At 67.8% G+C, this 56906-nt stretch carries 48 protein-coding genes; 25 read left to right on the top strand and 23 right to left on the bottom strand.

The features are described from left to right. Nucleotides 1–47: 47 nt before the first annotated feature. On the bottom strand, nucleotides 48–989 hold the full coding sequence (locus AC07XB_RS17620) for a phosphate acetyltransferase (RefSeq protein ID WP_492828041.1): 942 nt from the start codon (nucleotides 987–989) through the stop codon (nucleotides 48–50). Nucleotides 990–1264: 275 nt separating this feature from the next. On the opposite strand from AC07XB_RS17620, the gene AC07XB_RS17615 reads away from it, so the two are divergent. The 5 genes from AC07XB_RS17615 (at nucleotide 1265) to AC07XB_RS17595 (ending at nucleotide 6387) form a co-directional block, all read left to right on the top strand. Next, a complete protein-coding gene (locus AC07XB_RS17615; protein WP_494752796.1) occupies nucleotides 1265–3661 on the top strand; it encodes a DUF3141 domain-containing protein in 2397 nt (798 codons plus the stop codon). Nucleotides 3662–3712: 51 nt separating this feature from the next. Continuing rightward, the gene (gene fabI, locus AC07XB_RS17610) at nucleotides 3713–4492 is read left to right on the top strand and encodes an enoyl-ACP reductase FabI (protein WP_492813078.1); all 780 of its coding nucleotides are present in this window, start codon (nucleotides 3713–3715) and stop codon (nucleotides 4490–4492) included. A gap of 118 nt (nucleotides 4493–4610) precedes the next feature. Then, nucleotides 4611–4853: an RNA recognition motif domain-containing protein gene (locus AC07XB_RS17605; RefSeq protein ID WP_150988598.1), complete on the top strand. Its 243-nt coding sequence runs from the start codon at nucleotides 4611–4613 to the stop codon at nucleotides 4851–4853. Nucleotides 4854–4963: 110 nt separating this feature from the next. Beyond that, nucleotides 4964–5767, top strand: coding sequence for a TOBE domain-containing protein (locus AC07XB_RS17600; RefSeq protein WP_492813075.1), 804 nt, complete (start codon nucleotides 4964–4966; stop codon nucleotides 5765–5767). A 101-nt stretch (nucleotides 5768–5868) separates the two neighbouring features. Beyond that, nucleotides 5869–6387, top strand: coding sequence for a class IV adenylate cyclase (locus AC07XB_RS17595; RefSeq protein ID WP_492813073.1), 519 nt, complete (start codon nucleotides 5869–5871; stop codon nucleotides 6385–6387). Nucleotides 6388–6422: 35 nt separating this feature from the next. Here the strand turns inward: AC07XB_RS17595 and AC07XB_RS17590 are convergent, their stop codons facing one another. From AC07XB_RS17590 to modA, 3 genes are all read right to left on the bottom strand, one after another. Further along, nucleotides 6423–7145 (bottom strand): ATP-binding cassette domain-containing protein, encoded by a 723-nt coding sequence (locus tag AC07XB_RS17590; protein WP_492375305.1) that lies wholly within the window; start codon nucleotides 7143–7145, stop codon nucleotides 6423–6425. Between the two features lie 6 nt (nucleotides 7146–7151). After that, a complete protein-coding gene (gene modB / locus AC07XB_RS17585) occupies nucleotides 7152–7823 on the bottom strand; it encodes a molybdate ABC transporter permease subunit (protein WP_492828174.1) in 672 nt (223 codons plus the stop codon). Nucleotides 7824–7957: 134 nt separating this feature from the next. Next, nucleotides 7958–8761, bottom strand: coding sequence for a molybdate ABC transporter substrate-binding protein (gene modA, locus AC07XB_RS17580; RefSeq protein WP_492828172.1), 804 nt, complete (start codon nucleotides 8759–8761; stop codon nucleotides 7958–7960). A gap of 282 nt (nucleotides 8762–9043) precedes the next feature. Here modA and AC07XB_RS17575 point away from each other — a divergent pair, with 282 nt between their 5' ends. Both AC07XB_RS17575 and AC07XB_RS17570 read left to right on the top strand, forming a co-directional pair. Next, entirely contained in the window at nucleotides 9044–11170 is a 2127-nt protein-coding gene (locus AC07XB_RS17575) for a bifunctional 2',3'-cyclic-nucleotide 2'-phosphodiesterase/3'-nucleotidase (RefSeq protein ID WP_492828039.1), read from the top strand. Nucleotides 11171–11213: 43 nt separating this feature from the next. Next, nucleotides 11214–12029 (top strand): tetratricopeptide repeat protein, encoded by an 816-nt coding sequence (locus tag AC07XB_RS17570; protein ID WP_492828037.1) that lies wholly within the window; start codon nucleotides 11214–11216, stop codon nucleotides 12027–12029. 848 nt (nucleotides 12030–12877) lie between these two features. Here AC07XB_RS17570 and AC07XB_RS17565 read toward each other — a convergent pair. After that, complete coding sequence (locus AC07XB_RS17565) at nucleotides 12878–13861, bottom strand: tripartite tricarboxylate transporter substrate binding protein (protein ID WP_416047749.1); 984 nt, start codon at nucleotides 13859–13861, stop codon at nucleotides 12878–12880. Nucleotides 13862–13945: 84 nt separating this feature from the next. Next, entirely contained in the window at nucleotides 13946–15712 is a 1767-nt protein-coding gene (araD, locus tag AC07XB_RS17560) for an L-arabinonate dehydratase (RefSeq protein ID WP_492828035.1), read from the bottom strand. Between the two features lie 259 nt (nucleotides 15713–15971). On the opposite strand from araD, the gene AC07XB_RS17555 reads away from it, so the two are divergent. From AC07XB_RS17555 to AC07XB_RS17540, 4 genes are all read left to right on the top strand, one after another. Continuing rightward, nucleotides 15972–17039, top strand: coding sequence for a LacI family DNA-binding transcriptional regulator (locus tag AC07XB_RS17555; protein ID WP_492828033.1), 1068 nt, complete (start codon nucleotides 15972–15974; stop codon nucleotides 17037–17039). A gap of 94 nt (nucleotides 17040–17133) precedes the next feature. Further along, nucleotides 17134–18075 (top strand): 2-hydroxyacid dehydrogenase, encoded by a 942-nt coding sequence (locus tag AC07XB_RS17550; RefSeq protein WP_492375833.1) that lies wholly within the window; start codon nucleotides 17134–17136, stop codon nucleotides 18073–18075. A gap of 114 nt (nucleotides 18076–18189) precedes the next feature. Continuing rightward, nucleotides 18190–18384 carry a DUF1059 domain-containing protein gene (locus AC07XB_RS17545; protein ID WP_006160277.1) on the top strand — a complete coding sequence of 65 codons (195 nt, stop codon included), beginning with the start codon at nucleotides 18190–18192 and terminating at the stop codon, nucleotides 18382–18384. A 157-nt stretch (nucleotides 18385–18541) separates the two neighbouring features. Continuing rightward, nucleotides 18542–19090, top strand: coding sequence for a nucleoside 2-deoxyribosyltransferase (locus AC07XB_RS17540; protein WP_492375832.1), 549 nt, complete (start codon nucleotides 18542–18544; stop codon nucleotides 19088–19090). 47 nt (nucleotides 19091–19137) lie between these two features. Here AC07XB_RS17540 and AC07XB_RS17535 read toward each other — a convergent pair whose 3' ends face one another. The 6 genes from AC07XB_RS17535 to AC07XB_RS17510 all read right to left on the bottom strand — a co-directional run bounded on the left by AC07XB_RS17535 (nucleotide 19138) and on the right by AC07XB_RS17510 (nucleotide 24974). After that, nucleotides 19138–19791: a PqiC family protein gene (locus AC07XB_RS17535; protein ID WP_492828031.1), complete on the bottom strand. Its 654-nt coding sequence runs from the start codon at nucleotides 19789–19791 to the stop codon at nucleotides 19138–19140. Next, nucleotides 19791–21422 (bottom strand): PqiB family protein, encoded by a 1632-nt coding sequence (locus AC07XB_RS17530; RefSeq protein ID WP_492828029.1) that lies wholly within the window; start codon nucleotides 21420–21422, stop codon nucleotides 19791–19793. The genes AC07XB_RS17535 and AC07XB_RS17530 overlap by 1 nt, the downstream gene beginning before the upstream one ends. Next, entirely contained in the window at nucleotides 21415–22149 is a 735-nt protein-coding gene (locus AC07XB_RS17525) for a paraquat-inducible protein A (RefSeq protein WP_492375829.1), read from the bottom strand. The genes AC07XB_RS17530 and AC07XB_RS17525 overlap by 8 nt, the downstream gene beginning before the upstream one ends. Beyond that, nucleotides 22146–22811 carry a paraquat-inducible protein A gene (locus AC07XB_RS17520; RefSeq protein WP_492375828.1) on the bottom strand — a complete coding sequence of 222 codons (666 nt, stop codon included), beginning with the start codon at nucleotides 22809–22811 and terminating at the stop codon, nucleotides 22146–22148. The genes AC07XB_RS17525 and AC07XB_RS17520 overlap by 4 nt, the downstream gene beginning before the upstream one ends. Next, nucleotides 22808–23932 (bottom strand): AI-2E family transporter, encoded by a 1125-nt coding sequence (locus AC07XB_RS17515; protein ID WP_492375827.1) that lies wholly within the window; start codon nucleotides 23930–23932, stop codon nucleotides 22808–22810. The genes AC07XB_RS17520 and AC07XB_RS17515 overlap by 4 nt, the downstream gene beginning before the upstream one ends. 124 nt (nucleotides 23933–24056) lie before the next feature. After that, nucleotides 24057–24974 (bottom strand): LysR substrate-binding domain-containing protein, encoded by a 918-nt coding sequence (locus tag AC07XB_RS17510; RefSeq protein ID WP_492375826.1) that lies wholly within the window; start codon nucleotides 24972–24974, stop codon nucleotides 24057–24059. 169 nt (nucleotides 24975–25143) lie between these two features. Here AC07XB_RS17510 and AC07XB_RS17505 point away from each other — a divergent pair, with 169 nt between their 5' ends. The 6 genes from AC07XB_RS17505 (at nucleotide 25144) to AC07XB_RS17480 (ending at nucleotide 31983) form a co-directional block, all read left to right on the top strand. Next, nucleotides 25144–25617 (top strand): (2Fe-2S)-binding protein, encoded by a 474-nt coding sequence (locus AC07XB_RS17505; protein ID WP_150988391.1) that lies wholly within the window; start codon nucleotides 25144–25146, stop codon nucleotides 25615–25617. Continuing rightward, on the top strand, nucleotides 25614–27887 hold the full coding sequence (locus tag AC07XB_RS17500; RefSeq protein ID WP_492828027.1) for a xanthine dehydrogenase family protein molybdopterin-binding subunit: 2274 nt from the start codon (nucleotides 25614–25616) through the stop codon (nucleotides 27885–27887). Before AC07XB_RS17505 ends, AC07XB_RS17500 begins: the two co-directional genes overlap by 4 nt. 60 nt (nucleotides 27888–27947) lie before the next feature. After that, nucleotides 27948–28124: a rubredoxin gene (locus tag AC07XB_RS17495; RefSeq protein ID WP_043344276.1), complete on the top strand. Its 177-nt coding sequence runs from the start codon at nucleotides 27948–27950 to the stop codon at nucleotides 28122–28124. A 3-nt stretch (nucleotides 28125–28127) separates the two neighbouring features. After that, nucleotides 28128–29396 (top strand): NAD(P)/FAD-dependent oxidoreductase, encoded by a 1269-nt coding sequence (locus AC07XB_RS17490; protein ID WP_492828025.1) that lies wholly within the window; start codon nucleotides 28128–28130, stop codon nucleotides 29394–29396. Between the two features lie 74 nt (nucleotides 29397–29470). Beyond that, nucleotides 29471–30487, top strand: coding sequence for an aromatic ring-hydroxylating dioxygenase subunit alpha (locus AC07XB_RS17485; protein WP_043344279.1), 1017 nt, complete (start codon nucleotides 29471–29473; stop codon nucleotides 30485–30487). Between the two features lie 128 nt (nucleotides 30488–30615). Further along, a complete protein-coding gene (locus AC07XB_RS17480; RefSeq protein ID WP_492828023.1) occupies nucleotides 30616–31983 on the top strand; it encodes a nucleobase:cation symporter-2 family protein in 1368 nt (455 codons plus the stop codon). Nucleotides 31984–31995: 12 nt separating this feature from the next. Here AC07XB_RS17480 and AC07XB_RS17475 read toward each other — a convergent pair whose 3' ends face one another. Continuing rightward, complete coding sequence (locus AC07XB_RS17475) at nucleotides 31996–33165, bottom strand: HPP family protein (protein ID WP_492814673.1); 1170 nt, start codon at nucleotides 33163–33165, stop codon at nucleotides 31996–31998. A gap of 201 nt (nucleotides 33166–33366) precedes the next feature. Here AC07XB_RS17475 and AC07XB_RS17470 point away from each other — a divergent pair, with 201 nt between their 5' ends. Further along, nucleotides 33367–35106: a chloride channel protein gene (locus AC07XB_RS17470; protein WP_492828021.1), complete on the top strand. Its 1740-nt coding sequence runs from the start codon at nucleotides 33367–33369 to the stop codon at nucleotides 35104–35106. A 15-nt stretch (nucleotides 35107–35121) separates the two neighbouring features. Here the strand turns inward: AC07XB_RS17470 and AC07XB_RS17465 are convergent, their stop codons facing one another. Continuing rightward, nucleotides 35122–35544: an Lrp/AsnC family transcriptional regulator gene (locus AC07XB_RS17465; protein WP_006160263.1), complete on the bottom strand. Its 423-nt coding sequence runs from the start codon at nucleotides 35542–35544 to the stop codon at nucleotides 35122–35124. Nucleotides 35545–35751: 207 nt separating this feature from the next. On the opposite strand from AC07XB_RS17465, the gene AC07XB_RS17460 reads away from it, so the two are divergent. Together AC07XB_RS17460 and ocd are read left to right on the top strand one after the other, a co-directional pair. Continuing rightward, nucleotides 35752–36651: a dimethylarginine dimethylaminohydrolase family protein gene (locus AC07XB_RS17460; protein WP_492814669.1), complete on the top strand. Its 900-nt coding sequence runs from the start codon at nucleotides 35752–35754 to the stop codon at nucleotides 36649–36651. 49 nt (nucleotides 36652–36700) lie between these two features. Continuing rightward, nucleotides 36701–37777 carry an ornithine cyclodeaminase gene (gene ocd, locus AC07XB_RS17455; protein WP_492814667.1) on the top strand — a complete coding sequence of 359 codons (1077 nt, stop codon included), beginning with the start codon at nucleotides 36701–36703 and terminating at the stop codon, nucleotides 37775–37777. Nucleotides 37778–37963: 186 nt separating this feature from the next. On the opposite strand, the gene AC07XB_RS17450 is transcribed toward ocd, so the two are convergent. The 7 genes from AC07XB_RS17450 to AC07XB_RS17420 form a co-directional block, all read right to left on the bottom strand. Continuing rightward, complete coding sequence (locus AC07XB_RS17450) at nucleotides 37964–38566, bottom strand: helix-turn-helix domain-containing protein (protein WP_006160260.1); 603 nt, start codon at nucleotides 38564–38566, stop codon at nucleotides 37964–37966. A 519-nt stretch (nucleotides 38567–39085) separates the two neighbouring features. Next, complete coding sequence (locus AC07XB_RS17445) at nucleotides 39086–40108, bottom strand: glycosyltransferase family 2 protein (RefSeq protein ID WP_492375816.1); 1023 nt, start codon at nucleotides 40106–40108, stop codon at nucleotides 39086–39088. Further along, nucleotides 40089–40655 (bottom strand): LbetaH domain-containing protein, encoded by a 567-nt coding sequence (locus tag AC07XB_RS17440; RefSeq protein WP_492375815.1) that lies wholly within the window; start codon nucleotides 40653–40655, stop codon nucleotides 40089–40091. Before AC07XB_RS17440 ends, AC07XB_RS17445 begins: the two co-directional genes overlap by 20 nt. A 401-nt stretch (nucleotides 40656–41056) precedes the next feature. Next, on the bottom strand, nucleotides 41057–42418 hold the full coding sequence (locus AC07XB_RS17435; protein WP_253931852.1) for a sigma-54-dependent transcriptional regulator: 1362 nt from the start codon (nucleotides 42416–42418) through the stop codon (nucleotides 41057–41059). Then, on the bottom strand, nucleotides 42408–44324 hold the full coding sequence (locus AC07XB_RS17430) for a sensor histidine kinase (protein WP_492376471.1): 1917 nt from the start codon (nucleotides 44322–44324) through the stop codon (nucleotides 42408–42410). The genes AC07XB_RS17435 and AC07XB_RS17430 overlap by 11 nt, the downstream gene beginning before the upstream one ends. Nucleotides 44325–44586: 262 nt before the next feature. Beyond that, a complete protein-coding gene (locus AC07XB_RS17425) occupies nucleotides 44587–45897 on the bottom strand; it encodes a dicarboxylate/amino acid:cation symporter (RefSeq protein ID WP_492376470.1) in 1311 nt (436 codons plus the stop codon). Nucleotides 45898–46471: 574 nt separating this feature from the next. Then, entirely contained in the window at nucleotides 46472–49855 is a 3384-nt protein-coding gene (locus AC07XB_RS17420) for a diguanylate cyclase (protein ID WP_492828018.1), read from the bottom strand. Nucleotides 49856–50318: 463 nt separating this feature from the next. Here AC07XB_RS17420 and AC07XB_RS17415 point away from each other — a divergent pair, with 463 nt between their 5' ends. The 3 genes from AC07XB_RS17415 to AC07XB_RS17405 all read left to right on the top strand — a co-directional run bounded on the left by AC07XB_RS17415 (nucleotide 50319) and on the right by AC07XB_RS17405 (nucleotide 53651). Continuing rightward, complete coding sequence (locus AC07XB_RS17415) at nucleotides 50319–50744, top strand: nuclear transport factor 2 family protein (protein ID WP_492828016.1); 426 nt, start codon at nucleotides 50319–50321, stop codon at nucleotides 50742–50744. 192 nt (nucleotides 50745–50936) lie between these two features. Beyond that, nucleotides 50937–51395 (top strand): (2Fe-2S)-binding protein, encoded by a 459-nt coding sequence (locus AC07XB_RS17410; RefSeq protein WP_150988428.1) that lies wholly within the window; start codon nucleotides 50937–50939, stop codon nucleotides 51393–51395. A 12-nt stretch (nucleotides 51396–51407) separates the two neighbouring features. After that, nucleotides 51408–53651 carry a xanthine dehydrogenase family protein molybdopterin-binding subunit gene (locus tag AC07XB_RS17405; protein WP_492828014.1) on the top strand — a complete coding sequence of 748 codons (2244 nt, stop codon included), beginning with the start codon at nucleotides 51408–51410 and terminating at the stop codon, nucleotides 53649–53651. 39 nt (nucleotides 53652–53690) lie between these two features. On the opposite strand, the gene AC07XB_RS17400 is transcribed toward AC07XB_RS17405, so the two are convergent. Together AC07XB_RS17400 and AC07XB_RS17395 are read right to left on the bottom strand one after the other, a co-directional pair. Beyond that, nucleotides 53691–54548 carry an anti-sigma factor family protein gene (locus AC07XB_RS17400; RefSeq protein WP_492828012.1) on the bottom strand — a complete coding sequence of 286 codons (858 nt, stop codon included), beginning with the start codon at nucleotides 54546–54548 and terminating at the stop codon, nucleotides 53691–53693. Continuing rightward, a complete protein-coding gene (locus AC07XB_RS17395; RefSeq protein ID WP_492828010.1) occupies nucleotides 54535–55233 on the bottom strand; it encodes an RNA polymerase sigma factor in 699 nt (232 codons plus the stop codon). The genes AC07XB_RS17400 and AC07XB_RS17395 overlap by 14 nt, the downstream gene beginning before the upstream one ends. Before the next feature lie 223 nt (nucleotides 55234–55456). On the opposite strand from AC07XB_RS17395, the gene AC07XB_RS17390 reads away from it, so the two are divergent. Further along, the gene (locus AC07XB_RS17390; protein ID WP_492828008.1) at nucleotides 55457–56338 is read left to right on the top strand and encodes a metallophosphoesterase family protein; all 882 of its coding nucleotides are present in this window, start codon (nucleotides 55457–55459) and stop codon (nucleotides 56336–56338) included. 65 nt (nucleotides 56339–56403) lie between these two features. Then, complete coding sequence (locus AC07XB_RS17385; RefSeq protein WP_492376463.1) at nucleotides 56404–56778, top strand: cupredoxin domain-containing protein; 375 nt, start codon at nucleotides 56404–56406, stop codon at nucleotides 56776–56778. Nucleotides 56779–56906 lie beyond the last annotated feature (128 nt).

Genomic DNA, 56906 nt, shown 5'->3' with positions numbered 1-56906 from the left:
CTGTGACTGGGACGGCGACTGGGACGGCGACCGAGACGCCGGGGCGTTCAGATCTTGCTGGACGTCTGGCCAGTGCGGCGCGCATGCGCCAGCAGCACGGCAATCGCGCAACTGCCGATGCGCGCGCGCACGCTGTCGGCGCGGCTGGTGAGGATGATGGGCACGCGCGCGCCCAGCACGATGCCGGCGGCTTCGGCGCCGGCCAGGAAGGTGAGCTGCTTGGCCAGCATGTTGCCGGCTTCCAGGTCGGGCACGAGCAGGATATCGGGATCGCCCGCGACCTCGGAGACGATGCCCTTTGTCACCGCGGCTTCATGGCTGATCGCGTTGTCGAACGCGAGCGGGCCGTCGAGGATGCCGCCTTCGATCTGGCCGCGCCGGCTCATCATGCATAGCGCGGCCGCGTCGATGGTGGAGGGGATCTTGTCGGTCACGGTTTCCACCGCTGAGAGGATGGCCACCTTGGGGCACTCGATGCCCAGCACGCGCAGCAGGTCGATCGCGTTGCGGCAGATATCGGCCTTGTCGTTGAGCGTGGGAAAGATATTGACGGCGGCGTCGGTGATGAACAGCGGCTTGTGGTAGCTCGGCACGTCCATCGCAAACACATGCGAAAGGCGCCGCCCCGTGCGCAGGCCGGTGGCGGACGCGGTGACTTCGTGCAGCAGCTCATCGGTGTGCAGGCTGCCCTTCATCAGCATCTCGGCCTCGCCCGCGCGGATTGCCGCGACGGCGCGCGCGGCGGCGGCATGGCTGTGCGGCACGTCGATCAGCACGCTGTCGCCAAGGTCCAGCGCGTTGGCGTCGGCCACCTGGCGGATGCGCGCTTCGGGCCCGATCAGCAGCGGCACGATCAGGCCCAGGCTGGCCGCCTGCAGCGCGCCGCCGAGCGAAGAAGCATCGCAGGGATGCGCCACCGCGGTGGGAATGGCGGGCAAATCCTGGCAGCGCGCCAGCAGGACAGAGTACTTGTCGGGCGTGTGGGTCATCGGCGTTCCGGTGCGTCGGGGTTGCGGTGCGACCGCGCGGACATGCTGCGTCGCGCAAAAACAAAGGCCAGTATAGGCGATGTTTCCTTCGGCACGATGACATTGGCGTGTACCTTGCGCCAGGTCATCCCGGCCCCGGATCCGCCCATGCAGCGGGTTGTCAAGCACGATGCGGACTGGTAGATTGTGCTGTGCTGCAGGGCAGCAATTCCGTGCGATCGCCTGGAAACGACTGCCTTCGGCGCCACACCGTAGAACGTAGAAGGGGAAGCCGAGTGAACGCACGTGATCCCGCCATCCATGCCGGCAGCGCCGCCGCTGGCATGCCACCGCTCTTGTCCGATGCGTGGTCCTACGCGCATGACGCCTGGCAGCGCGCCATCCTGTTGCTCGACATCCTGCGCGAGCGCGGCAACCAGACCTTCGAGCACGAGCGCGAGGGCATGCCGCCGGTGCTGATCTTCGAGCACGAGGTGGTGATCGACGCGCGCACGCTGGCGCAACCCGCCAACTACGCGCTGCTGCGCATCCTGCCGCCGCCCGGCATCGTCACCGACGACACCAAGCGGCCCTTCGTGGTGATCGATCCGCGCGCCGGGCATGGCCCCGGCATCGGCGGCTTCAAGATCGACAGCGAGATCGGCATCGCGCTGCGCAGCGGCCATCCCTGCTACTTCGTCACCTTTTTCCCGGTGCCTTGCCCGGGCCAGACCATCGAGTGCGTGGCGCGCGCCGAAGCGCTATTCCTGCTCACCGTGGCCGAGCGTCATCCGCAAGCGCAGGGCAAGCCGTTCGTGATCGGCAACTGCCAGGGCGGCTGGGCACTGATGATGCTGGCCGCCGCCGCGCCGGAACTGGTCGGCCCCATCCTGCTGGCCGGTTCGCCGCTGGCCTACTGGTCGGGCGTGCGCGGGCGCAATCCGATGCGCTACAGCGGCGGGCTGCTGGGCGGCTCGTGGCTGTCGTCCTTGACTTCGGATCTCGGCAATGGCCGCTTTGACGGGGCCTGGCTGGTGCAGAATTTCGAGCAGCTCAATCCATCCAATACGTACTGGAAAAAGCTCTACGACGTCTATGCGCAGGTGGATACGGAGCGCGAGCGCTTCCTGGCCTTCGAGCGCTGGTGGGGCGGGCACTTCCTGCTCAACCGTGCCGAGATCGACTGGATCGTGCAGAACCTGTTCGTTGGCAACCACCTCACCGCCGGCGAGGTGCGCAGCGCGGATGGCAGCGTCGCGGTGGACCTGCGCAATGTGCGCTCGCCGATCGTGGTCTTTGCTTCCTGGGGCGACAACATCACGCCGCCGCAGCAGGCGCTGAACTGGATTCCCGATCTCTACGCCAGCGTCGACGAGATCGTCGCCAACGACCAGGTCATCGTCTACTGCCTGCATGAAAAGGTCGGGCACCTCGGCATCTTCGTCTCGGCCGGCGTGGCCAATCGCGAGCACACCGAGCTGTTCTCGGCGCTGGACCTGATCGACGTGCTGCCGCCGGGGCTGTACGAGGCGCGCATCGAAGACATCGCGCCGGGCACCTCGCACCTGGAACTGATCGAAGGCCGCTACCTGATGCGCTTCGAGCGCAGGACCATCGACGACATCCTCGCGCTGGACGATGGCCGCGACGACGAGCGTGCGTTCGAGGTGGTGCGCCGCGTGGCCGAAGTCAACCAGCGCTTGTACGACACCTTCGCCTCGCCGGCGGTGCAGGCCGCATCCAACGAGCTGAGCGCTTACGCGATGCGGCAGATGCACCCGGCCCGGCTGGAGCGCTCGCTGGCGTCGGACGCGAATCCGTGGATGGCGTGGATCGCCGCGCTGGCGCCGTCGGTGCGCGAGGCGCGCCAGCCGGTGGCGCCGGACAATCCCTTCGTCACGCTGGAGCGCGCGGTGTCCGACACCATCGTGCGCACGCTCGACGCATGGCGCGACCAGCGCGACGCCTTCCAGGAGCAGCTCTTCGAGGCGTTGTACCAGTCGCCATGGCTGTCTGCGCTGATGGGCTTCTCGCCTGGCGCGGAAAAGCGCGGCCCGCCGCCGCTGAGCGCTGCGCTGCGCCAGGAACTGGCCGCGCGGCGCATCCATGAGGCCGAGGCGGGGATCGAGCAGGGTACGCCGCTCGATGCCTTTATGCGCATCCTTTGCTTTGTGGCGGACGAGAACACCAGCATCGAGGAGCGGCCTTTCAACCTGATGCGGCAGATGGCGCGCGAGCACCTGGAGCAGCAGCCGGACATCGCCACGGTCAAGGCCGCGGTCAGGCGGCAGAGCATGATCGTGGGGCTGGACGCCGGGCGGGCCGTGGCCGCGCTGCCGCTGCTGGTGCCGGACAGCGCGCTGCGCCATCGCATCATGATGGCGATCCATCGCATCGTGACCGTGGTGGGGCCGCTCGAAGGCGCCCGCCTGGCGCGCTACCGCGAGGTGGCGCGCGTGCTGGGCACCGACCATACCGCGCGGCAAACCGCGCAGCCCGCCGCCGCGGCGCCCCTGGCGCCCACACCCGTGGAAACGCCGCGCACGGTGCGCAAAGCCGCTTCGCCGGAGGCCAGCGCACGCGTTCGCAAGGCAAGCACGGCTGTGGCCGGCGCGGCCAAGCCGGGCAAGGTGGCCAAGCCTCTCAAGACGGTCAAGCCTGCAGCGCGGCGCAACGTCAAGACAGGCACCTGAACCAGGCGGGCGGCGCCATCGGGGCCGCGCAATCATTAAGCGAGGGACATCATGGTGCAAGTACCCAATCCCCCATTGCTGGGCGCGCGCGTGCTGGTGGTCGGCGTGGCCAACGCGGATTCCATCGCGTGGGGCTGCGCGCGGGCCTTCCGCGAGCTTGGCGCCGAGCTCGCGATCACCTATCTCAACGACAAGGCCTACCCGCATGTGGCGCCGCTGGCGGAATCGGTGGGCGCGACGATCCTGATGCCGCTCGACGTGGAGGACGCGGGCCAGGAGCAGGCGCTGTTCGAGCGAATTACCCAGCAATGGGGCCAGCTCGACGTGCTGGTGCACTCGGTGGCCTTCGCGCCCAAGGACGACTTGCAGGGCGGGCTGCTCCATGCATCGGCGGCCGGCTTCGCGCGGGCCATGGACGTGTCCTGCCATTCCTTCGTGCGGCTGGCGCGGCGCGCGGTGCCGCTGATGCGCGCGGGCGGCAGCCTGTTCGCCATGAGCTACGAGGGCGCCAACCGCGTGGTGCCGAACTACAACCTGATGGGCCCGGTCAAGGCGGCGCTGGAGGCCTCCTGCCGCTACCTGGCGCACGAACTCGGCCCAAGCGGCATCCGCGTGCACGCCATTTCGCCGGGGCCGCTCAAGACCCGCGCGGCGTCCGGGCTCAAGGATTTCGAGCAGTTGCTGGCGGATGCCGCGGGCCGTGCCCCGCTGGGCGAGCTGGTCGACATCATGGATGTCGGTTTTGCCACCGCCTACCTGGCGACGCCCTACGCGCGCCGGATTTCCGGCAACACCGTGTACGTGGACGGCGGCGCGCACATCATGGGCTGACTGCCGCCGAGGGCGCGATGCGTGGCCCACGGCCCGCGTCGGGCCGCCTACAATGAGCTAGACAACGCAGGCACGCGCTGAGCGCCACGTGCGCGCTGCCTCATATCGGGAGCAAGACATGAAGGTACTCATCCGGGGCCTGCACCGCGATGTGACCGAACAGATGCTGCGCGACAAGCTGGCGACCTACGCACCGGTGACGTCCGTGGAACTGATGCGCGAGGGCGATCCGAACCACCCTTGGGCCTGGGTCGACCTGGATATCGATGCTTTCAAGGCGTGGCGCCTGCTGCGCCAGCTGGATCGCCAGTACTTCGCCGGCAGCATGATGCGCTGGTATATCCCGGCTCACCAGGGCTGATGCGCTGGCAAGTTGAGGCCGGGCGGCTGCCGCGCGCCGCCGCGCTTTGGCATTAAGATAAGCGGCTTCTGCCACTTTGCTGCGCTGCCACGCGGTAGCGCCATTCCCGCATGCTAGAACTCGACGGCGCGATCTGGTTTCGTTCAGGGTCCCAGGACTGGGGCGGGCGCGAGCGCATCGCCCTGCTGGCCGCGATCGGCGAGCACGGCTCGATCACCGCTGCCGCCAAGGCGGTCGGGCTGAGCTACAAGGGCGCCTGGGATGCCATCGACGCCATGAACAACAGCGCGGGCGAGCCGCTGGTGGTGCGCGCCGCCGGCGGCAAGGGCGGCGGCGGCACCGTGCTGACCGAGCGCGCCGCCAGCCTGATCCGCACCTACCGCGCGCTTGAGCACGAGCACCGGCTCTTTGTCGAACACCTTGCCAGCCTCGGCAACGTCAGCGAGACGGCGCAGGACGACCTTCACCTGATGCGGCGTTTCATGATCAAGACCAGTGCACGCAACAAGCTCTTCGGCAAGGTGGCTGGGATCCGCGGCGGCGCCGTCAATGACGAGGTCACGCTGTCGCTCGCGGGTGGCCAGCATGTGGTCGCCACCATCACCCACGAAAGTGTGGAGACGCTGGGCCTCGCGCCCGGCGCCGAAGCCTTCGCGCTGATCAAGGCTTCCTCGGTCCTGCTGGGGCTGCCCGATCCCGGGCTGCGGCTTTCGGCGCGCAACCAGTTGCCTGGCAAGGTGACCCGCGTGCTGCCGGGCGCCGTCAATGCCGAGGTGGCGCTGGAACTGGATGGCGGCGGCACCGTGGTCGCCATTGTCACCAACGACAGCGTGAGCGCGCTGGGGCTTGCCGAGGGCAGCCGCGCGCTGGCGATCTTCAAGGCGTCGAGCGTGATCCTGGGCACCATGGGCTGAGCCTGGCGCGTGCTGGAGATCGCCTTCGGCATCACCATGTGGATGATTGCCGCCAAGCTGCTGTTCGCCTGATTTTCTGAATTCCCGAGTTACCGACGACCATGCCAAGCAACATAGAAATCAAGGCGCGTATCGCCAGCGTGGACGCGCTGTTGCCACGGGTCGCGCCGCTGGCCGACCATGGCCCCGAGCTGATCCTGCAGGACGACACCTTCTTTGCCTGCCCCAACGGGCGGCTCAAGTTGCGCGTCTTTCCTTCCGGCGAAGGCCAGTTGATCTTCTACGCGCGCGCTGACCAGGCGGGGCCCAAGGAGAGCCACTACATCCTCTCGCCCACGGCCGAGCCCGATTCGCTGCGCGCCGCACTGGCGGCGGCCTGGGGCGAGAGCGGGCGCGTGCGCAAGGCGCGCACCTTGTTCCTGGTGGGCCGCACGCGCGTGCATCTGGACCGCGTGGAGGGGCTGGGGGATTTCCTGGAGCTGGAGGTGGTGCTGGCCGACGGCGAGCCGGCCCAGGCCGGCATTGCCGAGGCGCATGCGCTGCTAGGCAAGCTGGGCATAACGCGAGGGCAATTAATCGAAACCGCTTACGTCGACCTGCTGCGCGCGGCCGGGGCCTGAGTTGGCCTCACTGAGCCGACCTCACTGAGCCAGCCTCAGACCACGTGCGCCGAGACGGGCGCGTACACCTGCGGATGCCCCTTCACGGGCGCGGCGCCAAAGATGCGGCCTTCGCGCACTTCCAGCACATGGTCGCCGAGGGCCTCCACGTCGTCGGGGTCGTGCGAAATCACCAGCATGGGCACTTCCAGGCTGGCTTGCAGCGCGCGCAGCTCGGCGCGCATGCGTATGCGCAGCGCCGGGTCCAGCGCGGAGAACGGCTCGTCCAGCAGCACGATATCGGGCCGCGCCGCCAGCGCGCGAGCCAGCGCGGCGCGTTGTTTCTGGCCGCCAGAGATCTCGCCGGGATAGTTGCCGGTGATCGCGCCAAGGCCAAACGCATCGATCCAGCGCTGCGCTTCCGGGTGGTGCGTATTGCGGCGCGGGTTGCGCCAGCCCCGCTCCAGCCCGAAGGCGATGTTCTGCGCGACCGTCAGATGCGGGAACAAGGCGTAGTCCTGGAACAGGTAGGCCACGCGCCGCTCCTGCGGACGCACGTTGACATGTGTCTCACTGTCGAACAGGGTGCGGCCGTTGAGCACGATGCGGCCGCTGTCCGGCGTGAGCAATCCGGCGATGGCGCGCAGCGTCAGGCTCTTGCCCGCGCCGGAGGGGCCAAACAGCGCAATGCGCTTGCTTTGCGAATCGAAGGCGATATCCAGCCCGAACCGGCGGTCGGCGGAACCAAGCTGCTTGCGTACGGTGACTTGCATGGTCATGGCGGCCTACCGGTACATTTTGCGGGTGGGCGGCACCAGCCGCCCGGCGGCCACCAGCAGCACCACGCAGGTGAGGGAAGTGACCAGCACCAGCACGTTGGCGGTGTTGTCGTCGCCGGCCTGCACGGCTTCGTAGATGGCGACCGACAGCGTTTGCGTGCGCCCGGGCAGGTTGCCCGCCACCATCAGCGTGGCGCCGAACTCACCCAGCGCGCGGGCAAAGGCCAGCAGCACGCCGGCGATGATGCCGCGCGACGCCAGCGGCAGCGTCACGCGAAAGAAGATGCCGGCCTCGGACGTGCCGAGCACGCGCGCGGCGTCCTCGAGCTGCGAGTCAACCCCTTCGAAGGCGGCGCGGGCCGACTTCAGCACCAGCGGGAAGGCCACGATGGTGGAGGCCAGCACCGCGCCTTGCCAGGTAAAGACCAGTTCGATGCCGAGCCGGCCGAGCCACTCGCCGAACACGCCGCGGCGCCCGACCAGCACCAGCAGGTAGTAGCCGAGCACGGTCGGTGGCAGCACCAGCGGCAGCGTGAGCAGGGCGTCGACCACGTCGCGCGCGGCCGATCGCCAGCGCGACAGCGCAAAGGCCGCGCCCACGCCCAGCACGGCGTTGAGCACGGTGGCCCAGCCCGCCACTTTGAGCGACAGCGACAGCGGGACCCAGATAGCTTCCAGGGAGGTCATCAGCATAAACGCCTGCCAGCGGGGAGCCAGGCAGGCGGCAAGGTGGATTCAGGTTGGCGGCGCGCCTGGGCGCCGGGGCCGCGGGCAAGGATCAGGGATTATGGCTTGCGGCCTACGGCTACGGATTACGGCTTGAGAAAACCATACTTGGCCAGCACCGCCTGCCCTTCCGGTGACGTCACGTAGCCGAGGAATGCCGCGGCTTGCTCGGGCTGCTTGGAGTGCGAGGTGATGGCGATCGGATACGTGACCGGCTGGCGCGTCGGTACCCGCAGCGCCACCTTGACCTTGTCCGGCATGATCGCCGCATCGGTGGCGAACACGAAGCCGGCATCGACTTCGCCACGGGCCACGTAATCCAGGCTCTGGCGCACGTTTTGCGCCATCACGCCCTTGGCCGAGACCGCATCCCACACGCCCGCTGCTTCCAGCGCGCCCTTGGTATAGCGGCCCACCGGCACCGACGCCGGGTTGCCGAAGGCCACGCGCTTGAACTCGGGGCGGGTCAGGTCCTGCAGCTTGCCCACTTCCAGCTTGCTGTCAGCCGGCAGGATCAGCGCGAGCTGGTTGGCGGCGAAATCGCGGCGCGACGCGGGCTGCACCACGCGTTCGGCCACGGCCTTGTTCATCGCGTCCTGGTCGGCCGAGGCAAACACATCGGCCGGCGCGCCATTGACGATCTGCTGCATCAGCACGTCGGAGGCGCCGAAGTTGAGGATCACCTTGGTCTGGGGGTGCACGCGTTCGTAGGATTCGGCGAGCGACTTGAAGGCATTGGTCAGGCTGGCCGCGGCGGAGACCACCAGGTCCGCGCCGAAGGCGGCCGGGGCGGACAGCGCCAGGGTGGCGGACAGCAGCAGGCCGGCCGCCAGCGAGGCGGCGCGCGGCTGGCGGGACTGGGCAGGCAACGCAGCGGAAATCGGGAGCATGGACATGGCGGGGCGCGGGTGGCCGGAAGCGGGTTGGATAGCAGGCGAGCCAGGCCGGAATGTGCCCGCCAGATGTGCCCGCCAAATGCGCAATATATGACGGTATATAACGCGGCGTCAATGGCACATTGGGTTAGGACAGGGCATATCGGCGGGCCGTGCGGGTGCGCCTGCTGCCGGCGGCCCGCCGTCACGGTGGTGTAACGCGCGCGTCACTCTGTTGCCATTTGCGCTCGGGACAATGTCCGGCTCCAGGCACAACAAGAAAGAAGGGAGCCACAAATGCACCGCTGTCCGACCGACGTTCTATCTGCGCGCGCCGCACCCGCTTCGTCCCCGATCCTCGCCGTGCCCACCGTGGCCGCGCTGGGCGCCGCCATCGTGGCCACCGTGCTGCTGGCCGCCTGCGGCTCCGATGACAGCCCCGCCAGCCCCGGCACGGGCACGGGTGTCACGCCGCAGGCCGATAGCGTCTCGGCCGGCACCAAGGCCACACTGGCCTTGCTGGAAACCACCGACCTGCACACCAATGTGCGCAGCTACGACTACTTCAAGCTGGCCGAGGACAAATCCTTCGGCTTCGAGCGCGTGGCAACCCTGATCAAGCAGGCGCGCGCCGAGTTTCCCAACACCCTGCTGCTGGACAACGGCGACACGATCCAGGGCACCGCGCTGGCCGATTACCAGGCCCAGGTCAACCCGCTCAAGTGCGGCGAGACCCTGGCCATGTACAAGGTGATGAACGCGGCCAGGTTCGACGGTGGCGGCATCGGCAACCACGAGTTCAACTACGGCCTGGGCTATCTGAACCAGGTCACGGGCAACCGCTTCAACGTGGATGGCCTGCCCGACCCGACCGTGCAGACGCCGTGCGCCGGGCCGGCCTTCCCGCAGGTGCTGGCCAACGTGTACAGCGTGCGCACGCGCGCGCCGCTGTTCCAGCCGTACACCATCATCACCCGCCAGATCACCGCCACCGGACCCGACGGCAACACCGTCACGGTGCCGGTCAAGGTCGGCATCATTGGTTTCACGCCGCCCGCGATCATGAGCTGGGACAAGCGCTGGCTCGACGGCAAGGTCTACACCGAGGGCGTGAAGGAAACCGCCGAGAAGTTCGTGCCGGAGATGCGCGCCAAGGGTGCCGACCTGGTGGTGGTGATCTCGCACGGCGGGCTCGATGCCTCCGCGTACTCGCCCACCATGGAGAACGGCAGCTGGCACCTGTCCAAGGTGGCCGGCGTGGACGCCATGCTGATCGGCCACTCGCACCAGGTCTTCCCCGATGCCACCAGCACGGTGGCGCAGTTCAACCTGCCGGGCGTGGACAAGGTGCGCGGCACGATCAACGGCGTGCCTACCGTGATGGCCGACTACTGGGGCCGCCGCCTCGGCGTGATCAAGTTGCAGCTCGCGCATGACGGCAATCGCTGGGTGGTTGACAAGAGCGCTACCACGGTCCAGGCGCGCTCGATCCAGAATGCCGACAAGAGCTATGTGGCGGCCGATGCCAGCGTGGCGGCCGCGGTCGATGCGGAGCACCAGGCCACCATCGCCTACGTGAAGACGCCGATCGGCACCACCGACTACCGCATGAGCACGTACTTCGCCGACGTGGGCGATCCCGGTGCGATCCAGATCGTCAACCAGGCGCAGGCGGCTTACGTGAAGGACTACATCGCCGCCAACCTGCCGGCGCTGGCCGCGCTGCCGGTGCTGTCCGTCTCCGCGCCGTTCAAGAGCGGCTTTGGCGGGGGCAATGACTACACCGACGTGCAGTCCGGCAACCTCGCCATCAACAACGCAGCCGATCTCTACCTCTACCCCAACACCATCTACGCGGTGAAGGTGAGCGGCAATGACGTCAAGGCCTGGCTGGAGACCGCCGCCAAGCGCTTCAACCTGATCGATCCGGCCAAGACCGCCGACCAGCCGCTCATCAGCAGCTTCCCCGGCTATAACTTCGACATGTTCACCTCGCCCGACCTGCAGTACGAGATCGACGTGACGCAGCCGGAGGGCAGCCGCATCAAGAACCTCGCGTACAAGGGCGTGCCGCTCGACGCCAGCCAGCAGTTCATCGTGGCCACCAACAATTACCGCGCCAGCGGCGGCGGCAATTTCCCCGGCCTGGACGGCAGCAAGACGGTCTACGCCTCGCCGGACGCCAGCCGCGATGTGCTGATCGCCTACATCAAGAAGGCCGGCGCCATCACGCGCGCCACCAACGGCGGCGCGCGCAGCTGGCGCTTCACCAAGGTGGCCACGGCCGGCAAGGTGGTGTTTGCTTCCGCGCCAGGCCAGCTGGCGCAGGCGCAAGCCGCAGGCCTGGCCAATATCGCGCTGGAGCAGGCGAGCTACGACACCACCAAGAACCTGTCGCTATACAGCGTCGACCTCAACCAGTAAGGCGGCAATGACCACGGCAATGAGCACGGCAACGAATACGCCAATGAAGGGAACGACGGCGCCGGCATGCAGCGCGCCTGTGCGTCGCCACGGGCGTCAGCGCCGCCTGCATCCGGTCATCGCTGCGGCGCTGGTGGCGGTCGCGGTGGCGGCCGGCTGCGTGGGCGGGGCATCGGCGTGGCGCGAGCATGCCAGCGCGCGCCACGCGCAGCTTGCCCAGTGGCAGACGCGGGCCGGCTCGGCCGGAGACGAAGAGGCGCTCGCGGCGCTGCGCCAGGCGGCGCGCGCGGGGGAGGGCGCGGCCCAGGCCTCGCTTGGCGAAGCGTTGTGGGCAAGCGGGGATGCGGCGGCGCATGCCGAAGGCCGGGACTGGCTGAAGCAGGCCGCCGGGGCGGGCGATGCGCGCGCGCATTTTGTGCTGGGCAAGGCGGCTTTCCTCGGCGAGGCGCAGCGCGCGCCCGACGCTGAGGCGGCCTGGCACCACTTCGAGCTGGCCGCCGCGGCGGGCAATACCGGGGCTGCGTACTACCTCGGCTTGCTGCACCGCGGCGGCTATGGCCGCGCGCCGGACCCGGCCGCGGCCGCGCGCTGGTTCGAGCTGGCCGCCGATGCCGGCGTGCCGCAGGCGATGTTCATGCTGGCCAATGCCTATCGTGAAGGTGCAGGCGTGCCGCGCGACGAGGCCCGCGCGGTAGCGTGGTACGAGGCCGCGGCCGAGCGCGAGCATCCGGAATCGATCCAGGCGCTGGCGATGGCCTATCGGTATGGTGAGTTGGGGTTGAAGCGGGATGAGGGGAGTTTTCGCGCGCATCTGGCGGAGACTGCGCATGCGTTGAAGCATCCGGCTTTGAGTCCTTGATTCAATGAGTCTTTGAGCTGGGGCGGATGGGGCGTTGGAGGCTGTAGCCCGCTGACGCGGGGGTGTCGCTTGTGGGCGGGGTTTTACGGCTTCTAGCTGCTGTCGCGGCTGTACGGTGTTGGCCGTTTTAGAACGTGTGAGATGTCACTTCTCTTTACTCGTAAAGAAAAGTAACCAAGAGAAAGCGATCCTTGCAGGAGGCTGGCGTGGCGTCGTTGGGGATCCCAATGGTTTCGTCGTACGGCCCCGGGTGCTAATGGCCTCGTGCCGTTACCGGTTCAGAGCACCACGACCCAGCCAATGCCCAGGGTTTCGTGGTGGTCCCCCCGGTAGCGGCCACCACGAACTTCAAGCCGTCTGTCGCTCGCGGGGTGACCGGCCACGAAGTTGCAAGCGTCCCGTTTCCGTCGTGGGCGCGGTGGCACCGGATTGATAGGCCGAAAAATCCTTCCACCGCGCCCACCCCACCACGAAACCATCACGGCGTGATATATCGTGACACCTTGCACCGGTACCGGCAGATGGATGAATGCGCAGGGATGCCGCTACCGAGCAGCCTCACCACGAGACCAGGGCCATCCGCAGGATCGTGGCCACTCAAGCCGGTAACGGCACGAGGCCATTAGCACCCGGGGCCTGACGACGAAACCACCGGGCTGCGCAATCCCAATAAGCCAGCCTCCTGCAAGGATCGCTTTCTCTTGGTTACTTCTCTTTACGAGTAAAGAGAAGTGACATCTCACACGTTCTAAAACAGCCAACACCGTACAGCCGCGACAGCAGCTAGAAGCCGTAAAACCCCGCCCACAAGCGACACCCCCGCGTCAGCGGGCCACTCCGCTACCAGTTCAATCAATCCTGATATCCGCAGCCTTAACCACCTTCGCCCACTTCACGATCTCGCTGCGCTGGAACTCCGCAAACTCCCCCGGCGACATCCCCGACGGCTCCATGCCCAGCTTCTCCAGCCGCGCCTGCATATCCGGCGTCTTGATGATCGCTGAGATCTCCTTGTACAAGCGGTCCACGATCGGCTTGGGCGTATTTGCCGGCGCAAAGATCGCTTGCCACGATTCCAGCTCGTAGCCACTGACGCCGGCTTCGGCCATCGTCGGCACATTCGGCATGCTCTTGATGCGCCTGGCGGAAGTCACGGCCAGCGCCCGCAGCTTGCCCGAGTCGATATGCTGGGCGGCCACCACGGTCGTGTCGAACATCATCGGCACCTGCCCCGCCATCACGTCCTGGATCGCCGGGCCGCTACCCTTGTAGGGAATGTGTGTGATCTTGATGCCGGCCAGGCTCTTGAACAACTCACCGGCCAGGTGCTGCGAGGTGCCGTTGCCGGCGGATGCGAAGGCGAGCGTATCCGGCTTGGCCTTGGCTTCGGCCACGATGTCCTTCACCGTCTTGAACGGGCTGCCGGCGCTGACTACCAGCACATTGGCATTGGTGCCGATCAGCGTGATGGGGGCGAAGGACTTGACCACGTCGTACGGCATCTTCGGGTACAGGCTGGCATTGATCGCGTGCGAGCTGATGGTGCCGCCGAGGATGGTGTAGCCATCTGGCGCGGCCTTGGAGGCGTAGTCGGAGCCGATATTGCCGCCGGCGCCGGGGCGGTTCTCCACCACCACGGTGGTGCCGAGCGCCTGGCCCAGGCGCTGGCCGATCAGGCGCGCCAGGGTGTCGGTGGTGCCCCCGGGCGGGAACGGCACCACGTAGGTGATCGGCTTGCTGGGCCAGCTGGCCTGGGCGGATGCGCTCAGCGGGAGGGCGGCGGCAGCCAGGGTCGCCGCGGCGGCCAGCAGCGCAAGGGCTTGGCGTTTCATGGGGTGGGGTCTCCTCGGTTCTTATTGGGGTGGTGAAGCGATGGCGGGGCGATGGCGGGGCGATGGTGGGACGCTAGTTAAGCGCTAGTGAATCTCCGGCTCGCGGTCCTCCGGGGCATCGACCGGTTCCAGGAAATCAAAGTCGCAGCCCTTGTCCGCCTGGCTGACGTGGCGCAGGTAGAGCTTGCCGTAGCCGCGCTCGAACTTGGGCACGGGCGCGACCCAGGCGGCGCGGCGGCGCGCCATCTCGTCGTCGCTGATCAGCAGGTTGAGCTTGCGGGCCGGCACGTCCAGCTCGATCAGGTCGCCGTCGCGCACGAAGGCGAGCGGGCCGCCCACATACGATTCCGGTGCCACGTGCAGCACGCACGCGCCGTAGCTGGTGCCGCTCATGCGTGCATCCGAGATGCGCACCATGTCGCGCACGCCTTGCTTGAGCAGCTTCTGCGGAATCGGCAACTGGCCCCATTCCGGCATGCCGGGTGCGCCTTGCGGGCCGGCGTTCTGCAGCACGATCACGCAGGTGGCATCGAGGTCCAGCGCCGGGTCGTCGATGCGGGCGGCCATGTCGTTGTAGTCGCGGAACACCACGGCGCGCCCTGTGTGGCGCAGCAGGTCCTGCTGCGCGGCCGGGGGCTTGATCACGGCGCCGTCCGGGGCGAGGTTGCCGCGCAGCACGGCCAGCCCGTCGCTGGCTACCAGCGGCTTGTCGCGCGGGCGGATCACGTCGTCGTTGAACACGCGCGCGCCTGCCAGGTTCTCTCCCAGCGTGCGGCCATCGACGGTGAGCGTGCCGGTATCGAGCAGGTCGCCCATCTGCGCGAGCATCGCGCGCAGGCCGCCGGCGTAGTAGAAGTCTTCCATCAGGTACTGGCCCGACGGACGGATATTGGCCAGCACCGGCGTGCTGCGCGCCAGCTCGTCGTAGCGATCCAGCGATAGCGCATGGCCGGCGCGGCGCGCCAGTGCGATCAGGTGGACGATGGCGTTGGTGGAGCCGGACAGCGCCAGCGCGGTGCGCACGCCGTTGTCGATGGCGGCGGGCGTGACGATCTCCGATGGCTTCAGGTCCTGCCACACCATCTCGACGATGCGCCGGCCAGACAGCGAGGCCATTTGCGCATGGCGCGAATCCGGCGCGGGGATCGACGAGGCGCCGGACAGGCACATGCCGATGGCCTCCACCACGGCCGTCATGGTCGATGCCGTGCCCATCGTCATGCAATGCACCGGCGAGCGCGCGATGCCGTCTTCGATGCCCTGCCAGTCCTGCTCGGTGATATTGCCGGCGCGCAGCTCGGCCCAGTACTTCCACGTATCCGAGCCGGAGCCCAGCGTCACGCCGTTCCAGTTGCCGCGCAGCATCGGCCCGGCCGGCACGAAGAGGGTGGGCAGGTCCATCGCCAGCGCACCCATCAGCAGGGCAGGCGTGGTCTTGTCGCAGCCGCCCAGCAGCACGCAGCCATCGGCAGGGTAGGAGCGCAGCAGTTCCTCCGTCTCCATCGCCAGCAAGTTGCGGTAGAGCATGGTGGTGGGCTTCTGGAACGGCTCGGACAGGCTCATTGCCGGCATTTCCACCGGGAATCCGCCCGCCTGCCAGATGCCGCGCTTGACCTCTTCGGCGCGCTGGCGGAAGTGGCTGTGGCAGGGGTTGATGTCGCTCCAGGTGTTGATGATGGCGACAACCGGCTTGCCGGCGTAGTCGGCGCGGCTGTAGCCCATCTGCGCGGTGCGCGAGCGGTGGCCGAAGGCGCGCAGGTCGTTGGCGCCGTACCAGCGGTGGCTGCGCAGTTCCTCGGGCTGCTTGCGGGGCCGGTCTTGCGGCTTCTTGCCGGCGGGGTTCGTGGGCATGGGCTGTCTCCTCTGATCGGTAGCGTCGTGGCGACGTCTGCTCTTTTTTTGTCTGGCCCCGGCGGGCGGCCGTCCTGCTTCTCCAGCGCCGAAGACAGCAGATGATAGCGCTGTCATTTGTCGCCCACAACGCATGCGTGCTCGGGGTTAACCCGTCGCGCACTCCCGCATCGCGGCCCGCGGCGCGGCGCGGGCGCTATCATGGCGCCCATGCCGGCCCTGCGCCCAGCCGGCTTTTTCCGCTTCCTTCACCACATTCATGGCCTCATCCCGTAAGCCGACCGCTCCTCGCACCGCCCCTCGTTCCGCGCCCACGCCAGCCCCTGCCGGCCGCGCCACCGGCAGCGTCACGCTGGCTGACGTGGCCAAGATCGCGGGCGTCTCGCCGATCACCGTGTCGCGCGTGGTCAACCAGCCCGGGCTGGTCTCGGCGGGCACCGTGGCGCGCGTGCAGGAGGCCATCCAGCGCACCGGCTACGTGCCCAACTTGCTGGCCGGCGGCCTGGCCTCGCGGCGCAGCCGGCTGATCGCGGCCATCGTGCCGACCATCGCCAACTCGATCTTTGCGGACACCATCCAGGCGCTGACCGATCGCTTCTCGCAAGCGGGCTACCAGATGATGCTGGGCCTGTCCGGCTATGCCGCCACGCGCGAGCAGGACCTGCTGGCCGCCATCCTTTCGCGCCGCCCCGACGGCATCGTGCTGACCGGCATCGCGCACACCGCCGACACGCGCCGGCGCCTGCTGGCCGCGCGCGTGCCGGTGGTGGAAACCTGGGACATCACGCCCACGCCGATCGACATGCTGGTGGGTTTCTCTCACGAGAAGGTGGGCCAGACAGTGGCCGAGTACCTGCATGCGCGCGGCTATCGCAAGCCGGCCATCCTGTCGGCCAGCGACCAGCGCGCTGAGTCGCGCCGCCTGGGCTTTCTCGACGCGTTCGGCCGCCACGGCATCACGGAAGTGCCGAGCAGCATCGTGCCCGCGCCGTCCAGCCTGGGGCTTGGCCGCGAGGGGCTGGCGCGGCTGCTCGACGGCGGCGCGCAGCCGGACGTGGTGTTCTGCAGCTCGGACACGCTGGCGCAGGGCGCGCTCTCGGAAGCCTGCGCGCGCGGGCTGAAGGTGCCGGAGCAGCTCGCGGTGATGGGCTTTGGCGATCTCAACTTTGCCGCACATACCTACCCGGCGTTGTCGACCGTGCGCATCGACGGCCCGGCCATTGGCCGCACCGCTGCCGAGTGCCTGCTGGCCCGCATCGACGGGCGCGAAGTGGGGGAGCGCATCATCGACCTGGGGTTCGATGTCATCCAGCGCGAGAGCGCCTGACTCCCGAGCCTGGGCGCTGCCCTGCGGCGCGGCTCCGGACGCGTTATGATTGCGCTACCATCCAACGTTGCATTTTTCCCCTCGCCTCGCATCCATGTCCCAAGCCACGCTCATCCAGATCGGCCCGCTCGCGCCGCAGATCAATTCCCGCCTGCGCGAGCAGTACCAGGCCGTGCCGCTGTGGGAGCAGCCCGAGCCGCTGGCGTGGCTGCGCGAGCACGCGCAGCAGGCGCGCGTGGCGGTGACATCGGCGCGCCACGGCATTACCGCCGAGGCCATCGCGGCCATGCCCAGGCTCGCAGCCATCGTGAGCTTTGGGGTCGGCTATGACTCGATCGCGCTGGACGCGGCCCGCGCGCGCGGCATCCAGGTCAGCAACACGCCCGACGTGCTCAACGACTGCGTGGCTGACCTCGCTTTCGGCCTGCTGCTCGACGCCGCCCGCGGCATCGCCCATGGCGACCGCTTCGTGCGCGCCGGCAAGTGGGGCAAGGACAACTTCCCGCTGACCACCCGTGTCTCCGGCAAGAAGCTCGGCATCCTGGGCCTGGGTCGCATCGGCGAGAAAGTGGCGCAGCGCGCCACCGGCTTCGGCATGGATATCGCGTACCACAACCGCCGGGCGCGCGCCGGCGCGCCGTGGCGCCACGAGCCTGACCTGAAGGCGCTGGCCGGCTGGGCGGATTTCCTGGCCGTCACCTGCGTGGGCGGCCCCGAGACCGAAGGGCTGGTATCGGCCGACATCATCGAGGCGCTGGGCCCCAAGGGCATCCTGGTCAATGTGTCGCGCGGCAGCGTGGTGGACGAAGACGCGCTGGTGGCGGCCCTGCGCGACGGCCGCCTCGGCGGCGCCGGGCTGGACGTGTTCCGCGCCGAGCCGGAAGTGCCCGAGGCGCTGTTCGCGCTGGACAACGCGGTACTGGCTCCGCACGTGGCCAGCGGCACGCATGAAACCCGCGCGGCCATGGCCGGGCTGGTGTTCGACAACCTCGATGCGTTCCTTGGCACCGGCAAGGTGATCACGCCGGTACTCTGACGCGCTGGCAGGCCTCGCCCGCGCACGGCGCCGGTCCTATACTGGATCAGGCGGTGGATCAGGCGCCCGCCGCCCCGGCGGCGCCATCTCACCCTCGCGCGTCAGGAGGCAATGATGGGACGCAAATATATCGATTGCCGCGAGTTTCCGAGCGAGTCGAAGTGCACGGTGGCATTGAGCGCCGACACCGAAGACGAACTGCTCGAAGTCGCGGTCCAGCATGCGGTGCAGGTGCACCAGCACCAGGATGGCCCCGAACTGCGGCAGATGCTCAAGGGCGCATTCAAGGATGGCTCGCCGCCCGCGTGAGCACGGGAACGCAGGAACGCAGGCCGCCGCCTGGCGAGGGCGGCGACCTGCCGTTCAGGTTCAGGTTGACGTTGGGTTTGAAGTGGACGCTGTAGCCATCACGTCAAACACATGCGCTATTCTCACTGGCGTCAACGTCCGCCACCCCGCCACGTCAATGAAAACCATCTATCTCGCCGGCTTCGACGTATTTCGCAAAGACGCCATCGCCTACGGCGAGGCCCTCAAGGCCCGCTGCGCCCATTACGGCTTCCTTGGCCTCTATCCCCTCGACAAAGCCGCCCCGGCCGGCCTTTGCGGCCCCGACACCGCGCGCTGGATCTACGAGGCGAACATCAACCTGCTGCGCCGCGCCGACATGGTGATGGCCAACCTGGACGATTTCCGCGGGCCGGGCGAGCCGGACTCGGGCACGGCATTCGAGGTGGGATTCGCGATCGCGCTGCAAAAGCCGGTATGGGGCTACAGCAGCGACCGCGGCACGTTGCTGGACCGCGTGGCCGTTGCCGCCGATGAAACGCACGGCAAGGGCGAACGGCTCGATGCGCGTGGCTTCGTGGTGGAGGACTTCGGCCTGAGCAAGAACCTGATGCTGGCCTGCTCGGCCAAGCTGGTGGCGGGAGACGCTGAGGCCTGCCTGGCGGCCATGGCCGAGTCGGAGCGGCGGCGCAGTTGCCGGGGCGCGCCGGCGCCGGCGGAGGATTGATTCCGGCGCGGGCGGGACCTGCATCCCGCCGCGCCGCTACTTCTTCGCTATTTCGCCGTGCCTCTGCGCAGTGTTTCCACGCCCGCCGCGATATCGTCCGCGGTGCTTGCCACGATCTGGCGGTAAGCCGCCACCACGCCGTCCACCGCGCCCGGCGCGGCCAGTTCGGCCTGCGTGCGGCCGGCCTTGACCTTGCCGTCGGGCAGGCGGCGCACGGTCCAGTTGATGATGGCGCCAGCGCGCTGGCCCACGTCAGCATCCAGTCGCACCACTTCGGTGGTGATGCGGAACACGGGCTCCACTTCCGACAAGCCTTGCTGGTAGGTGTCGACCGCACTTAGCCTGGCCTGCAGTTGCTGCGACAGCGCGTCGCGCAGCTCGTCCGGCAGCGGCGCGGACCAGCGCGACAGGTCCAGCAGCTTGAGCTCGTTGCCATCCTTGCCGTCACGCACCACCAGCTGTGGCCGGTTGAGGCGTTCAGGCACGCGCACCGGCGCAACCTCGATCCACACCGGCTGCGCCTGCGGCGCCCGCGCTGGCGCGGCGGCCTGTCCTTCGGCGCCGGTAGCCGTAGCGGCAGCGGGTCCCTGGGCCAGCGTGTAGTAGCGCGGATCGGGCGAGGCGCAGCCCGCCAGCAGCGCGGCGCCGAGCGCGAGGGGCAGCAACAGGCGGTGGCGGGTCATCTCTATGCGGGTCATCATCATTTCTCCGGCTTGCCGCGCACCAGCGCTTCAGGGTGGCGTTCCAGGTATTCGGTCAGCGTGCGCAGCGACACCGCGGTGCGCGTGAGCTCCTGCATCATGCGGCGCGTGTCTTGCTGCAGCGGGGCATCCGAGGCGAGCGTGCCGTTGGCCGCGCTCAACGTCTTGCGCGCGTCCTGCAGCGCGGCCAGCACCTGGGGCGCAACGTCGCCGTTGAGCTGGGCGACCAGTTTGTCGGCGCTGGTCATCATGGTGTTGAGCGTGGCTATCGACGTGCGCAGGTCCTGGCCGATCTGCTCGAACGGCACCTTGTCGATCTTGTTGACGATATCGCCCAGCTTGGCCTGCAGCTCGTCGAACGCGCCCGGCGTGGTGGCCAGTTCAGGCATGGCGCCATCCAGGTTGACGTTGGCCGGTGGCGCCTTGGGGAAGAAATCCAGCGCGACATAGAGCTGGCCGGTCAGCAGGTTGCCGGTGCGCAACTGCGCGCGCATGCCGCGCTTGATCAGCGTCTGGACGATATTGCGGGCGCGGTTGACGTCCTCCACGTCACGCGCCCGGAAGCCCATGCGCGAGGGGTACAGTTCCACCACCACGGGCAGGCGGAACGCCTTCTTCTCGACCTGGTACTCGATGCCGATCGAGCGCACCTGACCCACGACCACGCCGCGGAAATCCACCGGCGCGCCGGGCGAGAGCCCGCGCACGGACTGGTCGAAGTTCAGCACGGCGAGAGAAGGCGCAATTTCTTCCGGCTCCTTCATCGCCTCGGTCTGGTCGCTGGCCAGCAGGAACTGGGTGTTCTCGTTAGCGGCATCCGTCGCCTTGGAGTCATCCGGGGCCTGGAAGGCCACGCCGCCGAGCAGCACCGTCACCAGCGATTGGGTGTTGAGCTTGAAGCCACCGGCATCGAGCTTGATGTCCACGCCGCTGGCGTGCCAGAAGCGCGAGTCGGCCGTGACCAGCTTGTCGTAGGGCTTGTTGATGAACACGCGCAGCGACAGGTCGCGCCCGTTGGGCTCCAGCTGGTAAGCCACCACCTGGCCGACCTGTACGCGGCGGTAGTAGACCGGCGAGCCGATGTCGAGCGAGCCGAGATCGGTGGCGCGCAGCAAGAACTGCTTGCCGGAGGCATCGGTGGTGACGGCGGGCGGCACTTCCAGCCCGGTGAAGTCGCGCACGCGCTCCTCCGACTTGCCGGCGTCAACGCCGATATAGGCGCCTGACAGCAGGGTGCTCAGCCCGGAGATGCCACTGGTGGCAAAGCGCGGGCGCACCACCCAGAAGCGTGTGTCCTTGGTGGAGAAGCTCGCCGCATCCTGGGTCAGGTCGATCTTGGCGATCACGTGCGAGTGGTCGCCGGCCAGCCGCACGGACTTGACCAGGCCGATGTCCACGTCCTTGTAGCGTACCGGCGTCTTGCCCGGGACCAGGCCCTCGGCGGTGCGGAACGTAACCGTGATCTCGGGGCCGCGCTCGGTGAGCGTGTGGATCAGCAGCGACAGGCCAACCACCGCCGCCACGATCGGGATCAGCCAGACCAGCGAGGGCAGCCAGCGCGCCCGGCGGCGGCGCTCTGGCGCCGGTGGCTGCGAGGAAGGAGAGGGAGGGGACTGGTCTAGGTCAGGCATCGTTTGTATCCATCGAATCCCACAGCAGGCGCGGGTCGAAACTGAGTGAAGCCAGCATGGTGAGCACCACCACGGAGCCGAACGCCATGGCGCCGGCGCCCGGGATGATGGTGGCCAGTGCCCCGGCCCGCACCAGCGAAGCCAGCAGCGCCACCACGAAAATATCCAGCATCGACCAGCGGCCGATGATTTCCACCAGCCCGTACAGCCTGGTCTGCTGGCGAATTCGCCAGCGCGAGCGGAAATGCACGGACAGCAGCAGCAGCGCGAGGATGATCATCTTCAGCAGGGGCACCACGATGCTGGCGATCAGCACCACGATGGCCAGCATGTTGGAGCCCGACAACCATAGGTAGACCACGCCGGAGAAGATGGTGTCGCGCTGCGTGCCCAGGATGGACTGCGTCACCATGACCGGCAGCAGGTTGGCGGGAATATAAAGGATGAGGGCGGACAGCAGGAACGCCCAGGTGCGCGCGAGGCTGTTCGGCTTGCGGTGATGCAGCGTGGCGCCGCAGCGCGGGCAGGGCTCGCCTTGCATCGCGAGCGGGCTGAGCGCGTCGCAGGCGTGGCAGGAGACCAGGCCCATCGACGTCGCGGTAGGCACCTGCGGCAGCGGCCTGGTTTCGTCGTCGTCGGTCAGCTCCGCCACCACATTGGCGGCCAGGCGGCGCGAGCGCGCCAGCGCGGCGGCGCCCACCGGGGCCTTGGGGGTTGGGGCGCTCATCGGGGCGGCTCCTCGTCCAGATGCTGCCACAGATCGCGCGGATCGAACGACAGCATCGCGGCCAGCACGATCACCAGCGCGGCGAACGACCACAGCGCCACGCCCGGCAACACTTGCGCCATGGTCGAGAGCTTGACCAGTGTGACCAGCACGCCAATCATGAAGACTTCGATCATGCCCCACGGCCGGGTTTGCTGGATGCCGCGCACGATGCGCTCGAAGCCCGGCGGCATCCGGTGGCGCGCCATCGGCACCAGCAGGTAAAGCATCATCAGCATCTCGGACAAGGGAAACAGGATGGTGGTGGCGAACACCAGCACGGCCACCAGCGTCATGTTGTCCGCGTAGAGCGCCAGCACCGCGCCCCATAGCGTGGTTTCGGTGCGCACGCCCTTGAGATCCATCTCGACGATGGGATAGGCGTTGGACACCAGGAACAGGATCAGCGCGGCAATGACCAGCGGCAGCAGCCGCGCATAGGCCCGCGCGCTATCGCGGTAGAGCTGGCCGCCGCAGCGCAGGCACAGCGCGCGCTCGCCCGGCTCCAGCTCGGCGCGCTGGTAGACCGCATCGCAGTACTCGCAGGCCACCATCCGGGCCAGCTCGGCCTGGGTGGGCGGTGGTGCCAATGGCTGCGGTTCGGGACGGCTGGTTTCGCTCATGCCTTGCCGGAACCCGCCACGTCCTCGGCGGTGGTGATTGGCTTGCCTTGCGCCAGCGCGGGCGGCGGGTCAGCCAGGTGCTGCGAGCCGATGGTCCAGTCGCGCAGCAGCGCGTAGGCCACCGCCAGCAGCGTCGGGCCGATAAACACGCCGAGAAAGCCGAAGGCCAGCGCGCCGCCGAACACGCCCAGCATGACCCAGATCAGCGGCATGTCGGTGCCCTTGCTGATGAGGAGCGGCTTGATGACGTTGTCGGCCATGCTGACCACGCCCACGCCCCACACCACCATGAAGATGGCCCAGCCGAGCGAGCCGGTGTGGTAAAGCCAGAGCGCGGCGGGAATCCACACCAGCGGCGGGCCGACCGGGATCACGGACAGGAAGAAGGTGATGAAGCCGAGTATGGCGGCGCCGGGCACGCCGGCGATCCAGAAGCCGATGCCGGCCAGCAAGGCCTGCACGAAGGCGGTGCCCAACACGCCGTAGACCACGCCCTTGACGGTGTTGCCGGCCAGCGCCAGCAGGTGGTCGGCGCGCTCGCCGGCAATGCGGCGCATGCCAGCGCGCAGCCACGCCACCGCGAACTCGCCGCCGGTATAGAAGAAGAACGCCAGCACGATCGAAAGCGCCAGCTGGCCCAGCCCGGCGCCGATCGACAGCCCGGCGCCCAGTACCACATGGCCCACGGGCGCGATCAGCTTGCGCAGGTTGGCGACCATCTCCGAGTCGGCATGGATCACCTTGTCCCAGGAGCTTTGCAGGTAGTCGCCCACATAGGGCAGGCCGGTCAGCCACCCGGGTAGCGCGGGCGCGCCGTGATCGAAGAACTGGTCGACCAGGCCGGACAGCTCGTCGATGTGCGCGGAGATGCTGGCGCCAGCATAGACAAAGGGGCCGAGCACGATGACCGCGGCCAGCAGCACGCAGATCAGGGCCGCCAGGCTGCGCCGGTTGCCCATCCAGCGCGACAGCACCGTATAGGGGTACCACGAGCTGAAGGCGAGGATGGCGCCCCACAAGAGCGCGGTGGTAAAGGGCGCGAGCACCAGCAGCGAGCCGCCGATCAGCACGATCAGCGCAAAGATGGCGGCGAGTTTTTCAATCAGTTGGCCGGAATTCATCGGGTGCTTCTCCTGGACTGCCGGTGTGACGTGAACGGCGACAATATATAGGAAAACCCGTAGCCCGCCGGAGGCGGGCGGCATCGCGGGGGCTGCAATGTTGCATTGCGGGACGCCGGGCGCGCTATGTGCTGCGCAGGCCTTCCCCGAACGTCTCACGATGCCATACCTCGGTGACATCTTCCAGCAGCGTGAGAAAGCGGTCCAGCGCGGGCAGGCCGTGGTCGCGCCGCACGGTGGCATAAAGGTCGGCGGCCAGCCCCGGTTCGTCCAGCGTGAGGAAGGCGACGTCCTCCCGCGGCGCGCCCGACAGCGAGCGCGGCAGCGCGCTCACCCCCACGCCGGCGCCCACCAGGCTCAGCACCGTCTGCGGATCCACCGACTCGTGCAGCACGCGCGGGTGGAAGCCATTGCGCACGCAGGCGGCCAGCAAGCTGCGGATCACTGGGCTTTGGGTATTAAGCAGCACAAATGGTTCCGCCGCCAGCGCCTTCAGCCGGATCCGGCCGCTTGCCGCCAGTGGATGGCTTGCCGGCAACGCGGCCATCAGTGGCTGCGGATAGACGCGGATCGACCGCAGTTCCTCCCGCCCGGTAGCGCTGGAGGCAAAGCCCACGTCGATCTGGCCACGCACCAGCGCCTCGCCCTGCTGGTCGGGGAGCATCTCGTGCAGGGTCCACTCCACCGCCGGGTTGCGCTCCTGGAACAGCCGCATGGTGCGGGGCAGGGGGCCGTACATCACGGAATTGATGATGCCGATGCGCAGGTAGCCCTCCAGCCCGTCGGCCACGCGCAGCACCATTTTCCGGGTCGAGTCCAGGTCGGCCACGATGTCGCGCGCCCGCGTCAGCAGCGCCTCGCCCGCTCGGGTCAGGCGCGCGCCCAGGCGGCCGCGCTCGAACAGGATGACCCCAAGAGACGCCTCCAGCGACTTGATCTGCTGGCTCAGCGGCGGCTGGGAAATATGCAGGCGCTCGGCGGCACGGCTGAAGTTGCCCTCCTCGGCGACGGCGATGAAATAGCGGAGTTGGCGGATATCCATATGAATGTCGTATGGAAAAGATTCTTAAATCATATTTCACATATGGATTTGGTGCAGCTAGTCTTTGCTTCAACACGGCCCGCCAGCCCCCAAAGACAGCAATCAGCAGCGCCAAGCAGTGATATGCAGCGCCAAGCAGTGACAAACGGCGGAGCAAGGAGAAAGAACCATGACCCCCATCAAAGTCAACGGCGCCCTGCGCGCCGTGCAAGCTCCCGGCGACACCCCCTTGCTGTGGGTGCTGCGCGACGAGCTCGATCTCACCGGTACCAAGTACGGCTGCGGCATGGGCCTGTGCGGCGCCTGCACGGTGCATGTGGATGGCGCCCCGGTGCGCGCCTGCCAGACGCCGGTCTCCACCGTGGCCGGCAAGCGGGTCACCACCATCGAGGGTTTGGGCCAGCCCGATGCGCTGCACGCGGTGCAGAAAGCCTGGCAAGCCGAAGACGTGCCGCAATGCGGCTACTGCCAGTCCGGCCAGCTGATGTCGGCCGCCGCGCTGCTGGCCAGCAAGCGCAACCCCACCGACAGCGATATCGACGCCGCCATGGCCGGCAACATCTGCCGCTGCGGTACCTACGACCGCATCCGCCGCGCGATCCATCGCGCCGCCGCCGAACTGCGTGGAGGCAAGCCAGCATGAAGCGCGACCTCAACCTGATCGATGCCACCCCAGCCAACGGCGGGCGCCGCCGCTTCCTGCAAGCCGGCGCGGCGCTCGCCGGCGGTCTGCTGCTGGAGATCGGCAACGGCGGCCAGCTCATCCGCAACGCGGCCGCCGCGCCCATCACCGACAGCGCGGCCGGCAACTTCGCCCCCAATGCCTGGGTGCGCGTCACCCCTGACAACCGCGTGCTGCTGGTGGTGCACAAGTACGACAGCGGCACCGGCGTGAAGAATGCGCTGGGCCTGATGCTGGCCGAGGAGCTGGATGCCGACTGGGCCACCGTGCAGGTGATCCAGCCCGACGATCCGCTCGCCAAGGCCTACCTGCATCCGCTGTGGGGCATGCACGCGACCGGCGGCAGCACCAGCGTGCCGCTGGAGTGGAACACGCTGCGCCGCGCGGGCGCCACCGCGCGCGCCATGCTGGTAGCGCAGGCGGCGCGGCGTTGGGCGGTGGAGCCGGCGGCCTGCAAGACGGCCGCAGGCGCCGTGATCCACGTGGCCAGCGGACAGCGCCTCACCTACGGCGAGCTGGCCGAAGGCGCGGCACGCCTGCCGGTGCCGGCCGAGGTCACGCTCAAGCGGCCAGACGAGTTCGTGCTGATCGGCAAGGAGCGCAGCAGCTACCGCGTGGCCGACAAGCTCACCGGCCGCGCGTGCTACGCCATCGACGTCAAGCTGCCGGACATGCTGACCGCCATCGTGGTGCACGCGCCGGTGGTCAACGCGCGGGTGGTGTCGTTCAACGCCGCCGAGGTCAAGGCGTTGCCCGGCGTGCGCGATGTGTTCGCCACCGAGATCCCGGAAACGATCGCGCATTTCCGCCCCGACGCGCCGGCCGCGCGCCCCATCAACGGCGCCAGCCAGCCCGGCGTGGCCATCGTGGCCGATCATTTCTGGGCCGCGCAGCGCGCGCGCCAGGCGCTCAAGGTGGCGTGGGGTGAAAGCGCAATGAAGGACTTCAGCGCCGAGGCCGCCATCCGCGCCATGGCCGCGCGCGTGGACGAGCCTGGCAAGAAGTCCAAGGTCAAGGGCGATGCCGATGCCGCCTTCCAGGGCGCCGCCAAGGTGGTGGAAGCGGTCTACACCATGCCCTACAAGGCGCATGCGCAGATGGAGCCGCTCAGCATCGTGGCGTGGGTGCGGCCGGACGCGGTGGAGTACTGGGGCGGCGTGCAGGTGCCCTCGCGCTGCGCGCAGGCGGCCGAGACCATTGCCGGCATCTCGCGCGACAAGGTGAAGATCCATCTGACCGAAGCCGGCGGCAGCTTCGGCGCCCGCGAAGGGCTGCACATCATCCTGGAAGCGACCTATATCGCCAAGCGCATGGGCCGCCCCGTCAAGCTGCTCTACAGCCGCGAAGACGACATGCACGCGTTCTATTACCAGAGCGCCAGCGTGCACAAGGCGCGCGCGGCGCTGGACGCGGCCGGCAATGTGCAGGCCTTCAGCCTGCGCGCCGTGGCGCCGTCGATCAAGGAGCCCGACGATCCCGGCTTCCTGGCCAAGGTGCCGGTCGACCCGAGCTGCACCGAGGGCATGCGCGACGATTTCTACTACCAGGTGCCCGCGCTCGACCTCGCCTGGGTGCGCCACGAGCCGGGCTTCCCGGTGTGGTGGTGGCGCGCGGTGAGCTACGTGCCGAATATCTTCGCCATCGAAAGCCTGATCGACGAAGCCGCGCATGCCAGCACGCAGGACCCGGTGGCGTTGCGCAGGAAGCTGCTGCAAGGCAAGCCCGAGCATGTGGCGGTGCTCGACCGCGCCGCCGCGCTGGCGGGCTGGAAAGCCGGCGCGAAGCCGGGCAAGGGCGGCATTGGCCGTGGCCTGGGCGTGGCCACCTACGAAGGCTACAAGAGCTATATCGCCATCGTGGCCGATGTCAGCGTCAGGAACGGCGCCATCACCGTGCACAAGATCACCTGCGTGGTGGACTGCGGGCTTGCCGTCGATCCCAGCTCGGTGCGCCAGCAACTGGCTGGCGGCATCTACTGGGGCGTGTCCACCGCGTTGATGAACGCGGTGCATATCGAGAACGGCGGCGTGAAGCAAAGCAACTTCCACGACTACCCGGTGGTGCGCATGAGCGACGCCCCGGCGCTGGAGATCGTGGTGATGCCGCCCTCCGGCAGGCAGCCCGGCGGCGTTGGCGAGCTGTCCAACCCGCCGGTGGTGCCGGCGATCGGCAACGCCATCTTTGCGGCCACCGGCAAGCGCTTGCGCGCCACGCCATTTGCGCTGGCGTAGGCCAGCCGTCCGACCGGCACGCAAGCACGGAACAACCCGAACCCGACGAAAGGACTCGCAATGACGACAGCGACGAAATGGAAATGCATGGTATGCGGCTTTGAATACGACGAAGCGCTCGGCATGCCCGAACACGGTTTTCCCGCCGGCACGCGCTGGGAGGATATCCCCGACGAATGGCTTTGCCCGGACTGCGGCGTGAGCAAGGCCGAGTTCGAGATGGAAGTGGTGGCCTGAGCCATGACGAACGACGCGAACGACGCCATCATCGCGAAATCGCAGCAAGCGCTGCCGCTGGTCATCCTCGGTACCGGCCTGGCCGGCTACACGCTGGCGCGCGAGTTCCGCAAGCTCGACAGCGCGACGCCGCTGGTCATCGTCACGCGCGATGGCGGCGAGTCGTACTCCAAGCCGATGCTGTCCAATGCGCTGGCCGGCAACAAGGCACCCGTCGCACTGGCCATCGCCAGCGCGCAGCAGATGGCTGCGCAGCTCAACGCGCGCGTGATGACGCATGCCGATGCATCGGACATCGATACCGCCACCGGCACCGTGCTGGTCGACGGGCAACCGCTGCGCTACGGGCAACTGGTGCTGGCGCTCGGCGCGCACGCGCGTGCGCCAGGCTTGCAAGGCGATGGTGCCGATGCCGTGCAGACCGTCAACGATCTTGCCGACTACACGCGCTTTCACGCCTCGCTGCAAGGCAAGAGGCGCGTGGCCATCCTCGGCGCCGGCCTGATCGGCTGCGAGTTCGCCAATGACCTGCACGCGGGTGGCTTCGACGTCGAGCTGGTTGATCCCGCCGCATGGCCGCTCGGCCGGCTGCTGCCGGGCGAGGCGGGCGCTCTGATGGCCGGCGCGCTGCGCGGCCTCGGCGTGCGGCTGCACCTTGGCGAGATGCCGGTCGCGGTGCATCGCCGTGATGGCGGGCTCGCGGTGCAACTGGCCAGCGGCGCGCAGATCGCCGCCGACGTGGTGCTGTCCGCCACCGGGCTGTTGCCGCGCGTGGCGCTGGCGCAGGACGGCGGCATTGCCACCGCGCGCGGCATCGTGGTGGACCGCCTGCTGCGCACCAGCGCACCGTCGGTCTACGCGCTGGGCGACTGCGCCGAGGTCGACGGCCTGGTGCTGCCTTACGTGATGCCGCTGATGCAGGCTGCGCGCGCACTGGCCCGCACGTTGGCCGGCACGCCTACGCCGCTGAGCTACTCCGCCATGCCGGTGGTGGTGAAAACGCCCGTGCTGCCGACCGTGGTGTCGCCCGCGTTGGCCGGCGCGGGCAACTGGGAGATCGAGTCCCAGACGGTGGCCGGGGAAGCCGGCGCGGGCCTGCGCGCGTTGTTCCGCGATACGCAAGGCGCCCTGACCGGATTCGCGCTGCTGGGCAAGGCCGTGGCCGAGAAGGGCGTGCTTGCCAAACAGATCAGCGACTGGCTGCCGGTGCAAGCCGCACCAGCCGCACCAGCCGCACCAGCCGCACCAGCCGCATCGGCCGCACCGGCCTGAAACAGGAACACAACGAACGGCACTCCCGCACGCCTGCACAACCCACACTCGACAATACGAGAGGAGACTTCCCAATGCTTGTCACTCAACAACCGGTCCTGCGGCGCTTCTGGTACGCGGTCATTCCCGAGTCCAGGCTCGACCTTGGCCCGCAGCCGTTCACGCTGCTGGGCGAGGACATCGTGATCTGGCGCGGCGCCGATGGCACGCCCGCAGCCGTGCGCGACCGCTGCTGCCACCGCACCGCCAAGCTCTCCAAGGGCTATGTGGATTCGGACGGCCTGCTGTGCTGCGGCTATCACGGCTGGTCCTACGACTGCAGCGGCAAGTGCGTGCGCATTCCGCAGATGCCGCAGAACATGATCCCCGCCAACGCACGCGTGGCGAACTACCACTGCAAGCTGCGCTACGGCTACGTGTGGGTGGCGCTGGAAGACCCGCTGACCGACATCCCGGATATCCCCGAAGGCAACGATCCTTCGCTGCGCCGCATCCCGCAGTTCTACGAGCGCTGGGCATGCAGCGGCCTGCGCTTCATGGAGAACTCGTTCGACAACGCGCATTTCAGCTTCGTGCACAAGAACACCTTCGGCAAGTTCGCCAGCCCGAAGCCAGCAGACATCGAGATCATCGAGAACGCGTGGGGGTTCGAATCGCGCCGCTCGGTGCCGATCATGAACCCGCCCGATAGCTGGCTGCTCACCGGCAGCAAGGAGCCGGAGACCATCCGTCACCTGCACGACAACTGGTACATGCCGTTCTCGCGCCGCTTCGGCTGCACCTATCCGAATGGCCTGGTGCACACCATCGTCAACTGCGCCACGCCCATCGACGACAAGAGCACGATGATGGTCCAGTGGCTATACCGCAACGACACGGAGCAGCAGGCCCCGGCCGAGGAACTGGTCAAGTTCGACCATGCGGTCACGCGCGAGGACAAGGAGATCCTGGAGGCCACGGATTACGACGCGCCCATCGATACCACGCGGCGCATGGAGTTCCACATGCCGTCCGACAAGCCCGGGCTGGTGATGCGCAAGAAGCTGATGGCGCTGCTGCAGGCGCATGGCGAGAAGGAGGTGCACCTGTAATGCTTGCTTGATCTTGCCCCGGCGCCTGCTGGGCGCTAGCCAGGTTCCGGGGCTCTCTTTTTTTTGCGCGCCCGTATTCCCAGAGATGTCGCGTCATCGCACGTAACGGCACAAGAGGAGACAACCCCATGAACACGCAAGACCTGACCGGCGACAGGCCGGCCGCAGTTGACCAGGTGCCCGCTCCCGGGCCGCTGGTGATGCTGGGCTTCCAGCACGTGCTGGTGATGTATGTCGGTGCCATTGCGGTGCCGATGATCATCGCCAGCGCGCTCAAGCTGCCGAAGGAGGCGGTGGCGGTCCTGATCAATGCCGACCTCTTCACCTGTGGCATCGCCACCATCCTGCAGGCCGCGGGCTTCTGGCGCTTCGGCGTACGCATGCCGGTGATGCAGGGCGTGGCCTTCAGCGCCATCCCGCCGATCCTCGTCATCGCCACCAATCCTGCGCTTGGCTTGCCGGCTGTCATCGGTGCGGTGATGGCGGGCGGCGTCATCACCATGCTGCTGGCGCCGGTGTTCGGCAAGCTGCTGCGCTTTTTTCCGCCCATCGTTGGCGGGTCCATCGTGATGGTGGTGGGGCTGTCGCTGTTTCCGGTCGGCGTGAACTGGGTGGGCGGTGGGCGCGGCGCGCCGGATTTCGGCGCGCCGCACAACCTGGCGCTGGCGGGCTTTGTGTTCGCGCTGATCCTGGTCATCAACAAGTGGCTCAAGGGCTTCTGGTCCAACGTCTCCGTGCTGCTGGCGCTGGCGGCCGGCATGCTGGTGGCGATCCCCTTTGGCATGGTGGACTTCCATGGCGTGGCCGAGGCGCCGATGGTCGACGTGATCCATCCCTTCTATTTCGGCTGGCCGGTGTTCGACGTGGTGGCCACGCTGACGATCGTGGTGGTGATGATCATCATCATGATCGAGTCGATGGGCTTGTTCCTGGCGATCGGCGATGTCGTGAACAAGCCGCTGAGCGCGGGCGAGATGACGGATGGCTTGCGGGCCAACGGGCTGGCCAGCGTGATCGGCGGGGCGCTCAATGGCTTTCCCTACACCATCTACAGCCAGAACATCGGCCTGCTGGTGGTGACGGGCGTCAAGAGCCGCTGGGTCGTGGTGGCGGCGGGCGTGATCCTGTGCGCGCTGGGCTTGTTCCCCAAGCTGGCCACGGTCGTCGCCTCCATCCCTCTGCCGGCGCTGGGCGGTGCAGGGCTGTTCATGTTCGGGGTGGTGACCTCGGCGGGCGTGCGCACGCTGGCGCGGGTGGATTTCGAGGGCACGCGGCACAACGTGTATATCGTTGCCGCCACCCTGGCCATCTCCCTGCTGCCCACGTTCTCGGGCACGCTGTTCAATCAATTGCCGGGCTGGCTGCAGCCCATCATGCACAGCAGCATCCTGCTGGCTTGCGTGATGTCGGTGGCATTGAACCTGTTGTTCAATGGCATGGCGCGTGCCGATGCACACGCCATGCCGGCGGCGGGCGGGTTGCAGGCGAGCCGCTAGCCCCCGCGCGGGTCAGCTTGCCGGTTGCGCATCCGGTTCCACTTTTGCCGGTGGGCCTTGTTCGAGCAGCGCGGCGATCAGGTCCGATTGCGTGACGATGCCCAGCAGCCGCCGCTGGGCATCCACCACCGGCACCTGATGCAGGCCGCCATTGGAAAACGCCCGCGCCAGCTCCACCATGGGTTGCTCTGCCCGTGCCGTAGCCATGCCGGTGTGCATCAGGTCCTTGGCAGTTCCCGCACGGACCTGCCCCTCGGCGCCACTGCGCGCCGCAAGAAGATCCGCCAACCCAAGCATGCCAAGCAGCCGCCGCTGCGCATCCACCACCGGCAGCGCCTGGATCCCATGCTTGAACAACAGGGCGCGCGCCTCCAGGCCACTCTGCCCGGGCTGCACCGTCACCACGTCCCGCGACATGATGTCCACGCATCGCACATCGCCAAAGTGCCGGCGATACGCCCGTAACTGCGCGGCCACCAGGATGTCTTCCAGGTCGTCTTCCTCGATGTCCAGGAACTCGCCGCGCGCCTTGAGCACTTCGTCCAGATCGCTGCGGTTGAACCCCACCCGCTCGCTCGGCAACGGATCGGCGGTGCGGTGCGGGTTGGCGTGTTCGACGGGGCGGTGCGGATAGCGCCGGCGCATCAGGTTGTTGAACAGCAGCGCCACCAGCAGCAGCAACATCGAGTTGACCGCGACCGGCATCACCACGAAGCCAAAGCCAAGCTGGGTCACGGCGTGGCCGCCGAACACCGCGGTGATCGCCACCGCGCCGCTGGGCGGGTGCACGCAGCGCAACTGGAACATGGCGACAATGGCCAGCGCCACGGCCACCGAGGCGGCCAGCCCGGGCTCGGGGATCCAGCGTGCGCAGGCCACGCCGATCAGCGCCGCCACCAGGTTGCCGCCAATGATGGACCAGGGCTGCGCCAGCGGGCTCGCCGGCACGGCGAACAGCAGCACCGCGGAGGCGCCCATCGGGGCGATGAACCAGGGGTTGAAGCCGCCCAGCAGGTGACGGCTGATCCATTCGGTGAGCAGCAGGCCGACCAGCGCGCCCAAGCAGCTCTTGACGCGCTCGCGGCGGCCGGCGGCGATGGGGGTGGGGGCAAACGCGCGCAGCCACGCACGTGCCCGGCCTGGCGGGAAATCGGCTAAGGAGGGGGCCTGGGATGGCGGCATGGGTCTGTTTCTTTGGGTTGTGCGGGCGAATGCGCGTGAATGCGCGTGAATGCGCGTAATAGCGCACCTGGATCGCCTTGGCATCGTGCTCCGGAAATCCAGCGTGCAAATATATCATGACGTGATACATTTCGTTTTTCGCGAAGCGGGATCGGCCCGCGATCCGCGTCCCGTCCTCCGCCTACTTTCCCGATCCTGGCCATGCACTTCGAAAAACGCGACTACGCCGTCGACCGCCGGCTGCTCCTGCTGGCAGCGCTGGCGCCCCTTATCGGGGCCATCAGCACGGCGGCTGCCGTGCTGTTGCTGAACCTGATCCGGTTCTTCACCAATCTCTTCTTTTATCAGACCCTGTCGCTGGCGGATCGCTCGCCGGCGCAGCATCCGCTGGGGGCATGGGTCATCGTGGTGCCGGCGGTCGGCGGCCTGCTGGTGGGCCTGATGGCGCGTTACGGCAGCGACAAGATCCGTGGCCACGGCATCCCGGAAGCCATCGAGGCCGTGCTGTTCGGCAAGAGCAAGATGTCGCCCCGGGTGGCCGTGCTCAAGCCGCTGTCCTCTGGCATCGTGATCGGCAGCGGTGGGCCGTTTGGCGCGGAGGGGCCGATCATCATGACCGGCGGCTCGATCGCCTCGCTGCTCGCGCAGTACCTGCATCTCACCGCGGCCGAGCGCAAGACGCTGCTGGTGGCGGGTGCCTGCGCCGGCATGACTGCGATCTTCGGCACGCCGGTGGCGGCGGTGCTGCTGGCCGTGGAGCTGTTGCTGTTCGAGCTGCGCCCGCGCAGCCTGCTGCCGGTGGCGCTGGCTTGCGCCGTTGCCGGCTTCCTGCGCACGATGGTGTTCGAGCCTGGCCCCTTGTTTGCGCTGCACACCGCGCCGGCCAGCACCATGGCGCTGGGCTCGTGCGTGGTTGCCGGGCTGCTTTGCGGCGTGCTGGGCGCCGCGCTGACGCTGGCGCTCTATCGCACCGAGGACCAGTTCTCCAAGTTCAAGCTGCACTGGATGTGGTGGCCGGCAATCGGCGGGCTGGTGGTCGGCATTGGCGGGTACTTCGAGCCGCGCGCGCTGGGCGTGGGCTATGACGTGATCGCGGACCTGTTGCACAACCGCATGGCGATCGGCGTGGTGCTGGCCCTGCTGACGGTCAAGGCCATCATCTGGGTGGCAGCGCTGGGGTCCGGCACGTCGGGTGGCGTGCTGGCCCCGCTGCTGATGCTTGGCGCGGGCCTTGGCGTGGCGCTGGCGCCGTGGCTGCCCGGCGCCTCGCCGCAGTTGTGGGCGCTCGTGTGCATGGCGGGTGTGCTGGGCAGCGTGCTTGGCGCGCCGCTGACCGCCATCGTCTTCGCGTTTGGCCTGACGCATGACAGCAATGCGCTGCTGCCGCTGCTGCTGACCGTGGCGATGGCGCATGGCTTCACGGTGCTGACCATGAAGCGCTCGATCATGACCGAGAAGATCGCACGCCGGGGCCTGCATATCTATCGCGAGTATGGCGTGGATCCGCTCGAGCGCCAGCACGTGGCGGATTTGATGACGACGGCTGTGGTGAGCGTGGATGGCGAGCAGCCGGTCCACGTCTTGTGGGCCAGCCACTTTGGCGAGCACGCACCGCATCGCGGCTATCCGGTCGTGTGCGCAGCGCGCGTGGTCGGCATGCTGGAGCGCAACGCGCTGCGCGGGCGGGAAGCTTCGATGGAGGCCGGCCGCGCGCTGATGGCGCCACTGCAGCCGCACCAGGTGCTGCTGCCGGCGCAGACCGCGCGCCTCGCTGCGGGCCGCATGGCGCAGCTCGGTGTCAGCCGGCTGCCGGTGGTGGCCGACCTGGATTCCATGCGGCTGGTGGGCGTGGTCTCGCTGCGCGACCTGCTGCGCCCCAGCGGCCAGGTGCTGCACGAGGAAACCCGGCGGGAACGGCTGCGCGGCACTGCCGCAGCGTAAGCGCGCTCGCGTCGCCTAAAGCTTGTAGCTGGATAGCAGGATGCTGGTCTCCGTGGCGGCAATGCCGTCGATCAGCCGGATGCGGTCCAGCGTGCGGTCGAAGGCTTCCAGCGAATCCGCGCGCAGCTCGGCGATGATGTCCCAGCGCCCGTTGGTGGTGTGCATGGCCTGCACATTGGGCTCGCCACGCAGTGCCTGCAGCACCGCGCGCGCCTTGTTGCCTTCCACCGCGATGGTCATCCAGGCACGGATGCGGTGCGCCTCGGCTTCGGGCTTCAGCCGCACCGTGTAGCCCACGATCAGGCCTTCCTTTTCCAGCTTGTCGATGCGGTTCTGCACGGTGGCGCGCGAGACGCGCAGCGCCTTGGCCAGGGCGGTGGCGGGCGTACGCGCGTTGTCGCGCAAGAGGGCGAGCAGTTGGCGGTCGGTGTCGTCCATGGTGGGTTCTGGAAGGGGGGGCTGGGGAGGGCCTTTGCCTGCATTTTCGTTGCGGCTGGCGATTCGCTAATTTTAGCTGGCGTTTTGCAGTATGGCACAGGCAAATTGCGCAACTTGCTGGCTTTTAGTTAGCGGGGCAGTGCACCAGAATGCAGGCATTCCAAGGCATTGACTGACCCCCGTCACCCATCACCCAAAGGAGCCAGCGTGATCCACCAGCCCACCATCTTGCTTGTCGAGCCCACCCATTACGATGTGTCGTACAGCATCAACCCGTGGATGGACCCCGGCCTCTGGGCTAGCAACCCGCGCGGCATGCATCGCAATGCGGTGGCATCCTTCGAATCCCTGCATGCGGCCCTGCAGGCGGCCGGCTTCACGGTGGAAACCGCGCCCGGCGCGCCCGGCCTGCCCGACATGGTGTTCCCCGCCAATGCCGCCGTGGTGCTGGACGGCCACGCCGTGCTGGCGCGCTTTCGCTATCCCCAACGGGCCGGCGAGGAAGCGCCCTTTGCGCGGATCTTCGAGGGCCTGCGCGAACGCGGCCTGATCGACTCCGTCAGCCTGCTGCCCGAAGGCTGCTACCAGGAAGGCGCTGGCGACTGCATCTGGGATGCCGTGCGCGGCCACTTCTGGGCCGGCTTTGGCCCGCGCTCCTCGCGTGCCGCGGCCGATGCCATGGCGAGCCATTTCGGCCGCGAGGTTGTCGCGCTGGAGCTTGCCACGGCGCAGAGCTATCACCTCGACGTGTGCTTCTGCCCGCTGTCCGGCGGCGAGATTCTCTACTACCCGCCCGCCTTTACGCAGGACGCCCTGCGCATCTTGCGCGAGCGCGTGCCGGCCAGCCTGCGCATCGAAGCGAGCGAGGACGACCTGCGCCACTTCAGCGTCAATGCGGTCAACCTGCATGACCAGGTGGTGATGACGCGCACCACGCCGCACCTGCGCGCCGAACTGGGCCAGCGCGGCTACCACCTGCGCGAGGTGGACCTGTCGCCGTACATGCTGTCCGGCGGCGGCGCCTACTGCATGACGCTGCGCCTGGACCGCACCAGCGGGCCGGCCCGGGCGAGCGCCGCGGCCGACGGCGCCGCGGTGGCGGCATGAGCGCGAAGGACGAGCACAAACTAATACCGAGCCAGCAAGGGAGAACACCATGAAGGAGATCGCCATGACCCGCTTTCTGGACGCCGCCGATGTGGCGGCGCTGGTGCGCGCCACGGGCGTCGCCAACGCCATCGCGCAGATGGCGCATCACATTCGCCAGGATTTTGTGCGCTGGGACGCATTCGATAAATCCGCGCGGTTGGCGACGCACTCCGTCGACGGGGTGATCGAGCTGATGCCGGTGAGCGACGCCGTGCAGTATGCGTTCAAGTACGTCAACGGCCATCCGCGCAATGCGCAGAACGCCATGCCGACGGTGATGGCTTTTGGCGTGCTGGCGGAAGTGGCGAGCGGCTTCCCGCTGCTGCTGTGCGACCTCACGTTGGCCACCGCATTGCGCACCGCCGCCACGTCGGCACTCGCCGCGCAGGTGATGGCGCGGCCCGGCGCCGCCACGCTGGCGCTGATCGGCAACGGCGCGCAGGCGGAGTTCCAGGCACTGGCCTTCCATGCCATGGTGGGCATCCGGGAGATCCGTGCCTACGACATCGATCCCGCCGCGACGGCGCGGCTCGCGCGCAACCTGCAAGGCGTGCAGGGGCTGAAGGTGGTGGCGGTGGACTCCGTGCGCGCAGCCGTGCAGGGTGCCGACATCATCAGCACCGTCACCGCCGACAAGACGCGGGCCACCATCCTCACGCCTGACCTGGTTGCGCCCGGTGTGCATATCAATGCGGTAGGCGGCGATTGCCCGGGCAAGACCGAACTGCACCCGCAGATCCTGCGCCAGGCGCGCATTGTGGTCGAGTACGCGCCGCAGACCCGCATCGAAGGCGAGATCCAGCAATTGCCACCGGATACGCCGGTGACGGAGTTGTGGGAGGTTTTATCCGGCCGGGTGGCCGGGCGCACCGAAACGGGGCAGGTGACGGTGTTCGACTCAGTGGGGTTTGCGCTGGAGGATTACTCCGCGCTGCGCTGGCTTCATGCCGCGGCCCACGCGCAGCATCGCGGCAGCCACGTGGAGCTGGTGGCGACGCCGCCGGATCCCCGCAATCTATATGGATGGATGATGGACGCCGGAGTGCCGCAGCCCGTGCGCGAGCCGCTGGCGGCGCTGGCCTGAAGCGGCGGCCCATGCCACAACGCCGCAGTCGTGCGGGTCACGAGACTGCGGCGTTGTGGTGTGCGGTTTATAGCGAGTGCCACGCCCACGGGTAACGGGCAAGGCAAGCCGGGCGGCCGGGTGACGGCCGGGCAGATAGCTGCCGGTGAAACGTCCTGGACAGGGTCTTGGCGATGTGCCGGCCGATCAGCCGGCTGCGCCCCGGGTCATCATCAGCTGCGCGCGCAGGAAGCCTTTGACTTCTTCCAGCGAGGGCGTCTTCAGGAACACCATGATGCCCCATTGCTGCAGCGCATCGGCCACGCCGTCATAGGCCTGGCGGTTGGTGATCACGGCGAAGATGACGTTCTGGCGCGCAAAGAAGTTCTGCAGCTTCTCGATGGTGGCCGACTCGGCGTCAGTGAGTTCTTCCACGTAGTACAACACCACTCGCGGATGCGAGCTGACCGAAGTAATGATGGTATCCACCACGTCCTCCACCACCACGCTTTTCAGGGGCAAGCCCCATTTGCCCAGTTGCGCGTGGATACGTTGGGCTTCCTGGTGGTTTGGGTGAAACACCACCAGGTCGAGTTCATGCACAGACGGAAGTTCCTGCCCCACGCGCGTGGCCAGCAGGCGATGCACGGTTTCCTTATGTATGCGTCGGTGGCCACCGTTGGTTTTCCAGGCCCCGAGTTCGCCGCGTTCCACCATTTTCTGCACCGTGCCCAATGACACATTGAGCAGCTTCGCGGCGGTACGCGTACTGTAGTAAGGCTTTTCAGCCAGTTCTGAATCCAGTTTCATCCGTTCACCCGTTAACTAAATACACCGCACTGCGAGAGAAACAGCAGTGACAGCGCGAGCTTTTCGCGCTGGTTTGGGGCTTGGCAATGCAAGGCAACGCGAGCCATGAAGACGGTTGCATGCTGGCACCATAAGGCCTCTTGCGTAACCTGCCCTCGCATCCGGGGCGGCGGGAGCGACGGTGCTCCCACGGTTGTGCAACGGCATGATCTATGTCACCGGTGCCTGATTCTCCCAACGGAAGAATGCCAGCCTCGAATCATATGCGGTATCGAACATAAGCAACCAGACGGCGCACCAAATATTTCGAAATCGCATTGAACGCTCCCACTTCTGGGCTTAAACGCATATTGCCGCGTTTTGGCAGACACGGGCGAGCGGGAATTTATCGCAAACATTGCATACATCTGAAGTGCTTCCACCGGTCGCTCCGCGCGTCGAAACGTATAGCGCACATGGCCGTGCGGCCGCTTGCCGCAGGAATGACAAATATGGCGTGTGCGGCAATCTCGCTTGCCGTCAGGGATTTCGCCCGCGAGCCACTGCCACCGTTTGCCGGGTCGATGTGACTGGCAGGTTGCTGAACTCACCTTCCGCATCAGCTGCCATACCCGATATCGGGAGGGACTGGCGCACGGGTGCCGGCGCGCCTTCCGGGCATACGGACTCGGGATCTGGCGCGGGCAGCGCCATGGACCTTTCCAGTTCGCGCGTCTTGAGCACGATGAAGTATTCGTAGATCGACTGCAGCATGGCGTAGGTGAGCCCGGCCCGTCCATCGAGAAAGCCGCGCTTGCCCAGGTACAGGATCGCGAACTTGACGAGGGGGCGCATCGGCAAGCGGAAGAACAGTTCCTTCTGGTGCGCGCGGCGCCGGTGGAAATCCGTCGCGAACAGGGCTTCGGCCAGGCTGAACGCTGCCGCGCCGCGCCGGTTCTCGATGATCTGCATCGCTTCCAGCCCGCTGTAATTGTTGTGGCGGGTGATCCAGTGGGTCACGCCTTTGCTGAACGGGTAGTGATCGAGGTAGCCCGTCAACTCGCCGGCCGGGCCGTCAGGAATCGACACCGGGTTTACCAGACGCTCGTAGCGCATCCGCTCCGGCCGGAACAAACGCAGGTAGAAGGGAGATGTCTGTACATGGCGCAGCCAGGTGCCTAGGAAAAAGTCGCGCCGTTGCACCCGGAACGCGACCTCGTCGCGCGCCGCGCGCACCGCGGCCCGGGCATGCGCCACAAGCTCGGGCGTCATGCGCTCGTCGGCGTCGATGTAGAACACCCAGGGATGGCGAAAGCCGATGTGCTGCAGGCCCCAGTTCTGGTGGCTGGCCCAGTTGTCGAAGACGCGCTGCGTGACATGCGCGCCGAAGCGCTGCGCGATCGCCACCGTGGCGTCGGTGCTCATCGAGTCGTACACGTGGATGTCGTCCGACCAGGCCACGCTTTGCAGGCAGCCCGGCAGGTCCTGCTCCTCGTTGCGGGTCAGGATCAGCACGGAAATGCCCGGCGCTTGCATGGGCTGGCTAGGCTGGGGGCTTGGCATGTCTGACTCTCGTGCTGATGGCGCGGGCCGGGATGCCCCCGTAGACGGTCCATGGCGTGCGCAGGCTTTTGCTCACCACCGCGCGCGGCGCGATCACCGCGCCCTCGGCCAACGTCACGCCGGGCGAGACAAAGGCCTCGGCGCAGATCCACACGTGCGCCGCGAGCACGATGGGATGGGCAACCAGCTGGAAGTTGGCGCTGTTGTAGTCGTGCGTGCCGGTGCACAAGTGCGCGCCCTGCGAGACCACGCAGAAATCGCCGATGACGATCGGCGCCATGTTGTACAGCGTGACGCCATCGGCCACGCCGACATGGCTGCCCACGCGCAGGTTCCACGGCGCCCAGATCTTCACGCCCGGATAGATATGCACATGCGGGCCCAGTTGCGCCCCGAACAACCTCAACAGCGCCGAGCGCCATGCATGCAGCGGGCGCGGGCTTGGCCGGAACAGGCACAACCAGGCCCAGTGCCAGAGCTGGCGCTGAATCCGGTTGCCGAGCGAAAACGAAGCGCCGGTAGTCGGGTCGTTTCCTTGAAGGATCATCGTCGGTCCGCTCCTGCTTGTTAGCGGCATTCTCAATGCGCGGCAAGGCCCGGCAGCCATGGGAGGCGACCACGGTGCGGGCCAGCACCGCGGTCGCCGAACCCGGCCGAAGCCAGGCTTTGTCCCGCACCGGCCGCGCCAGGCACGGCAAGGTGCAAAGCGCGCGGGAAGGGGTGAAACCATAGTGGCGCGGCGTGCGCGCCGCTTCGGTGCGGCACCTCACACAAGGAAAAACGAAGCGGGAAGGAAGCGGGGCGGGGGGAAGCGGGAGGGAAGGGAGAAGGGCGGGGAGGTGGAGCGAAAGGGCTGAGAGGGCGCAGGGGGCGGGGGGGGGGCGCGGCGACCGAAGCCGCAAGGAAAGCCTCAACGCAAGCTGTGCGCAAACCGCAACGCCTGGAATCTCAAAGTCGGTATTTCCTGACCTTATCGAACAAGGTCGTCTTGGCAATGCCCAGCGCCTCGCTCGCGCGGCTGAGGTTCCCCTCATGCCTGCGCATGGCGTCGGCAATCATGGCCCGCTCGAACTGCTCCACGGCCTGCGCCAGCGGCAGCGCTGCCGGCTCGGCGGTGCCTTGCCCGGGATTGCACCCCAGTCCCAGCACATGGCGCTCGGCCAGGTTGCGCAGCTCGCGCACATTGCCCGGCCACGGATAGGCCATCAGCGCAGCGAGCTCCGCCGGCGTGGCAGGCTGCGCCTCGCGCTCGAAGCGCAGCGCCGCCTGCGCGACAAAATGCTCGAACAGCGGCGGCACGTCTTCGCGCCGCTCGCGCAGCGGCGGCAGCTCCAGCGTCACCACGTTGAGCCGGTAATACAGGTCGGCGCGGAACTGGCCGGCCGCCGAGAGCGCCTTCAGGTCTGCCTTGGTGGCCGCGACCACGCGGGTGTTGACCGGCACCGGCGTATTGGAGCCAAGCCGCTCCACCACGCGCTCCTGCAGCACCCGCAGGAGCTTGATCTGCATCTGCATCGGCATGCTCTCGATCTCGTCGAGGAATAGCGTGCCGCCCTCGGCGTGCTCGATCTTGCCGATGCGCCGCCGCGCCGCGCCGGTAAACGAGCCAGCCTCATGGCCGAAGATCTCGCTTTCGAACAGCTGCTCGGGCAGGCCGCCGCAATTGATCGGCACGAAGTGCCGCGCGCGGCGCGAGCTTGCTTCGTGCAGGCAGCGGGCGACCAGTTCCTTGCCGGTGCCGGTCTCGCCGTGGATGAGCACGTTGGCGGCGGTGTCGGCCAGGTCGGCGATCAGCTTGCGCAGCCGTTCGATGGATGGCGAATGGCCGATCAGGCGCGCCTGCAAGGTGTCGCGCCCGGCCAGCTTCCTGCGCAGCTCGGCCACTTCCAGCACCAGCCGGCGCTTTTCCAGCGCGCGCTGCGTGACCTCGACCAGGCGCTCGGGCGAGAACGGTTTTTCCAGGAAGTGGTAGGCGCCGGCCTTCATGGCCTGCACGGCCAGGCTGACGTCGCCGTGGCCCGTGACCATCACCACCGGCAGCGCATCGTCGCGCGAGCGCAGCTCATGCAGCAGCGCCATGCCGTCGATGCCGGGCAGGCGGATGTCGCTCACCACCACGCCGGGGAAATGGCTGCCGACCTCGCGCAGGGCGGCTTCGGCGCTCGCCACGGCACGCGTGGCAATGCCTTCGAGCCGCAGTGCTTGCTCGCAACCCAGGCGCACGTCGGGGTCGTCTTCGACGATCAGCACGGTCAGCGGCGCGGGGTCGATCGCGTCGGGGGAATCGGCGTGGTTCGGGTCAATTGCCATGGCGGCTCTCCGGGTCAAGCCTGGCCAGCGGCAGCACCAGCGTGAAGCACGCGCCGCCGTCGGGGTGATTGCTGGCCTCCAGGCTGCCGCCGACCTCGTCCAGGATGCCGGCCGACAGCGTCAGGCCCAGGCCCAGTCCCTGTCCTGCCGGCTTGGTGGTGAAGAACGGCTCGAACAGCCGCGCGAAGGCTTCCTCGGACAGCCCGGGGCCGTTGTCGCGGATGGTCAGGCGCAGCTTGCTGCCCGCCAGGTGGCTGCGCAGCTCCAGCCGGGGCTCAGGGTTGCCGGCCAGCGCGTCGAGCGCGTTGCCGATCAGGTTGACCAGCACCTGTTCCAGCCGGTTGGGATCGCACGTCACCATCAGGTCCGGCTCGATCTCCCGGACCAGCGCCGGGCGTACCGCCTGCAGGCGTGTATCGAGCAGGAACAGGGCGTTGTCCACCGCATCGTCCAGCGGTGCCAGGCGAGCGGCGGTGCCGCCATTGCCAGGCTTGCGCGCGAATGACTTGAGCGCGCCGGTGATGCGCCCCATGCGCTCCACCAAGCCGATGATGGTGCCGAGGTTGGCCTGTGCGGTGGCGTTGTCGCCGCGCTCGAGGAATTTCTGGGTATTGCCCGAGAGCGTGCGCAGGGCGGCAAGGGGCTGGTTGAGCTCGTGGGCGATGCCGGTGGACATCTGGCCTACCGCGGCCAGCTTGCCGGCCTGCAGCAGGCCATCCTGGGCCTGGCGCAAGGTTGCCTCGGCGCGGATGCGTTCGGCGACTTCCGCCTGCAGATGCTGGTTGGCGGCGGACAGGTCCGCGGTGCGCTCCGCCACCTTGCGCTCCAGTTCGCCGTTGGCGGCCTCCAGCGCGGCGCGCGCGGCCATGCGCTCGCTGGCGATGCGCCGGCGCACGTTCCAGGCCGCCGCCAGCAGCAACAGGAAGGCGGTGAGCACGCCGGCCAGCGCGGCGGTGCTGAGCGCGGCCACGCGGGCCTGCGAGGTATTGGTGAGCAGCGTCAGGTGCCAGTCGGTGCCAACCAGTTCGGCGTTCTGCGCCAGCATGGGCGGGCCGCTGCGCAGGCGGACCAGGGCGTCGCTGTCGGACAGCTTGCGTACCGGCGTGAGCTCCAGCTGCGGGAGCGCGGCGCGGTTGTATTGCAGGTTGCGTTGCAGCCGCTCGCGCAGCTCGGGGGCCAGCGGCTTGAGCGCGCCCAGTTTCAGGGACGGGTCGGAGGCCAGGATCACCACGCCGTTCTCGTCCGTCAGCAGCATCTGGGTATCGGCGCCCTGCCAGCGGTTCTCCAGGGGTTCCAGCCCCACCTTGACGACCGCTACGCCGCTTGGCTTGTGGCGATCGCCTAGCGGCGCCGAGAGGTAGTAGCCGGGCTCGCTGCGGGTGGTGCCCACGCCATAGAAGCGGCCCAGCTGACCGTCCGCGGCGTCGCTGAAGTAGGGGCGAAAGCTCAGGTCTTCGCCCAGGTAGCTGTCGGGGCGCTGCCAATTGCTGGTGGCGAGCACGTGGCCGCGGGCATCGAGTACGAACACCACGCGGGTGCCGGCGCGGGCATTGACCGCGGCCAGGTACTGGTTGGCGGCCTCGACGCGTGCCGGGTCGTTCGGGTGAGCCAGCAGGGTAGCGATCTTGTCGTCCAGCGAGAGCAGGCTGGGCACGTAGTCATAGCGCGCCAGCTCGCTCGACAGGGCCTGCCCGTACAGGCGCAGCTGCACCTGGCCGCGCTCGCCCTGGCGCGCCAGCGCGTTGTCGTAGCTGTACCGGTAGCCCATGGCGCCAGCCAGCCCGATCAGCGTCGCCAGCGCCAGCATGGCCATGAGGGGCACCCATGGGCGCAGGCGTGCGGCACGAGCGGAGGTGTCGTGCGGGGCGCTTTGCGGGGTAGCGTGTGAAGGGAGCGGGCCGGTCATGGGAGCGGGCGGAATGCGCAGGAAGCGAAGGCGAAGGAACTCGGTCGCGGGCAGCGAGCCCGACTGGTTAAGACTGCAGGCGCCAGCAAAAGTGCATCGTGCAAAGGGGTAAGAGTAGGGGGTGGGAGCGCCAATGTGCACATTGTGCGATGGCGCCACCCGCGGCGACCCCGTCTTTTACCACATCGCGGTTTTCCGGCCCCCGGAAACAAAAAAGGCCCGGCCACCTGATCGGTGGCCGGGCCTTGGCGCGCTGGCAGTGTTACTTGCCGGCCAGGACCTGAACGGGTGTCAGGCCGCGGTTGCCGTCGGCAGCGGGGTCATCCGCTTCTTCGGGCACCGGCGCGCCGATGGCGCCTTCGCTTTTGGCGACGACGGTTGTGGCAATGGCGTTGCCAAGCACATTGGTCACGGTACGGCCCATGTCGAGCACGTGGTCGATGCCCAGCACCAGCAGGATGCCCGCCTCGGGCAGGCCAAACATCGGCAGCACCGCGGCCACCACCACCAGCGAGGCACGCGGTACGCCGGCGATGCCCTTGCTGGTGACCAGCAGCACCAGCAGCATGGTGACCTGCTGCGAGAGCGACAGGTGGATGCCGTACACCTGTGCCACGAACAGCGCGGCGAAGGACGTGTACATGATCGAGCCGTCCAGGTTGAACGAGTAGCCCAGCGGCAGCACGAAGCCGGTGATGCGCTCCTTGACGCCAAAGCGGCCGAGCTGCTCGATCACCTTGGGGTAAGCCGATTCGCTGCTGGCGGTGGCGAAACCGATCATCAGCGGTGCGCGCACCATCTTGAGCAGGCGGAACACGTCGCGGCCGAGGAAGAAGTAGCCACCGCCGATCAGCGCCACCCACAGTAGCGCCAGCGACAGGTAGACCGCGCCCAGCAGCTTGGCATACACGACCAGCACGCCCAGGCCCTCGGCGGTGATCACCGCTGCGACCGCACCGAACACGCCGACCGGCGCGAAGGCCATCACATAGTTGGTGATCTTCAGCATCACATGCGACAGGCCTTCGATGCCGGCCAGCACGGGTTTGCCGATGCCGTCCTTGAGCGTGCCCAGCGCAAAGCCGAAGAACAGCGAGAACACCACGATCTGCAGGATCTCATTGGTGGCCATGGCTTCGACGAAGCTCTTGGGGAACATGTGCGCGATGAAATCGCGCAGGTTCAGCGCCCCGGTCTTCAGGTTGGAGGCCGCGTCCGCCGCCGGCAGCGCCAGGTTCATGCCTTCGCCCGGGCGCAGCAGGTTGGCCATCAGCAGGCCCAGCAGCAGCGAGGTGATGGACGCGGCGATGAACCATGCCATCGCCTTCATGCCGATGCGGCCAACGGCCTTGCCGTCGCCCATGCTGGCGATGCCGCTGACCAGGGTGGCGAACACCAGCGGCCCGATGATCATCTTGATCATGCGCAGGAACACGTCGGTCAGGATGGACAGGTGGTCGGCGATGGACTTGGCGGCGGCGGGGTCCGGCGCATAGTGGTGCGCGGCCGTGCCGGCCAGCACGCCAAGCAGCATCGCAATGAAAATCAGGGTGGGCAGTCGGTTCAGTTTCATCAGAAGTCGGGCCGATGCGCCCGGCCAATGGCCGGACGGCTGTTTTGCGGGGGGCTGGCAGCCTTCTGGCATGGCGTTGCCGTCGTGGGGACAGCGCCATGCGGCCTCAGCCGGGAAGATCAGTGCCTGTTCAATCCGGAATCATTCCGGATCAATGCGTTGATCCATGCCGAACGGGCACGGGCAGCGTGTGCCCGGCGCCCACCGGTGTGGTGGGCAAGGTCGGCAAGGCGGGGTCGATCATTGTTTCCTCCATTGTTTTGGGTCCGGGCCGGCACGGGGGGAGCCAACCGTCGACCTGTATGGCCGCTTGGGGCCGGCGCATACATTGCACGAGGCGTGCCAGGCCAAAGGCCGTGCCGAAGGCGCCTAAGCTGCTGAAAAACAAGGAGAAATTAATGTGCGCTCGGCGCACGGTTCGGATTTCCGTGCGGATAGGGCAGCAGGGCGTTCGGTTTTCCGAACGGGCGACGGGGCTGAAAGCGGAACTGGCGCCCGTGCGGGCGCCAGCGTGTGATCCAAGGGGCATGGCGCGGCCGGCGCACGCCGCCGCCAGCCACGCACGCCAGGTGACTCAGGCGTTGTCCACGGGTTGGGTCGGGCAACTCTCCAGGAACAATTCCAGCGGCATCGGCCGCCCGATCACATAGCCCTGGGCATAGTCCACGCCAAGCGAGCGCAAGGCCTGCAGCGTTTCCTCGTCCTCCACGGATTCGGCCACGGTCAGCATGCCCAGGCGATGGCCGATATCGTTGATCGAGCTGACGATCTCGCGGTCCACCGCGCTGCCGGCCAGGTGGCGGATAAAGCTCCCGTCGATCTTGAGATAGTCCACCGGAAACTGCTTGAGATAGGAGAACGACGACAAGCCCGCCCCGAAATCGTCGAGCGCCACGGTGCAGCCAGCGCTGCGCATTTCGGTCACCAGGCGATTGGCCGCCGCCATGTTGTTGATCAGCGCGGTCTCGGTGATCTCCAGCTGGATGCGGCTGGCGGGCAGCACGGACCCGTACAGCTCGGCGTGCAGGAACGGCAGCAGGAACGGCTCGCCCAGCGAATTGGCCGACAGGTTGATGGCGACCGTGAGCCTGGGCACCGCAGCCAGGCGCTCGCCGAATTCGTGCAGCACGTGGTGGATCACCCAGCGGTCCACGTGGCCCATCAGGTCATAGCGCTCGGCGGCGGGGATGAACGCGCCCGGCATCACCAGCTTGCCTTGCTCGTCGACCATGCGCACCAGGATCTCGATATGGCGGTCGGCCTGGTTGTGCTCCTGCAGCGCGCGGATCTCCTGGGCGAACAGGCGGAAGCGGTTCGCATCCAGCGCCGAGTGGATGCCGGCGGCAACCTGCAGCTCCTGGTGGTGGCGCTGCGCATCGCTTTCGTCGCGCCGGTACACCGAGACGCGGCTGCGCCCGGCCGCCTTGGCGGCGTAGCAGGCTACGTCGGCGCGGCTCATCAGCTCGCCCATCGGCGGTGTTTCGTGGTCGATGGCGGTAATGCCGATGCTCGCGCCCACATCGTAGACCCGCCCTTCCCACGGGAAACGCTGGCCGCGGATGGCATCGATGATCTTCTGGCACACGCGCTCGGCCTGGTCCACCGTGCAGTCCATGAGCAGCAGCGCGAACTCGTCGCCGCCCAGGCGGGCGAGCAGGTCGTCCGGGCGCACGTGGTAGCGGATCACGTGGCCGAGCTCGCGCAGCAGTACGTCGCCCGCGGCATGCCCGGCCGTGTCGTTGACGATCTTGAAGCGGTCCAGGTCGATAAAGCACAGCGCGTGATGCTGTTGCTGCATGCGCGCAGCCTCGCAGGCCTCGCGCAGCCGCTTCTCGAACCAGATGCGGTTGGGCAGGCCGGTGAGCGCATCGTGCGAGGCCGAATGGGCCAGCTCGCGCTGCAGCGCGCGGGCGCCGGTGATGTCCTGGAACACCAGCACCGCGCCGATGACCTCCCCGGTAGCCGTGCGCACCGGGGCGGCGGAGTCCTGCACGTCATGGCGGTCGCCGGTCAGGCTTTGCAGCACTGCGCCGTCCTGCAGGTAGACCGGGCGCAAGGTCAGCAGGCACTGTTCCACCGGGCTGGGGATCGGCGCGTTGGTATGCTCGTCGACGATGCGGAAGATGGATTCGAGCGGCTGGCCGGCGGCCGCCTGCATGGTCCAGCCGGTGAGCTGCTCGGCGATCGGGTTCATGAAGGTGACGCCCATGGTGGCGTCGGTGCAGATCACCGCATCGCCGATGGAGCGCAGCGTGATATGCAGGCGTTCCTTCTCCTCGAACAGCGCCTCGGTGAGGCGGCGCTGTTCGGTGATGTCCCAGTTGGTGCCGATCATGGACACCGCGGTGTCATCGTCCTGGCGCAGCACCATTGCCATGGCCCGGATGTGGCGCACCGCGCCGTCGGGGCGCTGGATGCGGTATTCGGTATCGAAGGTGCGCGTGCCGCGCACCGCCTCGCGCATCTCGGTGCTTGCCTGCTCGACATCCTCGGGATGCACCATGGCCGTCCAGCGCTTGATGTCCGGCGCGCCCAGGGCAGGATCGACGCCGTGCAGCGCATGCATGCGCGCGTCCCACTCGATCGCGCCGCTGGCAATGTCCCATTCCCAGATGCCTACGCCGCCGGCTTCCACCGCCAGCTGGGTCCGGCGCGACAGCGCCTCGAGCTTTTCCAGCGCGGCCTTGCGCTCGTCGATGTCTTCCACCTGCGAGATGAAATGCAGCGGCTTGCCCGTGTTCTCGTCGTGCACCAGGGAGACGGCCAGCAAGGTCCAGCGATAGTGGCCGTCCTTGTGGCGGAAGCGCTTTTCTATCCGGTACGACTCGATCTCGCCGGCCAGCAGGCGCTCGACCTGGTGCAGGTCGGGGGCGAGATCGTCCGGGTGGGTGATGGTCGGGAAAGGCAGCTCCGCCAGTTCGGCGGCATCATAGCCAAACAGGTCACAGATGGCGCGGTTGACCTGCAGCCAGCGGCCGTCCAGCCCTACCAGCGCCATGCCGATGGCCGAATGCTCCATGGCCTGGCGAAAGCGCCGCTCGCTGCCGCGCAGCTCGCTGCGGTCACGCCGGTTCTGCTCCAGCAGGAAGGCAATGCAGATCGGGAACACCATGATCAGCGCGGTCGACAGCTGCACCGACTGCAGCAGGAACGGCTCGTTCGCGCCCAGGCCGAGCGACGCGGTGACCAGCCCCAGCGCCACCGTGCCGCAGATGGCCAGCAACGTCAGCAGGGCAGTGGCAAAGGGATTGGTCAGCAGCGCCGCCAGCACCAGCGGCAGCGCCATCACCACGAACGGCTCGTTGCTCTTATATAGCGCCACGCCGCCCACCGCCAGGCTCAGCAGGAGCAGGCCGGCAAAACGGGGCAGCTGCGCGCGGCGGAAGGTATCCGCGAAACGCTCGCGCGTGATCGATACCATCAGCGGCAGCAACATGACGATGCCCATCGAGTCCGCTGTCCACCAGGTCCACCAGACCGCGCCAAAACCGCTGTGGTAGGCGGTGCTGATGGTGGCGGCGCCGATGGTGGCGCCCACCGCTGGTCCCAGCGTGCTGGCCGCGCCCAGCGTCAGCGCGAAGCGCGCCAGCGGTCCCGGGCGGGATAGCGTCGCGCCGCCGGTCATGGCGCGCACCAGCCACGCCGAGAAGGCAATCTCGGCGACGTTGCCCAGCGCCAGCGCCAACGCAATGGCGGGGCTATCGCCCATGGCCGCATTGGCCGCCGCGCCCGCCACCAGCATCCCGGCCAGCTGCCACGGCGCGTCGCCGCGGCGCTGGTGCAGCAATATGCCGAGGCCGAAAGCGTTGGCCAGCCAGAGCATGGCCACGTTTCCGGGGTAGCGCGACACGGCCAGCCCGGCCAGGGCCAGCAGGAAGAAGGCGATGGCGGATAGCGACACACGCTGCCAGCGCGGGTAGGTGGTGGGCAAGGGGCGGACATCCAAATCTGGCGTCATGTGGCGTCAGCCTGAAGCTGCGTTCTCGAAATTGAGGCGATGGGCGGGCGTCGGGCAGGTTGCACGCACGGCCCAGCTTAATGGATCAATATAGCGGCGATACGCCGGAATCACGAGGCGATAAACCCCGCTGTGTTCCCGCTGTTCGGACTAGCGCCGGACGCCGTTTTGCGGTAGGAGAGTGGCCGGCGGCGAGCCGCAACCGGCCCCGGCGGCCGGTCTGCTGCCAAGGCGGACAGGCGCGCTGCCGGTCCAGTCATACAGGCGTTTCAGGCATTGCCCTGCCGAGGAGGGGTATTGGCGCGGATATCGGACCGGCGCGAAACGCGTCCACCTCGCCAGCCATGGCGGCCCTTGGGCGCGCGGTGACGACGCGACGGCAATTACCCCGCGCGTCATCGCGCGTAGCGCTGCGCGCACCGATGATATGGACAGCTTGCTCACGCACACCAAGGAGAAGACCATGTCCGAATCGGATCGCATCGCCGCACCTGCCAAGCTCGCCGCCAACTTCACTGCCTCCGATCTTGCCGCCCTGGCGGATCGCTATCTTGCGGCCTGGAACGAAACCGACGCAGCTCGCCGGCGCGCGCTGATCGTCGGCGCCTGGACCGAGTCCGCCAGCTATGTCGACCCGCTCATGCGCGGTGACGGCCACGCCGGGATCGACGCCATGATCGCCGCCGTCCAGGCGCGCTTTCCGGGTTTTCACTTTACGCGCGTGACGCCGGTCGACGCACACGGCGGCAACCTGCGCTTTACCTGGGAACTGGCGCCTGCGGGTGCGGCAGCCGTGGTGGCCGGCACCGACTTCGCGACCGTGGCGGCGGACGGCCGGCTGCAATGCATGACGGGCTTTATCGACCGCGCGCCGCAAGGCATGGCCTGAGGCCGCCCGGGTGCGGTGCACGGTACCGCACGCGACTGCCCTTTTTGCACTATGCTCACAAGGTTGTACGGCGTGCGCACCGCGGCTGGGGCGCACGCTGCTGACCGGCCGCCGCCGGCGCGGCGCGGCGGATCGAACCGCTGCACCATGCCGGGGGCGGACCAGGGCAAACAGACCCAAGGAGCTCCCCCCATGACCACGCTAGATATCAACGGCAAGCCGTTGCAGGTAGACGTTGATCCTTCCACGCCCCTGCTGTGGGCGTTACGCGACAGCCTTGGCATGACCGGCACCAAGTTCGGCTGTGGCATGGCCGCATGTGGCGCGTGCACCGTGCATGTGAACGGCCAAGCCACGCGCAGTTGCGTGACGCCAGTCTCGGCGGCACAAGGCGCGCGCATCACCACCATCGAAGGCGTCACCGGCGACAAGGTTGGCCGCGCGGTGCTCGACGCCTGGATCAAGCACGATGTGGCGCAGTGCGGCTACTGCCAGAACGGCCAGGTGATGAGCGCCGTCGGGCTGTTGCGCAGCAAGAAGCACCCAAGCGATGCCGATATCGACCAGGCCATGGCCGGTAACCTGTGCCGCTGCGGCACCTACCAGCGCATCCGCGCGGCCATCAAGGACGCGGCGCGCGCGCTGGCTTAAGGGGACGACACCATGCGAATCAGATACCTCGAAGCGCTGGCCGGCGGCAATCGCAGGCACGCGGACGCCGGCGGCGTCGCCGCGCTGGACCGCCGCAGTTTTCTCAAGCTGACCGGCTTTGCCGGCGGCGGCCTGGCGCTCGGCATCTTGCCAGCCCAGGCCGCGCTGGCGCAGGAAGGCGCGGCGCCCAAGGCCCCGCCTTCACCGCCGCAGGCGTTCCTGCTGATCACGCCGGACAACACCGTCACGGTGGCGGTCAACCGGCTCGAATTCGGCCAGGGCGTGCATACGGCGCTGCCCATGGCGCTGGCGGAAGAGCTCGACGTGGACTGGCGCAACGTGCGCGCCACGCTGGCGCCCGCCGGCGATGCGTACAAGGATCCCGCCTTCGGCATGCAGATCACCGGCGGCTCCACCGCGCTCAACCATTCCTTCCAGCAATACCGCGAGCTGGGCGCGCGCGCCCGCGCCATGCTGGTTTCCGCCGCGGCTACCCAGTGGCAGGTCGATCCGGCGAGCTGCCAGGTGGCGCTGGGCGTGGTCACCTCCGGCAGCCATCGCGCCACCTTTGGCGACCTGGCGCAGGCCGCCATGGCGCTGCCGGTGCCGCAGCAGGTAACGCTCAAGAACCCGGCGCAATTCAAGCTCATCGGCAAGCCCACGCGCCGGCTGGACGCGCGCGGCAAGCTGGAGGGGACCACCGCCTTCGGTATTGACGTGCATCTCAAGAACATGGTGGTGGCCGTGGTGGCACGCCCGCCGCGCTTTGGCGGCAAGGTGAAATCCTTCAACGCCGACAAGGCGCGCGCGATCAAGGGCGTGGCCGACGTGATGCTGGTGCCGGTGGATCGCGGCGGCACCGGCGTGGCGGTGGTGGCCAATGGCTACTGGCCGGCCAAGCAGGCGCGCGACGCGCTGGAGATCGTGTGGGAAGACAGCGGCTCCAGCGTTTCCACCAAGGACCTGTTCGCGCAGTACAGGACGCTGGCCGCGCAACCCGGCACTGTGGCGCTGCAGGCTGACCTGGGCGCCATGTCCGGCGCCGCGCGCACCATCTCGGCGGATTACGAGTTTCCCTATCTTGCGCATGCGCCGATGGAGCCGCTGAACTGCACCTTGCAGGCCGAGGTGTCGGGCAAGGCGGTGCAGAGCGTGAAGGTATGGGTGGGCTCGCAGTTCCAGACCGTGGACCAGGCCGCCATCGGGCGTGTGCTCGGGCTGCCACCGGCCAAGGTCACGCTCAACACCATGATGGCGGGCGGCGGGTTCGGCCGGCGTGCCGTGCCCACCTCCGACTACCTGGTCGAAGCGGCCAACGTGCTGCTGGCCTGGGTCAAGAACGGGCATGACGAACCGCTCAAGGTGATGTGGAGCCGCGAGGACGATATCCGCGGCGGCTACTACCGGCCGCTGCATGTGCACCGCGCGCGCATCGGCACCGATGCGAAGGGGCAGGTGCTCGGCTGGCAGCATACCGTGGTCGGGCAGTCCATCCTCTCCGGCACGCCGTTCGAGGCGTTCATGGTCAAGGGCGGCGTGGACTCAACCATGGTCGAAGGCCTGGTGGAGAACGACTACGGCTTCCCGCTGCAACTATCGGTGCATCACCCGCAGGTGGCGGTGCCGGTGCTGTGGTGGCGCTCGGTTGGCAACACGCACACCGCCTTCGTCAAGGAAACGCTGGTCGACGAAGTGGCCGCCAATGCCAGGCAGGACCCGGTGGCGTACCGCCTTGCGCGGCTGGACGCGGGCAAGCACGCGCGCCATCGCGCGGCGCTGCAGCTGGCGGTGGACAAGTCCGGCTACGGCAAGCGCAAGCTGCCCAAGGGCCAGGCCTGGGGCGTGGCGGTGCACGAGTCGTTCGGCACGGTGGTGGCCTATGTGGTGGAGGTGTCGCTGGTGAAAAACGAGCCACATGTGCATCGCGTGACGGCCGGGGTGCATGCCAACCGCGTGGTCAATCCCATGTCGGCCGAGGCACAGGTGCAGGGCGCATGCGTGTTCGGGCTGGCGATGACGCGGCCGGGCTTTGCCATCGAGATCGAAAACGGCGTGGTGAAGAACAGCAACTTCCCCGACTATCCGCCGCCGCGCATCACCGATGCGCCGGTGGTGGACGTGTTCTTCGTGCCATCCGAGGATCCGCCCACCGGCCTGGGCGAGCCGGGCGTGCCAGCCATTGCGCCAGCGGTGGCCAACGCGCTGTTCACGCTCACCGGCAAGCGCCAGCGGCAGTTGCCGTTCGTGCTGGCCTGAGCTGGCCTGAGCCCGGGCGCCGGGCTCAGGGCTCAGGGCTCAGGGCGCGCGGTTGTCGCCAGCCGCGCGCCAGGCCTGCGTGAAGCGCAGCAGGTCGTCGGCCGAGGCATCGGTGATGGCCGCGTAGCGCATGCCGTCCGACTCCCAGATCCCCAGCTGGTAGCCTTGGCGCGCCTCGATCTGCGCGGGTGCCTGGCTGTGGCCGGGGTTGAGGGCTGGCTTGCTGTCCGCCGTGCGCGCTGGCAGCACGAACACATCGATGGGGTGCTGGTTGCGGCGGTAGACCAGTACCGCCACCGGCCGCCCGTGCACGTAGTCGAGCCGTCCCCCGACCAGCGGGAAACCTTGCGGCGCGAGTTCCCGTACCGACGGCGCGTAGTCGATCCGGCCATTGAACCAGGGTTTGACGGTGTGGCGGTCCGACGAGGCGACATCGATCGTGTGCCCCGAGATCAGCGCGCGCACATGGCTGCTTACCATCTCGCCTTCCACCGTCGGCCCGGAGCCATCGCTCAGCGCGTACTGGGCCATGCCGATGCCCAGCGTCGCCACCGTCAGCGCGGCCATGGCGGCATTGGCGGCGGGACCCCATTCGAAATAGCGCCGCATCCATTGCCACCATGCGCCACCGTTGCCGGAGGGCGCCGCCGCAGCGCCAGAGCCAGCCGCGGCCTGGGCTGCATCCAGCGCCGTGGTCAGCCGTGCGCGCAGGGCCGGCCCGGCGCGGTGGTAGGGCGCATGCGCGCGCAATACGGTGCGCAGTTCGCGCAGGTGCGCGAGCTGCGCGGTGCAGGTCGTGCATTGCGCCAGGTGCCGTTCAAGGCGCAAGGCGTCGCCCGCGCCGAGCTCACCGTCGGCATTGGCCTGCAGCAGCAGGCGGGCGTCATTGCAGTTCATGGCCTGTCTCCCCGGCAGGTTGCGCCGGCGTGGCGTGGACGGCGGTTGCCGCGGCGGCCCTGCCCGTTGCCGGTGCGGTGGACAGGGTGCCTGCCGCGCCAAGGTCGGCGCCGCCCTGGGTGCCGATGCCGCGCATGCCCTCCGCGCGCAAGTCGAGCACTGCCGCCGCCAGCAGCTTGCGCGCGCGTGCCAGCCGCGACATCACGGTACCCAGCGGGATTTCCGCGATGACGGCGATGTCGCGATAAGGCAGGTCCTCCAGCTCACGCAGCACCAGGACTTCCCGAAAGGCCAGCGGCAGGCGCTCCAGCGCCACATGCAGCAGCCGGACATCCTCGGCGCGCTGCAGCCATTGCTCAGGGCTGTCGCCGTGGCCATCCTGCCAGCCGGGCAGCGGCTCGCCATCGAAATGCCCATCGTCGTAGCCAGCGCTCTCGGCCTGGCCCGGCTGGCGCCGCTTGCGCCACGTGGTGAACCACGTGTTGCGCACGATCGCCAGCAGCCACGCGCGCGGCTGATCGCCCCGGAAGCTGTCAAAAAAGCAGAAAGCCCGCAGGCAGGCTTCCTGCACCACGTCATCCGCCTCCACGGGGCTGCCCGACAGCCAGCGGGCCAGGTTGTAGGCGGCGTCGAGGTGCGGAAGCACCAGATCGTCGAAACGGCGGCGCTGGTCGGCAGCGTTCACGTCACTCCTTTGGCTCGGTGCCCGGGTTGGACGCATCGCGCGCCATCCCCGTTCAATCCGTCTCTGCCGCGTATACCGGGAATGCACTGAGTTTATTCCCGATTCTCACCACCACCACGTAAAAAAATTATCGCCAGCAACGGGAATAAACGCGCCTGCGCGCCGGTATGACAGGCAGGTCCACAGCAACCAGATCAAACCGATCGATCCGATGGAGCTCAATATGCAGCGAGCATGGAAGCGGCGCGATTTTCTCGGGCTTGCCGCGTGCGCCGGCGGCGCGGTGTTTGTGTCGGCATTGCCCGGATGGGCTGCCGGGCGGGACGAAGCGTTCTACTTTGTCCAACTCTCGGACGCGCACTGGGGCTTCCAGGGCCCGCCCAATCCCGACGCGCGCGGGACCTTGCCCAAGGCGGTGGCAGCGGTCAATGCACTGGCCGAGCCGCCGGATTTCCTGATGTTCACCGGCGACCTTACCCACACCACCGATGACCCCGCCGAGCGCCGCAGGCGCATGCGCGAGTTCCAGTCGATCATCGCCGCGCTCAAGGTGCCGGTCGTGCACCTGATGCCGGGCGAACACGACGCCAGCCTGGACCAGGGCGAGGCCTATCGCGAACTGTTCGGGCCCACGCACTATGTGTTCGACCACAAGGGCGTGCACTTCATCGTGCTGGACAACGTCTCCGATCCTGCCGGGCGGGTGGGCGCGGCACAGCTCGACTGGCTCGCCGCGGATCTTGCGCAGCAGCCGCAGTCGGCGCGCATCGTGGTGTTCACGCACCGGCCGCTGTTCGACCTGTATCCGCAGTGGGACTGGGCCACCCGGGACGGCGCACAGGTCATCGAGCGGCTGATGCCGCATCCCAACGTGACGGTGTTTTATGGGCACATCCACCAGGAGCATCACCACATGACCGGGCATATCGCGCACCACGCGGCGCGCTCGCTGATCTACCCGTTGCCGGCGGCGGGGTCGCAGCCGCAGCGCTTGCCGGTGCCGTGGGATCCGGCGCAGCCTTATCGGGGATTGGGCTGGCGGGAAGTGGAGGCGGGCAGGGCGTCGGGGGATGTCGGGATCGAGGAGAAGCCTGTCAATGGTTGAGCAGATCGTGCCACGCCGCTTTGAACGGCTTTGAGCTGCTTTGAACTCGCTATCAGGAGTTGGTCATGTCAGTCATCGGACGGGAAGGAATCAGCCGCAGGCGGGCGCTGTGCTGCCTGCTGGCGCTGGCGGGCGGGACGCCACTGTTGCAAAGCGCTGCCGCTGCGCCGCGGGTGATCAAGGTGCATGCGCGCAAGTTTGTCTTCACGCCAAACCGGATTGCGCTGCGGGTCGGAGAGCCGGTGGTGTTCGAGCTGACCGCGCAGGATGTGATCATGGGGTTTAGCGTGCCGGATCTCGGCATTCGGGAGGATTTGCCGCCCGGCAAGGTCGTGCGGGTTTCGGCCTTGCCCAAGGTGGCTGGCAGTTTTGGGTTCTTGTGCGATATTTTTTGTGGGTCGGGGCACGAGACGATGAACGGGGTGATTGAGGTTAGTTAGTTAGTTAGTTTGTTGCAACTGCAACTGATTAACGTCAAGGTCAAAGGCAACGGCAACTGCAGTTTCACCACCCCTGCGGGGCGGCGACCTACTTTCTTGTCTTGCCAAGAAAGTAGGCAAAGAAGGCG

Source organism: Cupriavidus sp. GW821-FHT02F09 (assembly GCF_059421605.1).
The sequence above is the reverse complement of the archived record's forward strand: the minus strand, read 5'-3'. Positions and strand labels throughout refer to the sequence as shown.

Coding starts and splice junctions, on each gene's coding strand:
- AC07XB_RS17620 (WP_492828041.1), bottom strand. CDS start 989: ATGACCCACACGCCCGACAAGTACTCTGTCCTGCTGGCGCGCTGCCAG.
- fabI (WP_492813078.1), top strand. CDS start 3,713: ATGGTGCAAGTACCCAATCCCCCATTGCTGGGCGCGCGCGTGCTGGTG.
- AC07XB_RS17605 (WP_150988598.1), top strand. CDS start 4,611: ATGAAGGTACTCATCCGGGGCCTGCACCGCGATGTGACCGAACAGATG.
- AC07XB_RS17600 (WP_492813075.1), top strand. CDS start 4,964: ATGCTAGAACTCGACGGCGCGATCTGGTTTCGTTCAGGGTCCCAGGAC.
- AC07XB_RS17595 (WP_492813073.1), top strand. CDS start 5,869: ATGCCAAGCAACATAGAAATCAAGGCGCGTATCGCCAGCGTGGACGCG.
- AC07XB_RS17590 (WP_492375305.1), bottom strand. CDS start 7,145: ATGACCATGCAAGTCACCGTACGCAAGCAGCTTGGTTCCGCCGACCGC.
- modA (WP_492828172.1), bottom strand. CDS start 8,761: ATGCTCCCGATTTCCGCTGCGTTGCCTGCCCAGTCCCGCCAGCCGCGC.
- AC07XB_RS17575 (WP_492828039.1), top strand. CDS start 9,044: ATGCACCGCTGTCCGACCGACGTTCTATCTGCGCGCGCCGCACCCGCT.
- AC07XB_RS17570 (WP_492828037.1), top strand. CDS start 11,214: ATGAAGGGAACGACGGCGCCGGCATGCAGCGCGCCTGTGCGTCGCCAC.
- AC07XB_RS17565 (WP_416047749.1), bottom strand. CDS start 13,861: ATGAAACGCCAAGCCCTTGCGCTGCTGGCCGCCGCGGCGACCCTGGCT.
- araD (WP_492828035.1), bottom strand. CDS start 15,712: ATGCCCACGAACCCCGCCGGCAAGAAGCCGCAAGACCGGCCCCGCAAG.
- AC07XB_RS17555 (WP_492828033.1), top strand. CDS start 15,972: ATGGCCTCATCCCGTAAGCCGACCGCTCCTCGCACCGCCCCTCGTTCC.
- AC07XB_RS17550 (WP_492375833.1), top strand. CDS start 17,134: ATGTCCCAAGCCACGCTCATCCAGATCGGCCCGCTCGCGCCGCAGATC.
- AC07XB_RS17545 (WP_006160277.1), top strand. CDS start 18,190: ATGGGACGCAAATATATCGATTGCCGCGAGTTTCCGAGCGAGTCGAAG.
- AC07XB_RS17540 (WP_492375832.1), top strand. CDS start 18,542: ATGAAAACCATCTATCTCGCCGGCTTCGACGTATTTCGCAAAGACGCC.
- AC07XB_RS17535 (WP_492828031.1), bottom strand. CDS start 19,791: ATGATGACCCGCATAGAGATGACCCGCCACCGCCTGTTGCTGCCCCTC.
- AC07XB_RS17530 (WP_492828029.1), bottom strand. CDS start 21,422: ATGCCTGACCTAGACCAGTCCCCTCCCTCTCCTTCCTCGCAGCCACCG.
- AC07XB_RS17525 (WP_492375829.1), bottom strand. CDS start 22,149: ATGAGCGCCCCAACCCCCAAGGCCCCGGTGGGCGCCGCCGCGCTGGCG.
- AC07XB_RS17520 (WP_492375828.1), bottom strand. CDS start 22,811: ATGAGCGAAACCAGCCGTCCCGAACCGCAGCCATTGGCACCACCGCCC.
- AC07XB_RS17515 (WP_492375827.1), bottom strand. CDS start 23,932: ATGAATTCCGGCCAACTGATTGAAAAACTCGCCGCCATCTTTGCGCTG.
- AC07XB_RS17510 (WP_492375826.1), bottom strand. CDS start 24,974: ATGGATATCCGCCAACTCCGCTATTTCATCGCCGTCGCCGAGGAGGGC.
- AC07XB_RS17505 (WP_150988391.1), top strand. CDS start 25,144: ATGACCCCCATCAAAGTCAACGGCGCCCTGCGCGCCGTGCAAGCTCCC.
- AC07XB_RS17500 (WP_492828027.1), top strand. CDS start 25,614: ATGAAGCGCGACCTCAACCTGATCGATGCCACCCCAGCCAACGGCGGG.
- AC07XB_RS17495 (WP_043344276.1), top strand. CDS start 27,948: ATGACGACAGCGACGAAATGGAAATGCATGGTATGCGGCTTTGAATAC.
- AC07XB_RS17490 (WP_492828025.1), top strand. CDS start 28,128: ATGACGAACGACGCGAACGACGCCATCATCGCGAAATCGCAGCAAGCG.
- AC07XB_RS17485 (WP_043344279.1), top strand. CDS start 29,471: ATGCTTGTCACTCAACAACCGGTCCTGCGGCGCTTCTGGTACGCGGTC.
- AC07XB_RS17480 (WP_492828023.1), top strand. CDS start 30,616: ATGAACACGCAAGACCTGACCGGCGACAGGCCGGCCGCAGTTGACCAG.
- AC07XB_RS17475 (WP_492814673.1), bottom strand. CDS start 33,165: ATGCCGCCATCCCAGGCCCCCTCCTTAGCCGATTTCCCGCCAGGCCGG.
- AC07XB_RS17470 (WP_492828021.1), top strand. CDS start 33,367: ATGCACTTCGAAAAACGCGACTACGCCGTCGACCGCCGGCTGCTCCTG.
- AC07XB_RS17465 (WP_006160263.1), bottom strand. CDS start 35,544: ATGGACGACACCGACCGCCAACTGCTCGCCCTCTTGCGCGACAACGCG.
- ocd (WP_492814667.1), top strand. CDS start 36,701: ATGAAGGAGATCGCCATGACCCGCTTTCTGGACGCCGCCGATGTGGCG.
- AC07XB_RS17450 (WP_006160260.1), bottom strand. CDS start 38,566: ATGAAACTGGATTCAGAACTGGCTGAAAAGCCTTACTACAGTACGCGT.
- AC07XB_RS17445 (WP_492375816.1), bottom strand. CDS start 40,108: ATGCCAAGCCCCCAGCCTAGCCAGCCCATGCAAGCGCCGGGCATTTCC.
- AC07XB_RS17440 (WP_492375815.1), bottom strand. CDS start 40,655: ATGATCCTTCAAGGAAACGACCCGACTACCGGCGCTTCGTTTTCGCTC.
- AC07XB_RS17435 (WP_253931852.1), bottom strand. CDS start 42,418: ATGGCAATTGACCCGAACCACGCCGATTCCCCCGACGCGATCGACCCC.
- AC07XB_RS17430 (WP_492376471.1), bottom strand. CDS start 44,324: ATGACCGGCCCGCTCCCTTCACACGCTACCCCGCAAAGCGCCCCGCAC.
- AC07XB_RS17425 (WP_492376470.1), bottom strand. CDS start 45,897: ATGAAACTGAACCGACTGCCCACCCTGATTTTCATTGCGATGCTGCTT.
- AC07XB_RS17420 (WP_492828018.1), bottom strand. CDS start 49,855: ATGACGCCAGATTTGGATGTCCGCCCCTTGCCCACCACCTACCCGCGC.
- AC07XB_RS17415 (WP_492828016.1), top strand. CDS start 50,319: ATGTCCGAATCGGATCGCATCGCCGCACCTGCCAAGCTCGCCGCCAAC.
- AC07XB_RS17410 (WP_150988428.1), top strand. CDS start 50,937: ATGACCACGCTAGATATCAACGGCAAGCCGTTGCAGGTAGACGTTGAT.
- AC07XB_RS17405 (WP_492828014.1), top strand. CDS start 51,408: ATGCGAATCAGATACCTCGAAGCGCTGGCCGGCGGCAATCGCAGGCAC.
- AC07XB_RS17400 (WP_492828012.1), bottom strand. CDS start 54,548: ATGAACTGCAATGACGCCCGCCTGCTGCTGCAGGCCAATGCCGACGGT.
- AC07XB_RS17390 (WP_492828008.1), top strand. CDS start 55,457: ATGCAGCGAGCATGGAAGCGGCGCGATTTTCTCGGGCTTGCCGCGTGC.
- AC07XB_RS17385 (WP_492376463.1), top strand. CDS start 56,404: ATGTCAGTCATCGGACGGGAAGGAATCAGCCGCAGGCGGGCGCTGTGC.